This is a genomic window from Halomarina litorea (genome assembly GCF_024227715.1).
GTDB classification, from domain to species: domain Archaea; phylum Halobacteriota; class Halobacteria; order Halobacteriales; family Haloarculaceae; genus Halomarina; species Halomarina litorea.
This window is the reverse complement of record NZ_CP100448.1, coordinates 1,585,801-1,640,034: the sequence shown is the minus strand read 5'-3', so window position 1 is coordinate 1,640,034 and position 54,234 is coordinate 1,585,801. Positions and strand designations below refer to the sequence as shown.

Below are 54,234 nucleotides of genomic sequence, written 5' to 3'. Positions count from 1 at the left end.
CGCGAGGGCCGTCTGGCCCGTCCGGGCGAGTTCGCGGATGCCGAACTGGCGGAACGCGTCGATGGCGTCGTCGATCTTCTGTTCGTCGCCGGTTATCTCGACGGTGATGGTCCGAGGCCCGGCGTCGAGCGTCCGGCCGTCGTACATCTGCGTGATGGCGTTGACCTCGTCGGGTCGGTCCCCGTGGACCTTCAACACGACGAGTTCGCGCCGCACCGCGTCGGTCCCCAGTTCGCGCACCGAGATGACCGGCAGGAGCTTCTCCAACTGGCGTTCGACCTGCCGGACGCCAGGGTCGGGTTCCTCGATGACCAGCGTGATGCGCGACGTCTCGGGGTTGGTCGTCGGCCCGACGGTCAGCGACTCGATGTTGAACTGTCGCCGACTGACGAGGCCGGACACCTCCGCCAGCACGCCGGGTTCGTTCTTCACGAGCGCCGAGATGGCCGTCCGCCGGGGCTGGTGGGTCGCCTCTGCCTGCGGGTCGATGCGGATTCCCTGTCCGGACCGCCGCCCGTGCGGGCGGGTCCGTTCCCCGGGACGGGGACCCTGCAGTCCCTTGCGGGGGACCGAGTCGGGGTCCGTACTCCGCTCTCCGTCGCCCTCGGAGTCCGAACTCATAGCTGGTCCTCCGAGAGGGCGAACTGGCTGTTGTCGCCGCCGCTGGGCACCATCGGGTAGACGTTCTCGTCGGGGTCGATGTGGGCGTCGACCACGGAGGGACCGTCGTAGTCGATGGCCGCCTGCAGGGTGTCGGCCACGTCGTCGTACTCGCGCAGGGTGAACCCGCGCGCGCCGAACGCCTCGGCGAGTTGGGCGAAGTCAGGCATCCACCCGTACATCGACGCCATCCGTCGCTCGTCGAAGAAGGCGTCCTGCCACTGGCGGACCATCCCGATGGCCTCGTTGTTCAGGACGACGACGGTGACGTCGAGGTCCTCGCGGACCGCGACGGAGAGTTCCTGCAGCGTCATGAGGAAACTGCCGTCGCCGTCGAAGCAGACCACGTCCCTGTCGGGGGCGGCCATCTTCGCGCCGATTGCGGCGGGCAGGCCGTAGCCCATCGTCCCCAGCCCGTGGCTCGAAATCCACGTCCGCGGGTGGCGGAACGTCCAGTACTGGGAGGCCCACATCTGGTGCTGGCCGACGCCGGAGGTGACGATGGTGTCGTCGGGCGTCAGTTCGTCCAGCGCCTCCACGACGAACTGCGGTTTCACCGGCTGGTCGTCCGGCGTCGCGTAGTCCATCGGGTACTCTTCCTTCCAGGACGCGCACTGCTCGCGCCACTCCTCGTAGGAGTCGCTGCCGGTGCCGACGGCCTCGAAGGCGGCGGGCATCGTCTCCGCCAACTGGTCGAGGATCGTGCCCGCGTCCCCGATGAGGGGGTAGTCCGCGTGGACGTTCTTCGATATCTCCGCCGCGTCGATGTCCACGTGGATGACCGCCGCGTCGGGTGCGAACGTCTCGATGCCGCCGGTCAGTCGGTCGTCGAACCGCGTCCCGACCGCCAGCAGGCAGTCGGTGTGCGAGATGGCCATGTTGGCGTAGCCGGTGCCGTGCATCCCGGCCCACGACAGAGACAGGTCGTGGTCCTCGGGGAACGTCCCGATGCCGGGCATGGTCGTGACGACGGGGATGCCGTGGTCGATGGCGAACGCGCGCAGTTGCTCGCTCGCGTCGCCCTTCGTCACGCCGCCGCCCGATAGGATGAGGGGCTTCTCGGCGCGCGCGAGGGCGGTCGCGGCGGCCTCGACGGCCGACTCGTTCGCCCCCTCGGGAACCTCGTAGTACTCGGGGAGTGCCCCCTCCTCCGGGCCGCGGTCGGTCTCGGCGTTCGTCACGTCCTTCGGGAGGTCGACCAGCGTCGGTCCCGGCCGGCCCGCACCCGCCAGCGCGAACGCCTCGCCGACGGTGTCGCCGACGGTGGTGGACTCGCTGGCGAAGTAGTTGGCCTTCGTGATGGGTCGGGTGACGCCGATGGTGTCCGTCTCCTGGAAGGCGTCGTTGCCGACGAAGTCCGTGGGGACCTGCCCGGTCAGCGCGATGAGCGGGTCCGAGTCCATGTTGGCGTCGGCGATGCCGGTGACGAGGTTGGTCGCCCCCGGCCCCGACGTGGCCATGCAGACGCCCGGCTCGCCCGTGACCTGCCCGTAGGCGTCCGCGGCGTGTGACGCGCCCTGTTCGTGGGCCATCGTCACGTGGGTCAGGTCGGCGTCGTACAGGGCGTCGTAGACGGGCATGATGGCCCCGCCCTGCACGCCGAAGACGTGTCTCGCGCCCGCGGCTTCGAGGGCGGCCACGACGGCCTGCGCCCCGGTGGTGACGGGCCGGCCGCTCGCCGTCCGGGCCGTCTCCTCGGAATCGGTCGGGTGCTGTTCTCCTCGGTCGTCGCCCGACGTGGACGCGCCGTCTTCGGCGTCGGCGTCCGCGTCGGGGCGTGTCGCGCTCGCGCGCTCGCTCATGAGTTTCCTCGCATTGGTGGTGTCACTGGTCGGTCGAACCGCGATACAGAAGCCGTCGGCAGGAGAGGTGGTGTAGGGGCTAGGCGGCCCCTACAATAATCACGAGCGCGACGCTCGCGGCGGGCGTGCCGGGAGCGTCGGTGAGCGTCATCACTCGCCCGTTCGCCGCCGCGAGTATAAGAGTTACCCGCCGGGCAAGTTTCGCCCGCGCCGGTCCCCCCGGGTCGTCCGTCGCACAGCAGGGGCTGGTCGCGTGGAGAACGCGGGGGGACTGCCATCAGTGCCGTCCCTCCGTGACTCGCTCGCGTTCGGCCTCCAGGCCCACGCTCTCCGCGAACTCGTGCAGCACGTCGTCGGTGACCTGCTGTTTGTCCGCGCCGTGGTCCTTGACCTTGCGGGTGACCGCGCGTACGGCCTCCTCGCTCGGGTCGTAGCCCGCGTCGCGCAGGCGCTGGCGGACCGAGTGGGTGCCGGTGTGCTTGCCCAGCACCAGTTCGCGCGTGGCACCGACCATCTCCGGGGTCATGATGCCCGGTTCGAAGGTGGCGGCGTTCTCGATGACGCCCGCGGCGTGGATGCCGGACTCGTGGGAGAAGGCGTTCGCGCCCACGACCGGCTTGTTCGCCGGGATGGGCATGCCGCTCTTCTCCTCGACGAGTTTCGCCAGTTCGGTGATGCGGGTGGTGTCGATGCCGGTGTCGACGCCGTAGATGCTCTCGACGGCCATGACGACCTCCTCGAAGGCGGCGTTGCCGGCCCGTTCGCCGATGCCGTTGACGGAGACCTGCGCCTGCGAGGCACCGGCCTCGAAGCCGGCCAGCGCGTTCGCGCTCGCCAGCCCGAAGTCGTCGTGCGTGTGGACGTCCACCCGCCCGTCGGTGTGCGACGCGATGAGTTCGGTCAGCTTCATGTAGCGCGTCGGGGTGGCCACCCCGCAGGTGTCGGGGATGTTGATCCAGTCCACGCCCACCTCGTCGACGGCTTCGACGATTTCGACGAGGAAGTCCTCGTCCGTGCGCGTGGCGTCCATCGGCGAGAACATGACCTCCGCGCCGGCCTCGTTGACCCGGCGGACGCTCTCGACCGACCGCTCGACCACCTCCTCGCGGGTGGCGTGCATGGAGTCTTCGAGTTGGACGTCGCTCGTCGAGGCGAAGACGTGGACCATCTCCACACCCGAATCGAGCGCGGCCTCCACGTCCTCCTCGACGACGCGTGCCAGCCCGCAGACGGTCGTCTCGGTACTCTCAGCGATATCACGGACGGCGGCGAACTCGGCGTCCGAGTTCACGGGGAACCCGGCCTCGATGACGTGGACGTTCATCGCGTCCAGCAGCGCGGCTATCTCGCGCTTGTCGTCGTACGAGAACGAAGTCCGCGGTGACTGCTCGCCGTCCCGCAGGGTGGTGTCGAAGATCCGAGCTTTGTCAAACTCGGATTCAGTACGCAACGTGCCCTGCGAGAACTCGACCCGCCGACTCAGTCGACGTGCCCTCGATGTCTTGGGACATTGTACTCGGTCGCAACGAGGGGAGGATAATAAACCTACCTCTGGTGGCGAAACTAGCACAGTCATCGCCGCCGGTAGCTTCTCGAAAACCGCCCGACACCAACGCCTAATATCAGTTCGGGTGACCTCATACGCATCCCCAGACGCCGGGACGAAAGGGTGTGTGACTCGTCGTCTTTCACCGAGAGTTTTGCCTCGAAACCCCACGAACGCCCACCCCGATGCGCTGGCGCGCGCTCGATGTGACCGTTCGTCCGGCGTCCCCGCCGCAACGCTCTCCCCGGGCGGTAGCGGTAAGTCCCCGCGCCCGGAGGGAGAGGTATGAACCAACAGCACGCGGATCGCGACGCCGACGGGGACGTCGAGAAGCCGGAGAAGGCGGAGGGCCTCCGGAGCCGGGAGGTCACCGAGGGGCCCGAACGCGCCCCGCACCGGTCGATGTTCCGGGCGATGGGCTACGACGACGAGGACCTCGCCTCGCCGATGGTCGGCGTCGCCAACCCCGCCGCCGACATCACGCCCTGTAACGTCCACCTCGACGACGTGGCCGACGCGGCCATCGAGGGCGTCGACGACGCGGGCGGGATGCCCATCGAGTTCGGCACCATCACCATCTCGGACGCCATCTCGATGGGTACCGAGGGGATGAAGGCCTCGCTCGTCTCGCGGGAGGTCATCGCCGACTCCGTCGAACTCGTCGCCTTCGGCGAACGCATGGACGCCCTCGTCACCGTCGCCGGGTGCGACAAGAACCTCCCCGGCATGATGATGGCCGCCATCCGGACCGACCTCCCGACGGTGTTCCTCTACGGCGGGTCCATCCTCCCCGGCGAACACGGGGGTCGGGAGGTGACGGTCCAGAACGTCTTCGAGGGCGTCGGCACGTACGCGCAGGGCGAGATGAGCCGCGAGGAACTGGACGAACTCGAACGCCACGCGTGTCCCGGCGCCGGCTCCTGTGGCGGGATGTTCACCGCCAACACGATGGCGTCCATCAGCGAGGCACTCGGCCTCGCGCCCCTCGGCAGCGCCTCACCGCCCGCCGAGGACGAGGAGCGATACGAGGTGGCGCGCCGGGCGGGCGAACTCGTCCTCGACGCCGTCGAGGCCGACCGAAAGCCCTCCGACATCCTGACGCGGGAGTCCTTCGAGAACGCCATCGCCCTGCAGGTCGCGATGGGAGGGTCGACGAACGCCGTCCTCCACCTGCTGGCGCTCGCGGCGGAGGCCGATATCGACCTCTCCATCGACGACTTCGACGACATCTCGCGGCGCACGCCCAAGATAGCCAACCTCCAGCCCGGCGGCACGCGCGTCATGAAGGACCTCCACGACGTCGGCGGCGTCCCCGTCGTCGTCCGACGACTGGTCGAGGCGGGCCTCTACCACGGCGACGCGATGACCGTCACGGGCCGCACCGTCTCCGAAGAACTCGCCGAACTCGACCTGCCGGCCGACGAGTCCATCGACGTGGACTTCCTCCGGCCCGTCTCGGACCCGTTCCACGAGGAGGGAGCCATCAAGGTGCTGAAGGGCAACCTCGCGCCCGACGGTGCCATCCTGAAGGTGACGGGCGAGGACGCCTTCCACCACGAGGGACCGGCCCGCGTCTTCGAGAACGAGGAGGCGGCCATGAAGTACGTCCAGGAGGGGCGCATCGAGTCGGGCGACGTCATCGTCATCCGCAACGAGGGCCCGCGCGGCGGTCCCGGCATGCGTGAGATGCTCGGCGTCACCGCCGCCGTCGTCGGGCAGGGCCACGAGGACGACGTGGCGATGGTCACCGACGGACGCTTCTCGGGGGCCACCCGCGGGCCGATGATCGGTCACGCCGCCCCCGAGGCGTTCGTCGGCGGCCCCCTCGCCGCACTGGAGGACGGCGACCACGTCACCATCGACATCCCCGACCGGAGCCTCGACGTCGACCTCACCGACGAGGAACTCGAGGAGCGACTCGCCGACCGGGAACAGCCGGAACCGGCGTACTCGGGCGGCGTCCTCGCGAAGTACGGGCAGGCGTTCGACTCGGCGGCCAACGGCGCGGTGACGAACCCCGGCGTCCGCAGGCTAGACTGAGGCGTCTCGGGGGCCACCCGCGGGCCGACCTGCAATGTCTATTGCGCGTGTGTTTTTGTCCCCCTGCGAGAAGAGGGAGGTATGGCAGGGTTCGATCTCGACCTCCAGTCGGTCGAGCGAGAAATCGATGACCAGTCGGACGCGAACGGGCGGGTCGTCCTCGGCGTCCTCGACGGGGAGACCAGCCCCTCCGAGTGGGTCCGTCTCGTCACCGACGGGACGGTGCTGGTGCTGGCCGTCGAGGGGGACCTGAACGACCTCGCCTCGGGGTTCGCCCGCGAGGTGCGCGACCTCGGCGGCCAACTGGTCCACTTCCGGCAGTTCCTCGTCGTCTCGCCGCCCGGCGTCCACATCGACACCGACCGACTCGGGTAGTCTCCGGGGCTCCTTGGCGAGTCGACCGCCGGGTCAGGACCCGGACGGGCCCGCGGTCAGCAGGTCCAGTTCCGCGCCGCAGTCCGCACACGACAACTGGTAGGCGCGTTCGCCCTCGTGGTCGACCACCGCGAACTCCCGGCCGGTCACCGCTCCACAGACCGCACACTCCTCCTCGATGGCCGCGTCGTCGCTGGCCTTGGGCGCGCCCACCGCGACCACCCTCGCGGCCGCCTCGCCGACGGCGACGCCCCGGTTCGGGGCGTCCCGCGGGACAAAGAACGCCTCGCCGGCACCCACCTCGAAGGTCCCCTCCGAGGTCTCGAAGGCGACGGTCCCCGCGAGGACGTAGAACAGTTCCTCGTGGTCCGGGTGGCGGTGGTAGCCCCACGGGAGGCGCTCGCCGGGGGCGGCCGTGATAACGTTGAAGCCGAACTCGCTCGCGCCGACCGCCTCGTCCACCTCCTTCTTGTGACGGGTCGGGTTCGGGGCGTCGGGCAGGTCGTCGACGACGACGTGACGGTAGCCGGGTGCGTCGGTCATGGCGAGCGTAGGGAACCGGCCGCAAAGAGTCTACAGGACGCGGGGGGCAGGCTCACAGGAAGGTGAGGTAGTGCCCGTCGGGGTCGCGGACGCGCATCCCCTCCTCGACGGGCGTCGCGGCGAGCGCCTGCCCGCGAACCGCGTCGGCCGCTCCCGTCGGGTCCTCCGTCTCGATGCCGAGGTCGACGTGGACACCGCCGCGGGCGTCCGCGAGGCCGAGGTGTGGCTCCCACAGTTCGAAGTCGAAGGGACCGGCGGTCAGCCTGACGCGCTTCCGGCCCTCGCCGCGGTCCACGACGTCCATCCCGAGGGCGCTGTAGAACCGTTCGGCGCGCGCGAGATCCTCGACCTCGAGGACCACCTCGAAGACGCCGGTGATGTCGGCACCCCCGTCGTCTGACTGGCCGATTTCGACGCAGTTGCCCTCGCAGTCGTAGAAGTACAGCGAGCGCGCGCTCCCGAACGTGTGCTCGTCGAGGTCGAAGTCGCCCTCCAGTCGCTTCCACCAGTCGTCGTAGCGGTCCGCGGGCGTCGACATGGCGTAGTGGACGTGGAGGCCGCCCCGCGGGACGGGTCCCGGCGCGCGCAACACGAGGTCGGTGTCGCCCGCGGCGAACGCCACCTCGCCCTCGCGCTCCCGGGCGACGGGCAGATCGAGGTGGGTCTCGTAGAACTCGCGAGCGGGGTCGAGGTACTTGACTTCGAGGGCGAGCCACGCGAGCGACGTGAGCATGTCGCTATCTCGCACGGGCGGGGACATAACTGCCACCCCGGCCCGCGTCCCATCCCCGGGGTCCCGCTCGCTTGCCCCCTCGCGACGGTTTATCCGGCGCCCGCCCCTACCCACTGTTATGTCGCTGAAAGGGTCCGGTGCGACCTCGCTGCGTGAAATCGACCGCTGGGACGGCGGGTTCGGGTGGCTCGCGTACCCCGACGAGGGGATGGAACGAGCGAGCCACGCGTTCGTGAGCGACGGCGACGTCTGGCTGGTCGACCCGGTCGACGCCGAGGGTCTCGACGACCTGCTCGCCGAGGCGGGGGAGGTCGCGGGCATCGTCGTCCTCCTCGACCGGCACAACCGCGACGCGAACGATATCGCCGCCCGTCACGGCGTCTCCGTCCACCGCCCGGCGTGGATGGACAGCATCGACTCGAACTACGACGTGCCCGTGCGTGACCTCGGAGACGAGGTCGACGACACCGGCTACCGGGTCCGGAAGCTCAGGGACTCGCCGGTCTGGCGCGAGGCGTACCTCCACCACCCCGAGGACGGGACCCTCGTGGTCCCCGAGGCACTCGGCACCGCGTCGTACTTCCTGACGGCGGGCGAACGCGTGGGCGTCCACCCGATGCTCCGCCTCCTGCCGCCGCGGGAACTCGCCGGCTACGACGTCGAGCGGGTCGTGATGGGCCACGGCGAGGGCGTCATGACCGACGCGGCGGCCGCGATTCGGGACACGGTCCGCAACTCGCGGCGGCGCGCGCCGGGGCTGTACGTGGAGGCGATGCGCGAGTTCCTGCGCTGAGCCGACCCGTGAGAACGGACAGTGTCGAATGGCCGAAGCGTTTTTATCTAAAAAATCGGAATAGTACTCGTGACAATGTGTAGGCGCGACGGGTGGGAGGGTCGACGCACGTGACCTTCGTCGAAATCGACACCCTCCCCGGTGGTGGGGGACTCCGCGTCACCGACCGCATCGAGCGACGGCGCTGTGACCTCCACACCGAATCGGAAGTGACGGCGCGCGTCGTCGACGGCAGTCCGTTCGTCGTCCCCGTCGACACCGCCGTAGTCGTGGAGACCGACGGCCTCGTCTTCCCGCAACTCGTCGACACCTACGTCCGCGACGCCGACGGCACCCTCGTCAGGGAGATCGGCCACTTCGAGGAACAGCGCTTCCCGGAGGGCGTCTACACCGTCGAGTTCAGCGCGCCCATCAAGCTCTACCTCCGCGTCGAGGGACCACTCCGGGTGACCTCCGACGCGACTACGGTCTCCGTGGACCTCGAGGGCGACCCCACGGTGTTCGCGGGGGCGCGCTCGTACCACGACCGGCCCGCCGCGACCATCACGACGACCGAGGACCCCGAGGACCTGCTCCGGGCCGTCTCGTACCTCGGGTCGGCGCTGAAGACGGTCAGCCCGGAGCGCTCGTACCCCACCCTGCGCGGGCACCCGCCCGCCATCGAACTCGGCGAGGCGTTCCACGTCCCGGCGGGGCTCGAACGCCCCGAGAACGGCGTGACCATCGAGGTGCCGCCCTCGGTCGAGTCCGCGTTCGTCGTCGCCCCGCTCGCGTACTACCTCGGGGCGGACGTCGTCCCTGGCGACAGCCCCCGCGTGGTCACGGACCGGGGGTTCGTCCACCCGCTCGACGGCCCGGAGGGGTTCGAGACGGTGGTCGAACGGACGCTGAAACAGGTGTTCTTCCTCGACTGTCTGGTCCGCACGGAGGGGTACTACCCGGTCGACCTCTACGAGCGACGGGCCGTCGAGGACGCGGGGGTCCTCCCGTTCGACCTCGCGGAGACGTACGACCAGTCGCTGACCGAACAGCTCGCGACGTACCTCACGGCTCCGTTCGAGGCGCTCGAACCCCACATGCCGACGTGGAAGCTGACGGGACACGTCGAACCGACGCCGGATCGCGTCGAGACGCTCCCCTTCCTCGTCGACGACCTCGCGGTGATTCGCACGCCGCGTGGCGAGGAGCTGACGCCCGCGCAGGCGCAGTCGGCGGCCATCGAGACGTTCATGCGCGACACGCGCGGGTCGCACCCGGACCAGTCGTGCGGGACGGCGGGGTGTCCGCCGCGGCTGGTGCGACCCGAGCCGGTCGACTCGCTCGAACAGGCGTGGGCCGGGGCGGACGCCCCCGTCGGGGCGAGCAAGGTGACGGTGAAGGCCTACCGCAACCGGCTGGACCAGGAGCCGACGATGGCGGACTTCGGAATCGCCGTCGTCTGTAACGACCCCGAGATGCTGACCGAGCAGGAGACGGCACGCGACGTCTACGGGTCGCGCGACGAACTCCCGTTCGACGTGACGTTCTACCGGAACCTCTCGACGGACCGCCTCAGACTCGTCCTCGAGTCCGACGTCGACTTCCTGCACTACATCGGCCACATCGACGACGAGGGACTGCGCTGTCCCGACGGTCATCTCGACGCCCGGACGCTCGACCGGGTGGGGGTGGACGTGTTCTTCCTGAACGCCTGTCGCTCCTACGAGCAGGGGATGGCGCTCGTCGAGGGGGGCGCCATCGGCGGCGTCAGCACCTTCGACGAGGTCATCAACGCCGGGGCGACGACGGTGGGGATGACGATGGCCCGCCTGCTCAACGGCGGGTTCCCGGTGCAGGCGGCGCTCAACATCGCGAGCAAGGAGAGCGTCGTCGGCGGGCAGTACCTCGTGGTGGGCGACGGGAACGTGGAGGTGGCGCAGGCCGAGACCATCACCCCGTTCATCCTCTACGTCGAACCGGACGGCGAGCGCTACACCGTCCGCTTCAGAGCGTACCCGACGCGCCTCTGTGGGCTTGGCACCACCGCGACGCCAGCGCTCCGCGGGGTGGGCCGGAACTTCCTCGCGGGGAACGTCAGCCGGGAGTTCGCAGTCGAGAAGGAGGACCTCTCGGCGTTGTTACGCCTCGGGCCGACGCCGGTGTACGTCGACGGTGACCTCCACTGGAGTGAGGAACTGTCGCTGGACGACCTTTGAGGGGAGATTACGGGCCGGGGTTGGCCGTGCCGACGCCGGCGGCGACCGACCCCGCCTGCGAGAGGAGTAGCAGCATGGTGAACAGGACGCCGGTCATCTTGGGGTGCTCCGCGAGGTACTGTGTGAGTGGGCTGTCGGACATTACGTCATGTCAGTCAGAGCCGGCGATAATAAATATTTGCACATTAATGACGGCATAGTAAACTTTCCAGTGAGGATAGGCGGCGGCTTCTTGTCCGTTCCCGGCGACGGTACGACGTGGTGTACATCACTGCGGGACTGGCCGAGGCGCTTCTCGGATTCGCCAGCGACAGAGAGCCCCGGTCGGTCACCATCGGCCTCTCGGTCACTCCGGCGGGGACGCTAGTCGCGTCGGCGTCGGAGGACGGCCCACTCGACGGCGTGCCGTCCGACACGCCGGTGTTCACGCACTTCTACCTGCCGGACACGGGCGGGTCGGTACGGGCGGTGTTCGGCATGGACCTCGCCAGCCCCCGGACGCAGGGCCGGTTCGTCTCGCACCCGGACGGGGCGCGGACGCTGAAACAGACCGACGACTTCCACGAGGTGGTGTTCGTTGCCGTTCCGCCCTGGGAGGAAGTCGTCGCGTACGACCGGTACGGGACGCGCCTCGACCTGACCGTCCTCGACGCGGAACCGCCCGTCGAGTCGGTCACCTGAGCCTCACTCCAGATAGCCGAGGTCGCGGAGTTGCGTCGCTATCTCCTCGAACTCCGCCTCCGAGAGGCCCCCAGAGCGCTGGTGCTGGATGACGATGCTCCGGAGGAGGAACCGGACGAGGTCGCTGGTACTCGAGAAGCTCGTCCCCTCGATGGTGCCCTCGACGCGTTCGGCGAGGTCCTTCGGGATAGAGACGGTGGTGTACTCCGTCATCGGGTGAGTCGACGCCGCGCGACGGCATAGGGGTTGTGAAGCGTCACGAGACGGGGGTTTTACACCGGGACGGCCCTACTCACCGGATATGAGCGTCCGCCCACCGACAGACGACATGGACGACGGCCCGGACACCATCGCGTTCGGTATCGCCGCACTCGACGCCCGCCTCGACGAGAGCGACGTCGCGTTCCCGGCGGACGCGGCGACGGTCCGTTCAGCGATGGGTGACGAGGCGGTCCCCTACAACGCCTCCGGGGCGACCATCACGGTCGCCGAGGCGCTGGAGCGCACCGCCGTCGAGCACTTCGAGAACGAACAGGAGTTCCTCAACGCCCTCCACCCGGTGTTCGAGGAGGCGCGCGCGCAGGGCGGCGGCGGGTTCCTCGACCGCCTCCGCTCGCTGGTCGGGCTGTAGGCAGTCGAGAGGGGACCTCAGTCCTCGGCGTGGAGCGGTTCGGGGTCGGAGTGGGACGCGCGGGCCGTCCCGCGGCCGCCCTGTGTCCGCGCGAGTCGGTCGCTCATCTCCTCCAGTCTGCGGGTCTGTTCGCGGTTCACGGCGACGATCATGTCCGAGAGCACCGCGAACATCAGCAGTTGCGCGCCGAGGAGGATGCCCGCGGCGGCGACCACCGCGAACGCCTCGTGGGAGATACCACGGAAGAGGTACTCGTAGCCGACCCACGCGGCGACCAGTCCGCCGACGAGTGCGCTGGCGAGGCCGACGCTCCCGAAGTAGAACAGGGGGTTGTTCGTCTTCGCGAGGCTGTACAGCGAGACGATGATGCGTCCGCCGTCCTTGACGGGGTGGAGGTTCGTGTCGGACTCGTCGGGCCGCGGGTGGTAGCTCACGGGGACGACCGCGGTCGGGACCCGGTGTTTGACGCACTCGACGGCCATCTCCGTCTCGATGGTGAAGCCGTCCGATTCGAGTTCGAAGCGCTCGACGGACTCCCGGGTGAACGCGCGGTAGCCGCTGAGGATGTCCCCGAGGTCGCGCCCGTGGATGGTCGAGAACGCGCCGTTGATGAGGCGGTTTCCGAACATGTTGAGCCGCGGCATCGCGTCCTCGTGCATGTCGGCGAAGCGGTCGCCGATGACGTGTTCCGCCCGTCCCTCGTAGAGGGGTTCGAGCATCCGCTGGGCGTCCGCGGGGTCGTAGGTCGCGTCCCCGTCGAGCATCAGCACGTACGGGGCGTCGATGTAGGTGAGCGCCTCGCGGATGGCCTGTCCCTTCCCCCGGCCCGACTGGACGACGACCCGCGCGCCGTGGTCCTCGGCGACGTCGCGGGTGCCGTCGGTCGAACCGCCGTCGACGACGAGGAGGTCGTCGAACCCTCGCTCGCGAAAGCCGTCGAGCACCTCGCCGATGGTCTCGGCTTCGTCGAGCGTGGGGACGAGGACGCACACCTCGGAGTCGGTCATCGTGGGAAGTCCATGCTACGCGAGCAAAAGCTTGCTGGCCTCGCGCCAGGAACTCTGTGACAGGGACACAGGGGAGAGCCGACCGGGGACCGACCGCGCTCAGTCGTCGGCCTCGGCCGCGCGGCGTTCGCTGAGGTGCTCCCACACCTCCGCACAGCCACAGCCGTCTTCGAGGTCGTCGAGATGCGCGCGGTCGTCGTCCTTCGTCGAGGTTCGGCTCATAGTTACTCGCTGAGTGAGTAACTCTCATCGAATCCTATTAATCGTTCCGGCCCGCCGTCGCTTCGCGGGCAGTAGTGGTACGCATCACGCCGACGACACCGGCGGATTTACGGCCGGCGGCGGGGCAGAGGGGGTATGAGCGAGACGGACGTGTTCGAGCGACTCGGTCTCACCGAGTACGAGCGGACGGCCCTCACCGAACTGCTCTCGCTCGGTCGCACGACCGCACCCACCCTCGCCGAGGCGGCGGGCATCCCGAAGGCCCGCGTCTACGGCGTCCTCGACTCGCTGGCCGACGAGGGGTACGTGAAGGTCATCCCCGGCCGACCGAAGCACTACCAGCCACACCCTCCCGAGGAGATTCTCGACCGCGCGGAGGAGAACCGCCGGCAGGACTACGAGGCGTTCGTCGGCGACATCGAGGCCGAACGGGAGTCGTTCCTCGCGGAGTTCGGCCCTCGCTTCGAGCGCGCGGGCGAGGACATCACCGCCGCCGAGGAACTGTTCTACGTCGTCGACGTGGGCGAACCGAGCGAGCGCGAGACCCGGCGCATCTACCACGAGGCCGACGAGCGCGTGCGCGTGCTCACGAAGGCCTTCGAGTACTTCGAGACGGTCGAACCCGCCGTCGCGGACGCCGTCGACCGAGGCATCGACCTCCGGGCGCTCTTGCTCCACCCGGACACGCTGGACCCGGAGAACCGCGAACGCCAGCGGGACGTGGTCGACCACCTCCGGGCGGCGTACCCCGAGGTCGGTATCCGCTACTCCACGAACGCCCTGCCGTGGCGCGGGACGCTCGCCGACCCGAGCATGGCCTACGACACCGGCGAGGCCATCCTGCTGGTTCAGGAGGACGACGTGCCCAACTACATGCGACAGGCGGCAATCACCGAAAACGGGGCGTTCGTCGCGGGGCTCAACCGCTACTTCGATTTAGTCTGGGAGTACGAGAGCGACGCGCCCGCGGCCCTCGACTGACCCGACCCCTCAGCGCCACTTGACGATGCCGTAGAGGTAGCCCGCCCCCACCGCCCCCGTGAGGACGAACAGGAACACCAACTGGAGAAACGAGGCCAGTGAGGGACCGAGGAGGAGTCCACGCACGCGGTCCGGGACGAACCGCAACAGCAGGTCGCCGAGGAACTCCTCCTCCTCGCCGGTCGACTCGGGAACGAACTTCTCCATCCCGCGTTTCGAGTACCCCTGCCAGAACGCCCGTTCGACGAGCCAGCGGGGGTCCGTGCGGTAGTCGAATATCTTGTGGGCCACGCGGGCCGCGGGGTTGTACTGGACGCCGACGCCGAACTCCTCGCGCAGGCGGGCACAGAGTTCCGTCTCGCCGCCCTGCAGGTGGTTGTCGCCCTTCCGTCCGCCGACGTCGGTGTCGAACCCGCCCAGTTCCTCGAAGACGTCGGCGCGAAACGAGATGTTCGAGCCGTTCGTGTTCCGGACCTCGCCGGGGCCGTCGGCGAACCCCCGGTGGGTGACGCCGATAAGCCAGTGGAACTCCTCGGGGAGGAAGGCGGGTTCGCCGGCGACCCACGCGGGGACGACCCGGCCACCGGCCGCGAGCACCCGGCCGTCGTCGGCGCGAGCGTCGCCCTCGTCGTAGGCCGCGACGAGTTCGACCAGCCAGCGGTCCTCCGCGATGGCGTCGTCGTCGAGGAACGCGACCACGTCCCCCTCGGCGACGCGCGCACCGGTGTTTCGCACCGCGAGCAACCCCCGGTTCTCCGGCTGGAGGTGGACGCGGACATCCGGGTGGTCGCCGAAGTCCGCCACTGCCCGGTCGTACACCGCCTCGCTCCCGTCGCTGACGACGACCACCTCACGGTCCTCGTAGGTGTTCGCGAGGACGCTCTCGACGGCCTCGCGGAGGTCCGGGTAGCGGTCGGTGGTGTGAGTGCAGACGACGACCGAGACGCGCATACTCCGGCAGTTTACAGCCGAGGTTAAGCCGCTTTCTCTTCGCTCGTCGGTGCCCGGGGCGCTTTTTTCCGGTGACACGAGGTCAAAAGGCTTATGCGCGTTTTGCGGCTTCTCCCACCAATGAGTCAACCGACGGAGCGGGAGGACCGGTTGGCGTTCGACACGGACGCCCTCCTCGACCGGGCCCGCGAGTGGTATCACGTCCCGCTGCTCGCGCTCCTGTTCGTCTTCATGTTGTGGAACCGTGTGAGAACGTGGGAGAACTACACCAGAGGGGGCGACATCCTCTTCAGCGGGAACGACGCCTGGTACCACTTCCGCCAGACGAGTTTCACGGTGAGCAACTGGCCGTTCACGATGAACTTCGATCCGTGGACGTTCTTCCCGTACGGGACCGCCCCGGGGCAGTTCGGGACGCTGTTCGACCAGTTGATCGCCACGGTAGCCCTCGTCCTCGGTCTCGTCATGCCCCAGGAGCAGGCGACGGCGTTCGCGCTCCTGTTCGCCCCCGCCGTCTTCGGCACCCTCGTCGCCGTCCCCGCCTACTTCCTCGCCAAGCGCTTCGGGGGCCGCGCGGGCGGCGTCGTCGCCGTCACCGTCCTCGCGCTGACCCCCGGTGCGTTCCTCTTCCGGGGGCTGGTCGGCTGGTCGGACCACCACATTGCGGAGGTGTTCTTCCAGGTCCTCGCGATGCTCGGCGTGATGGTCGCGGTCACCGCCGCCGAGCGCGAGAAACCCGTCTTCGAACAGCTCTCGTCCCGCGAGTTCTCGACGCTCCGCCGGCCGCTCGGCTTCGCGGCCCTCGCGGGCGTCGCCATCGCGCTCTACATCTGGGTGTGGCCGCCCGGCATCTTCGTCGTCTCCGTCCTCGGACTGTTCTTCCTCGCCCACCTCATCGTCACGTTCCTCAAGGGCCACAGCCCGGAACACGTCGCCATCGTCGGCGTCGTCATGTTCCTCGTCGCGGGGGTGTTCTCTGCGGTCCGCATCACCAAGTTCGAGTTCACCGCGACCGACTTCTCGTTGCTCCAGCCGACGCTGTTCGTCCTGCTGGCCGGCGGACTGGCCGTCATGGCCGCACTCGCCCGGCGAGTCGAGGGGCGCGACGACGCGACCACCGTCTACGTCGGGGGCATCCTCGGGGCCATCGCCCTCGGGACGCTCCTGTTCGCCGTCGTCCTGCCCGACACGTTCTCGTTCTTCGTCGACCAGTCCCTCCGCATCTACGGGCTGGACGCCAACGCGAAGGTCCGGACGGTCAACGAGGCCCAGCCCATCCCGCTCGGACGGGCCAGTTCGTACTTCTTCGGCTCCTACGGGCTGGCGTTCTTCGCGGCCGTCGTCGGCGGCCTCGTCCTCCTCGGGCGCTACCTGCTCGACGACGACCCGCGCGGTGAGGCCCTCCTGCTCGTCCTCTGGGGGGCGATGATGGTGCTCGCGACGCTCACCCAGAACCGCTTTGGCTACTACCTCGCCGTCCCGGTGGGGGCGCTGACGGCGTACGTCGTCGCACAGGTCGTCGCCCTCGCGGACCTCGACACCGTCGGGAGCCTCTCGGACCTCGACGCCTCGCAGGTGATGACCATCGCAGTCATCGTCCTCATCGTCTTCGCCCCGTTCGTGGCCGTCACCGGCCCGCTGTTCCCGCAGTCCGGCGGCGTCGAACCCGGCGCGATATCCCTCCAGTCCGTCGAACGCGCGGAGAACAACGGTCCCGGCGAGGTCACCGCGTGGCAGGGCAGCCTGCAGTGGCTCTCGGAGAACACGCCGAAGGAAGGCCAGTACGCCAACCCCGACGGCGAGGCGATGCCGTACTACGAGAACTTCGGACAGACCGACGACTACGACTACCCCGAGGGAGCCTACGGGGTCATGGCGTGGTGGGACTACGGGCACTTCATCACCGTCGAGGGCCAGCGCATCCCCGACGCCAACCCGTTCCAGCAGGGGGCGACCCGTGCGGCGAACTTCCTGCTCGGCCAGAACGAGAGTCAGGCGAACGAGTACATGACCGTGGACAACGGGTCCAGCCGCTACGTGATGGTCGACTGGAAGCTCGCGGACCCGCGCTCGGGTAAGTACACCGCGCCGGCGAGTTTCGACACCATCGGCGTCAGCTCCGCCGACCTGCTCAGCGCCCGAATCTACACGCAGCGGTCCACGACCGAGGCCCCGCGGACTGCCCAACTCGTCCGCAGTCAGGATCACTACGAGAGCATGCGCGTCAGGCTCTACCGATTCCACGGGAGCGCTGCCGGCCCCACCCTCCCCAACGGGAAGGTGCTGGTCGTCGACTGGGAGACCCGACAGTTCACGGTCGGGAGCCAGACGACCCAACCGCTGGCCGCGGTCCCGTCCGACGGGCAGGTGTACAAGACCTTCGACAGTCTCGCCGCGGCCGAGGAGTACGTCCAGAACGACTCCACCTCGCAGATCGGCGGCCTCCCCGGCATCCCCGCCGAGCAGGTCGAGGCGCTCGAACACTACCGGCTGGTCCACGCGAGTGACGCCACCGCGGGCGGTGTCGGTCAGTGGGTCAAGACCTTCGAGCGCGTCGACGGAGCGACCGTCGAGGGGACCGGCCCCGCGAACACGACGGTCACGGCTCGCGTGCAGCTGCGGATTCCGGGGCCGGGGCAGAACTTCACCTACGTCCAGCAGGCCCAGACCGACGCACAGGGGCAGTTCACGATGACTCTGCCGTACTCGACGACCGGGTACGACGAGTGGGGGACCGAGGAGGGCTACACGAACGTGAGCGTCCGCGCGGCCGGCCCCTACGAGTTCCGCGCCGCCACGCAGAGCGAGAACCTCACCACGACGGTGTACAACGCGACGGCCGACGTGAACGAGGCGAACGTCGTCGGCGAGCGCGAGGGCCCCATCGAGGTGACCCTCGAACAGTCCGAGGTTATCGAACCGGACGGCGCGAACGCCAGCAACGGGACGAACGGCACCGACGCGCCCGCCGACCCCGGCAACACCACCGAGTCGCCGGACGCCGCGGAGAACGGCTCCGACGCGGGCGGGAACGCCTCGAACGGGTCGACCGGTGGGAACGGTTCGAACGAGTCCGGGAACGCGTCCGAGGCCAACGCGTCCGCGCTCGTCGGCCCGGTGACGCAGTCGACACTCCGCGCCGGGGCGGCCTGAGATGGCCGGACGTGAACTCGTCGGCGTCTACCTGAAGGGCATCGCCATGGGTGCGGCCGACGCCGTGCCCGGCGTCTCCGGGGGTACCATCGCCCTCATCACGGGCATCTACGAGCGACTCATCACGGCCATCACGGAACTCGACCCGACGGCCATCGCGCTCCTGCCCGGCGTCGCCAGCGCATCCGGGCGCGCCCGCCTCCGCGAGCGACTCGTGGCGATGGACGTGCCGTTCCTGATGGCGCTCGGGTTCGGCATCGTCACCGCCCTCATCACCGTCTCGCGGGCGGTCCACTACGCCGAGGAGACGGCCCCGGCGCTCCTGTTCGCGTTCTTCTTCGGCCTCATCGCGGCGAGCGCCGTCATCCTCCGCGACGAGGTGTCGGTCGACGGGCCGTCGCGCCTCGCCGCCGGTATCGCGGGGTTCGGCCTCGCGTTCGTACTCGCGGGGGAGGTGTCGGGGGCGCTCCCGCACACCCTCCCCGTCGTCGGCCTCGCCGGTGCCATCGCCATCTGCGCGATGATTCTGCCCGGCATCTCGGGGGCGCTCATCCTCCTGTTGCTCGGGCAGTACCTCTTCCTGACCGAGACGCTCTCGGGGTTCGTCGACACGCTCCTCGGCGTCGCCGGGGGGACCGACGTGGGCGCGCTGATCGAACCCGGCACCGTCGTCGTCGTGTTCGTTCTCGGGGCGATGGTCGGCCTGTTCTCTATCGCCCACGCCGTGAAGTACGCGCTCCGGCACTACCGGGAGGCGACGCTCACCTTCCTCGTCGCACTGATGGTCGGGGCGCTGCGCTACCCGGCGGAGCAGGTGCTCACGAACGTCGAGACGTGGTCGGCGGGAACCAGCGCCGCCATCCTCGGCGCCGCCGTCGTCGGTGCCGCTCTCGTCGTCGGCATCGACCACGTGACCGGCGACATCGACCTCGACGGCGAACCCGACGAGCGGCCTGCGCCGACCGTCAAGTAACCACGCGGACCCACCGACCCCCGCCCGAACCGGGAAGGGGGAACCGTTTTATCCCGCGACTTGCTTCGTTCGGACATGCTCAGCGCCGTGATGGAGGACTACCTCAAGACGATCTACATCCTCCAGCAGGAGACGGGCGAACGAGTCTCCACGTCGGCCATCGCGGAACGCCTCGGCGTCACCTCGCCGACGGTCACGAGCATGCTGGACAAACTCGGCGAACGCGGCTTGGTCGAACGCGAGAAGTACCGTGGCGTCGAGTTGACGCCCGAGGGCGAGACGGTCGCCATCGAGGTGCTCAGACACCACCGGCTCATCGAGGCGTACCTGGCCGAGGCGCTGGACTACGACTGGACGGACGTCCACGAGGAGGCCGACCGCCTCGAACACCACATCAGCGAGCGCTTCGAGGAGCGCATCGCCGAGGTGCTCGGCGACCCGACGGTGGACCCCCACGGCGACCCCATCCCCCGCGCGGACCTCTCCGCGCCGGAGGCGGTGCCGGGGCGACGGCTGGACGAGTGCGAGGAGGGCGACCGCGTCGTCGTCCAGCGCGTCCGCCACCGGACGGACGAGGAACTGCGCTACCTCGGGAAGTCGGGCATCGAACCCGGCGTGACCATCGAGATACTCGAAGTCGCGCCGTTCGGAATGGTCACCGTCGCCGGGCCGGCGGGCGAACAGAGCCTCCCGGCCGAGGTGGCCCGCCTCATCAGCGTCGGGGCAGAGGCCGAGGTTCCACAGGAGTAGCGTCGCTCTCCGGGGCGAACAGGCGACGCGCGCACCGCCCGCCGGACGGTGCGTCGCACACCCGCAGACGCCCGGCGGTCCCGGTCAGGACACGCCGGTGATGGCCCCTCTATCGTACTTGAACCTTCACTCGCACGGCGACAGCCACGCCCGCAGGCAGTCGTCACCACGGAAGTGGTAGGTCGCAGGGCGGGAGGCGACCCGCGAGTCGCGTGGTCGCCGCGACGTGCCAGTCGTCCTCGAACGGCGTCGGGGACGAACTCTTCGACCCCCGAAACCCCGTTCCATCGCAGGGTTTAGATACGGCGGTGCCCCAGACGGCTTGTGCGAATCGAGAACAGTTTCATCCCCGTCAGGGGCGTCGGGGAGGCGACCGAACGGAACCTCTGGGAGCGAGGCATCACCCACTGGGACGACTTCGACCCGAGCGCCGTGGGGGAGAAGACGGGCGAGCGCATCGAGTCGTTCATCAGCGAGGGGCGAGAGCGCCTCGCGGCGGGCGACGTACGCTACTTCGACGAGGCGTTCCCCTCCGGCCAGCAGTGGCGACTGTACGAGAACTTCCGCGAGGACGCCTGCTTCTTCGACATCGAGACGACCGGCCTCTCACACTACCGCGACGACGTGACGACGGTGAGCCTCCACCGCGACGGCGAGACGCGCACGTTCGTCAACGACCCCGACCCGGTCGTCGGCGAACCGCTCACCCGCGAGGCGGTCCTGTCGGCGCTGGGCGACGCCCCCCTGCTCGTGACGTTCAACGGCAAGCGCTTCGACGTCCCCTTCCTCGAAGCGACCTTCGAGTGCACGCTCGACGCCCCCCACATCGACCTCATGTACCCCTGCAAGCAACTGGGGTTGTCGGGCGGCCTGAAGCAGATCGAGAAGGACGTCGGCATCGAGCGCGACCGACCGGACATCTCCGGGCGCGACGCGGTGCGCCTCTGGCGGGAGTACGAGCGTGGTTCGACGGACTCGCTGGAGACGCTCGTCGATTACAACCGCGCGGACACCGTCAATCTCCGGACGCTCATGGACGACGTCGCCGGGTCGCTCCACGAGCAGACGTTCCTCTGATTCGACCCCCTACTCGTCCATCCAGTCCCACAGCGGCGAGCGAAGGCCCTCGTCGACGGCCGAGACGTCGACCACCTCGACCTCGCCGACGGTGAGCGCGTCGGGGTGGAACTCGTTCGTCCCCGGAAGGTACGCGCCCGTCGGTTCGAGGTACGTCGTCACGAGCGCCTGGGGCGTCCCGAAGACGGTGTGCGCCTCGGGGAAGGCGTCGACGGCGTGGTCGGCGCAGCGATGGAAGAGCGGCATCCACTCGCCGTCCATCAGTTCGACCTCCAGCTGGAGGACGTCGCCGGCCCGGAGGTCGCGCGAGCGGTCGTGAAAGCTGCAGGTGGCGCGCGTGGGAGCGGCGTCACAGCCCACGAAACTCCCGGTCAGGTCCCGACAGAGGGCGTTACGCATCCCCTCCCCCCGCACCGACACCGCCACCAGCGTCCATACCTGTGTGCGTCGATTCGTGCTATTAAACCCCGTGATTGGGTCGAACGCCGTGTCGAGTCACCCGTCGACCTCAGGCGACCGACTCCTCGCGCCACGCCGCGAAGTCGGCGGACAGGTCGGACTCCTCGAAGCGTTCGATGCAGGGCACATCGTAGGGGTGGAGTTCAGCGACCCGTGCGGCGAGGTCGGGGTACCGCTCGTCGGTCGTCTTCGCCAGCAGGAGCACCTCCTCCTCTTCGACCACCTCGCCCTCCCAGCGGTAGGTGGAGCGACAGTCGACGGCGTTGACGCAGGCGGCGAGTCGCTCCTCGACGAGCGTTCTGGCGAGGTCGGTGGCGGCCTCGGCCGGAGCCGTGACGTACGCGGTCGGCATGGACGCCCGATGGCGCGGACCGGAGAAAAGTCAGGGGGCTTCGCCGACCGGGTTGTACGTCCCGTTGATGTCCCACTCGTGGAGGCAGTAGGGGTCGCCCGCCTCGCCGTCGATGAGCCACGTCCCGGCGTCGTCGTCCCAGCGGTCGGACCGGCCACAGCGTTCGCAGGTGCGTTCGGTCGGGGGGGTGATAGTGACCATGTGGGTCCGATAGCGACGGGTCGGTATGAATCCGCCGGGACCTCGCCCGGGGAGCGGAGAGTTATCCCCGTGGGGCCACTGGGTCGGACGTGGGATTTCACACGTACGACCCATCCCGGGCCGACAACCTGGAGGACCCGACGCGCTACCAGTACCTCTCGGTGGACGAACTGCTCGCCCTGTTCGACCCGCAGGGTACCGTCGCCGACCTCGGGAGCGGAACGGGGTTCTACACCGACCACGTCGCCCCCTACGCCGAGACGGTCCACGCCGTGGACGTGCAAGACGAGATGCACGAGTACTACCGCGAGAAGGGCGCTCCCGACAACGTGGAGTTCGTCGTCGCGGAGATCGCGGACCTCCCGTTCGCCGACGACCAGTTGGACGGCGCGTTCTCGACGATGACCTATCACGAGTTCGCGAGCGACGAGGCACTGGGGGAACTCGCCCGCGTCCTGCGACCCGACGCACTCCTCGGCATCGCGGACTGGACCCGAAACGGCGAGGGCGGCGAGGGGCCGCCGACGGACGAACGCTACGCGCTACAGGACGCGATGGACGCCCTCACGGACGCGGGGTTCACCGTCGAACACGCCAGCGAGCGCCGCGAGACGTTCGTCCTCCGCGCGCGCCGATAATTCGATTATACACCCCATATCCGCCCATATGGTATCAGTGTGCTAGCTCGCAACACTCAAAGTCGTGCAGACGTACAGCTACGTATGCACAACGTTGACCCGTACCACGCGGAACAGTCCTACTACGAGTGCGTCACCTGTGGCGACCGGAAGTCGTCGGCCGAACACGTCGGCCGCTGTCCGGAGTGCGGCGGCGCGGTCCGGAACATCGCCATCGCGCGGGAGTGACGTGAACGACGCTGGAGCGAGCGCGTTTGCGGCTCGTAGCGACCAGTAGCCCTTTCTCGTGGTCCGATGACAGTATCGTCAGGCCAATGTCACACGGTAGCAATAGCGAACGGACCGACCGAACGGAAGTCGGCATCGTCGGCGTCGGACGCGTCGGTCAGTGGTTCGTCGCGAAACTGGTCGAGGCGGGGTACGACCCGGTCGTCTGCGACGTGGACGAAGACGCCGTCGAGGCGGCGGTCTCGAAGGGCGCGACGAAAGCGGGGAGTCCCGCGGTACTCACCGAGCAAGTCGAACTCGTCCTGCTCTCGCTCCCCGGCCGGGAAGTGGTCGAACGGGTGATGGAGGGCGCGGATGGGGTTCTCGAGACGCTCGACGCCGGACAGGTCGTCGTCGACACGGGGACGACACCGCCGGACGTGGACCTCCACTATCAGTCGGTGTGTCACGACCGGGAGGCGGGCTACGTCGACTGCGGCATCACACACGAGGGGCCGGGCGAGTTCGACGACGGCCTCGGCCCCTCGTACTCGATGTTCGTCGGCGGGACCCGCGAGGACTACGAGCGTGCGAGACCTGTCGTCGAAGCCCTCTCGCACGGCCACGAGTTCTACGAGGGAATCGGGAACGGTCACCTCGTGAAGGCGGCGAACCGCCTCCGGCAGACCTGCCGGGCCGCCGTCGCGAGCGAGGTCTGCGAATTCCTCACGAACAACGGGGTCGACCCCGAACGCGTCGTCGACCAGTTGGAGTGGGACATCCCTGCCCCGTACACCGACCCCGAGTACCTCACGACGAGGGGGTTCGACCGCGCCCTCCGAACCGACGACGGCGACACGGAAGAACGCGGGTTCCGCGTCGACCACCGGGGCGTGAGACCCCGCCTTCGGACCTCAGACTGGGCGAACGACCCCGCGTACGCACTCGATATCGCCCGGTCGTCGGACACACACGTCCCGATGCTGACCGCCGCCGACCAGTCCCTCAGGCTGGCGGAGAACTACGGCAGGGCGCTCGTGGACCGCGAGTTGTCCTTCGGCGACGAGGAGTGGCACCCGTTCCACGTGGCCGCCGTCTACCGGGCGGTGAACCGGCCGCAGGAGGAGTGGCGACGGCTGGCCGGGGGAAAGAACGACGGTGGGGTGGACGGCGACGGCGACGAACGGAACTGACGGACCCCCCGGACCCGTCGAAGCAGTCGCTGGCCGAGCGGTCGGCCGAAAGAAGTCGAGGTTCGAGGGGTGCGAACGCCGGCTCAGAACTGGCCGCCGTGGACCGTGATGTCGGCGTGGAGGTCCTCGCGGAGCGCCGCGTGGACGTGACAGATGTCCTCGGCGCGGTCGACGATGGCGTCGAACTCGTCGTCGCTCAGGTCGGCCCCGACGTGCATGACGAAGCGAATCGCGGAGAGGTCGTCGTCGTCGTTCAGGTCGGCCTCGACTTCGACCGAAATCTTGCCGAGGTCCTCGTGGCCCTCCTTGTTCCCGCCGACGCGGAACGCGGGGATGAAACAGGAGGCGTAGTCGGCGGCCAGTACCTCGTTCGGCGAGGGACCCTCCTCGCCGGTGGCGTCGACGGTCAGTTCGAAGTCGCCGACGCGGCTGACGCTCGTGTAGCCCTCCTCGGACGTGGTGGTGGTCTCGATGTCTGCCATTGCGTCCGTGGCGTCGGGGCGACACGGCAAAAAGGTAGGTCGTTCGTCGGCGCCCGATCGGGGACCGCCTATTCGAGCGTGAACGTCTCGTCGCCCTCCAGGGCGTGGACCTCGGCGCTGGAGCCTGCGGCCTCCACCTCGCGGGCGAAGTCCTCGGGGTCCTGTTCGATGGGCGGGAACGTGTCGTAGTGCATCGGGAAGGCGTGGTCGACGTTCAGCCAGTCGACCGCGATGGCGGCCTGCCACGGCCCCATCGTGAAGTGGTCGCCGATGGGGACGGCCGCGGCGTCGGGTTCGAGGTACGGGCCGATGACCTCGCGCATCTCGGTCATCAGGCCGGTGTCGCCCGCGTGGTAGAACGTCGTCGAGTCCTCGTCGGCCATCTGCGTCGGCTTCGTGTCGCTGATGACGAAGCCGGCGGGCATCCCCACGTCGTACTCGTAGCCCGTGTTCGCGCCGTTCGTGTGGTCGGCGCGGTGCATCGTCACGTAGGCGTCGCCGCACTCGACGGTCCCGCCGAGGTTCATCCCCATCCCGCCGACGTGGTCGTCGAGGCCCATCTCGTCGGCGACGAAGCCACAGAGCTCGGGCGTCGCGGCCACGGTGGCGTCCGTGAACTCGCCCGCGTGGGCGATGTGGTCCTGGTGGGCGTGCGTGAGCAGGAGGAAGTCGGGGTCCTCCACGTCGCTCGGGTCGAGCGAGGTCTTCGGGTTGTCGAAGAACGGGTCGATGAGCATCGTCGTGTCGCCGACTTCGACGTACCACGTCGAGTGGCCGTGCCAGGTGAGTTCCATGACGGTCGTCACATCGGACGTTCGCCACTTAATCGTACGCGTGGGGGCCATCTCGCGGGGGACCGTAAACGCCACCGGACCTCAGGCGACGACGGGTCGCGAGATGATCCACAGCGAGAGCACCGTGTACCCGACCATCGCGGCCGTCAGCGGCACTTCCGCCCGCGCGGGACGCCCCCGCAGGGCGAGGTGGGCCGCGACGACGGCGACGAGGTGGCCGGCGACGACGAGTGCGACCTGCGATGCCCAGAACGCGGGGACCGAGAGCCACGCCAGTGGGTCCGCGCCGACTCCGACGAGCACCTCGACCAGCCGTCCGGCCCGCGAGAGGACGTACGGGTAGTTGTGCGCCACCTCGTAGGCGACGGCGATGGGGAGGACGGTCGGCGCGAGGGCGACCAGCGCCCCCCGGGTCGGCCCGGACCGCGTGAGGCGCGCGACCAGCGCGAACGTCCCGACGAAGGCGAGGAGGCCCGCGAGGTACAGCGGCAGGTCCACGAGCGGTCCGAGACCCGTCGCCCGGCCCAGCGACTCCGCCAGCGTGCGGTACTCGGGCGTCCCGTCGAACCCGTCGAAACTGACGGTGTAGACGGCGGCGACGACGAACGCCGCGACGGCGGCGTCGGCGACGGCCCCGCCCGACCCCCACGGCACCCGGAGGTGGACGGTGTAGCCCCCCTTACCGGTCCGTCGGAACCTGAGAGGAGCGACCCGCCCGAACAGGCGGTAGAGCACGTCCAGCGGGTCGGCGCGCTCGAACCAGACCGGGCCGAACAGCAGGGCCCCCGCGAGCATGACCAGCGCGTACGCGACGACGACGAGGACCGTCAGCGACACCGTCCGGGGGGCGACGGTGAGGTTCTCGCCGACGCCGAGGAGGAGCAGGAACCCCACGAGCGCGGGCCAGTGGCCCAGTCGCTCCGGGTAGTCGAACGGGCCGACCGTCCGCCCCTCCAGCGCGACGAACCCCCGATAGATGATCCGCCACGGGGCGAGGACGCGCCACGGACTGCCCGCGAGGGCGCTCACGAGGCCCAGCCCGCGGAACCAGACCGCCCAGACGAACAGCGTCGCGGGGTTGTCCAGTGCGTTCCGCGACCCGAACAGGCCCGCCAGCAGGACGCCGACGAACACCGCGAGGAAGCCGACGCTCACCACGGTCCGGAGGGTGCGGCCTATCGTCGGTGAGACCGTCCCCAGTCGGCGGGAGCGCTCCCACTCGCCACCGTCCGTCGGGTCCTCGCTTGCGGGGGGTCGGTCCCCCCGGTCCGCGCGTGCGAGGACGGCCGCGGTGACCCCCACCGTCAGCCCCGCTCCGACGAGCAGGAGGGGCAAGGGGATGGGGGCCTCGAACCGGGTCCCTCCGAGTTCGTGGGCGCGGGCCACGCCCGTCGCGCCCGCGAGGGATACGAGGGCGAGGAGTCCCGCGAGCGTCGCGCTGGACCGGCGCATACCGTCCCGTCGGCGGTGGGGGCGAAAGAGGCTGCTGGTTCGCGGGGACCCCGGAAATGGAAACCGGTATCCGCGTCGGCGGCCCACCTCGCGTAATGCGGATTCGGACCGTCGTGGCCGTCCTGTGCGTCGTCCTCGCCCTCTCGGGCGCCGCGCTGGTCGCCGTCCTCGGCGGCGGCGGGAGCCTCGAGGAACGCTGGGTGAGCGACACCGCCCGCGACAACCGGGTGAACCACCACGCCGTCGGCGCCGACGGCGGACTCGTCGTCGCCCCCGTAGGAGAACCGGGCGGCACCGAGGGAATCGGCGAGTTCTCCTGTGTGCTGGTGCGCCTCGACCCGGCGAGCGGGGGCACGCTGTGGCGCTACGGCGTCCCGCCGGCGAACTGCACGCTCCACTCGCTGACGGAACCGGCCATCGCGGACGTCGACGGCGACGGCGTCCGCGAGGTGCTGGCCGCGAGCACCGAAGGGGTGCTGTTCTCGCTCGACGCCGACTCGGGCGAGGAGGAGTTCCGCGTGAACCTCTCGTCGTTCGGCTACGCCCGGCCCACGGTGGCCGACGTGACCGACGACTCGACGCCAGAGGTGGTCGTCAGCGACATCGACGGACAGGTCTCGGTCGTTCGGGGGGACGGCAGCGTGGTCTGGCGGCGCGCCCTCGGGGCGGGCGTCTACCACGCGCCGACCGTCGCCGACGTGGACGCCGACGGCGTCCGGGAGGTGGTCGTCGGCGCGGCCAACCGGACCGTCGCTCTCGACGCCGGGACCGGGGACCTTCGCTGGTCGGTCCCCCTCGGGTCCGAACACTACGAGGCGGCGCAGGCCGACGACGACCCGGCCCTCGAACTCGTGACGACGCGTCTCGGGACCGTCCGCGCGCTGGACGGGGCCGACGGGCGCGTCGAGTGGACGACGAACCTCTCGGGGACGCCGGTCGTCCGGACGGTTGCGGACGGCGATGGAGACGGGCGCGCGGAGGCGTACGTCAGCTACAGCGAGAACCGCGTCGCGGCTCTCGACGCCCGGACAGGAGAGGTGGAGTGGACGACACAGTTGTCGGCGGACTCGCGGCTGAACGCCCCCGGGCCGGTGCTGGGGGACGTAGACGGGGACCGGGACCGGGAACTCGCCGTCGCCGCCCACGATGGCGCCGTGAGCGTCCTCGACCCGGCGACGGGCGAGCAACTGGCGACCTACGACCGCGACGTGCCCATCTGGACGCACGTCACGCTCACGGACCTCGACGGGGACGGTGACAGCGAGGTGCTCGTCCGGTACGGTGACGGGCGCGTGGTGGCCCTCGACTACCGGACGGGGACGCTGTAATCGTCTCCGCCACCATCTCACGGCCGCCGGAGGTGTGTAGACTTATTTCGGATGAGACTGATTGGTGGGCCATGCGACTGGTACGCTTTCGGGACCCCGCGGGCAACGTCCGCCGAGGCGAGTGGAGCGACACCCCGGGCGAGGAGATAACGGCCCGCGAGACGTACGGCGGCCGCCTGACGATGGACGGCGAGACGTTCTCGCAGGACGAGGTCGACGTCCTCCCGCCGTGTGACCCCTCGAAGATCGTCTGCGTGGGGCTGAACTACGCCGACCACGCCGCCGAGCGGAACAAGGAGGTGCCCGACCGACCCCTGTTGTTCCTCAAGACGCCCAACACCGTCGCCGCCCACAACGAGGAGATTACCCTCCCCGCGGGGAAGGAGCGCATCGACCACGAGGCGGAACTCGCGGTGGTCATCTCCGACCGCGCGCGCAACGTCAAGGCCGAGAACGCGATGGACGTGGTCCGCGGGTTCACCTGCCTCAACGACGTCTCGAACCGCGACGATCAGGACCGCGAGCAGAACTGGGTGCGCGGCAAGGCCTTCGACAAGGCCGCCCCGTTCGGTCCCGTCGTCGCCCGACCCGAGGTCGTCCCCGAGGACGCGCACGTCCGCCTGCGGGTCAACGGCGAACTCAGGCAGGACTCCTCGCGCGACCAGTTCATCTTCTCCGTCCCGGAACTCATCGAGGAGATAACGCGGTACATGACGCTCGAACCCGGCGACCTCGTCTCGACGGGCACCCCCTCCGGCGTCGGTCCCATCAGGGACGGCGACACCGTCGAGGTGGACGTCGAGGGCGTCGGCGTCCTGCGGAACACCTTCCGCGTCCCGGAGTAGCCCACCCCGACGGACCCTCACTCCTCGCCCGCGAGGAACCCCTCCACCTCGGCGAGGACGGCGTCGAGGTCGTCCACGAACGGGGAGTGGCCCGCATCGGTCAGTTCCACGAACTCCGCGTTCGGCAGGTCCGCCATCACCTCCTCGGTCATCCCGGCGCCGATGACGAGGTCGCGCTCCCCGCGGAGAACGAGCGTCGGAACGGTGACGTCGTTCGCCCGGCCGTCACCCGACCCGTAGGCGTTCTCCTCGTCGCTGACGTTGAAGTACGCCAGCGCGTAGTCCACGTCCACGAGGTTCCGCTGGGTCAGCATGTCGTCGAGGTACTTCTCGTAGCGTTCCTCGTCGGGTTGGGTGTCCGTGTAGATGAGGCCGTCCCAGACGGTCCTGAGCATCTCGCGGTCCTCGTTCTCGTAGGCGGCGAGGATGGGCGCGACCTGCACCGGGTCGGCGGCGATGTCCTCCTTCGTGGTCAGCACCTCGTCGGTCGGTTGGCCCTCCTCGTCCTTCCGGTAGATGGGGTAGCCGCGCGTACTGACGGGGGCGACGAGGACGAGTCGCTCGACGCGGTCGGTGTGCTCTGCGGTGTAGGCCATCGCGACCCCGCCGCCCGTCGACCAGCCCATCAGATGGAACCGGTCGAGGCCGAGGGCGTCGACGACGCCCGCCACGTCGTCGGCGAAGTCGTCCAGCGAGTCCACCGGCGTCTCGTAGGTCGACTCGCCGAACCCGCGCATGTCGACGGCGTACAGCGTGTAGCGGGGGTCCATCTCCTCGAAGACGAGGTCCCAGTGGACCGAGGAGGTCATGTTACCGTGGAGGAGCACTATCGGGGTCGCGTCCCCGTCGTCGCCCTCTCGCACGCGGTAGGCGATGGTCTCCCCGGTCGGCACGTCGACGAACTGCGCTTCGGCGTCCATGCCCGCCGGACGTGACGACTCGGCTTAACGTTGTGTCCCGCCGGCGTCCCGAACCCGATGACAACCCCTAAGTTTAGGTCGGCCAAATCCGCGCGACATGGAACTGACCCGTCGGGACGCACTCGCCGTGCTCGCCGGGGCGGGAATCGTCGGCGGGGGCGGCGCGGCGGTCACCGCCCGCCGTGAGACGAGAGAGACCGAGAGCGACGGTGAGACGGCCGGGTCGGCGGACGTGACGGCTGCGCTCTCCACCCTCGTCGCCGCCGCCGAGGTGCTGTATCCGAGCGAGACGACGGGCGTCCGCGAGTTCGTGGAGACGTACGTCGAGGGGAGACGCGACCGGGACGAGTACGCGGCGGGGGTGACCGAAGCCGCCGCCGCCATCGACGAGGCCGCCCGCGGGTGGTACGACGCCCCCTACGCCGAGTTGGACCGCGAGACGCGCGACGCGGTGCTCCGCGAACTCGGGGCCGAGGAGGCCCACCCGGACCCCGAGGGGTCGCGGGCCGAGCGCGTCCGGTACTTCGTCGTGAACGACCTGCTGTACGCCCTCTACACGTCGCCGACGGGCGCGGAACTGGTCGGCGCGAGCAACCCCGTGGGCTACCCCGGCGGCACCGAGGCCTACCAGCGCAAGCCATGACCGGGCGGACGGACGTCTGCGTCGTCGGTGCGGGACCGGCGGGCGCACTCGTCGCGCACCGCCTCGCGAGTGCGGGGTACGACGTGACCGTCCTCGACGCGGGCCCCCGATTCGACGGGGAGGACGAGGACCGGACCGAGCGCATGGAACGCGCGCTCCGCCCCGCACACCACCCGCTGTCGGTGTGGGGGATGGGCGGCGAGCGCGACGCCTACTCGACCACCGGCGAGCGCCACTATCCACTGAACCACGCCCGCGTGAAGGGGGTGGGGGGGTCCACGCTCCACTGGCAGGGGATGGTGATGCGCCTCCACGAGGCGGACTTCGAACGTCGCACCCGCGACGGCGTGGGGGCCGACTGGCCCCTCTCCTACGAGGACCTGCAGTCGTACTACGCCGCCGCCGAACGCGAGATGGGCGTGGCGGGCGCGTCGGACAACCCCTTCGCCCCGCCGCGCGAGGAACCCCACCCCCTGCCCGCGTTCCCGCCGTCGTACAGCGACTCGCTGTTCGCGGCGGCCTGCGAGCGCCTCGAGATCGCCACCCACTCCGTGGCGAACGCCCGCAACTCCGAACCGTTCGACGGTCGGTCGCCCTGTGTCGGATACGGTACCTGCCGGCCCGTCTGTCCTTCGGGCGCGAAGTACACCGCGGAGGTCCACGTCCGGAAGGCCGAGGCCGCAGGCGCGCGGGTGGTGCCGGAAGCGCCGGTCCATCGACTGGAGACGGACGCGAGCAGCGAACGGGTGGTCCGGGCCGTGTACGCCTCGGGGAACGGCGAGGAGACGGTCGAAGCCCGACAGTTCGTCCTCGCGGCGGGGGGCGTCGAGATCCCCCGACTGCTCTTGCTCTCGGCGTCGGACCGGCACCCCGACGGCCTCGCCAACTCATCGGGCCTCGTCGGGCGGTACTTCATGGACCACCTGTTCGCCGGGATGGGCGGCACGTTCGACGGCGAGGTGGGGAGCAACCGCATCGGCTTTCTCACCAGCGAGTCCCACCAGTTCTACGACGACCCCGGGCAGGCGAGCGGGTCGATTCCGGCTAGCGACGCCGACCTCGGCCCCGTCAAACTGGAGTTCCTCAACTACGACGGCACGGGCACCGTGCGCGCCCCCTCGCCGGTCAGAATCGCCCTCGACGACGGCGGGTGGGGCGACGCCCTCGCGGAGCGAATCCGCGAGCGATACGGCAACGGCATCGCCATCGGCGCACTCGTCGGCCAACTCCCCCGCGAGGAGAACCGCGTCACCCTCGACCCCGATACCACGGACGACTACGGGAACCCCGTACCGGACGTACAGTGGCACCTCGACGGCCGGACCCGGCGGACCATCGAACGGGCCAACGAGATTCAGCGCGCCGTGATGGACGAACTCGCGGTCGATATCGACTGGGTCGTCGGTCCCGAGAACACCGGCCCGGCGTTCCACCACATGGGGACCACCCGGATGGGCGCGGACCCGGAGACGAGCGTCGTCGATGCCCGCCTGCGGACCCACGACGTGGCGAACCTCACGGTGGCCTCCTCGTCGGTGTTCCCCACCAGCGGCGCGATGAACCCCACGCTGACCATCGCGGCGCTGGCGCTGAAGGCCGCGGACCACGTCGCGGCGGACCTCTCTGGGAACCCACCGGAGTAGCGCTTTTGTCGCCCCGCCGGAACGTTCCGGTAGGTCGAAGCATGACCCGCACCCTCACCTTCTGACTGGCCGCCCTCGCCGCACGCGCGCCGAAAGCCCGCCAGTCACCTGTCCGTCGATCCGTCCACGAACACAGCCATGAGCATCAAGTACACCACATGTCAGCACACCATCGAACCGTCGTCGCGAAGCGAACGGACACGCACCCCGCCGAGACGGGCGAGATAGCCGCCCTCGCCGAATCCGTGGGTCACGAGGTAGTCGACCACCTCACCTAGACCCGCCCGGAGGACACGGCCTACGACCTCGGGCCGGGACTGGTCGACCGACTCGCCGCCCGCGTCGCGGAGACAGGTGCCGACTGCGTCGTCGTCGACGCCTCGCTCACCCCGAAACAGGCACAGAACCTCGTCACGGAACTGCCCGACGGAGTTCGACTGAAGGACCGTCACCGTCTCGTCCTCGACGTCTTCCACGAGGGGGCGGGGGCGGAACGTGCCCGGCTAGAAGTGAGGCGGGCGGAACTGCGATACCAGTTGCCCCACCTCCGCGCCGAGATTCGCACCGACGAGGCCACCGAGATAACACGCCACGACGAGGAGGGAAAACCCATCGAGGACCTGAAGCGGCGCATCGACGTCCTCACGCGGAAACTGAACCGACTGGGGGACGACTCGGGGGCGCGCCACGACGCCCGTCGAGAGGCGGGGTTCGACCTCGTCGCCCTCGCCGGTTACACCAACGCCGGGAAGTCCACGCTCATGCAGCGGCTGGCCGACGACCTCTCGGTCGAGTCGGGCACCCACGGGGACCTCGCCGAGGCCGCCGGGAGCGCGGACCGCCTGTTCGAGACGCTCGGGACGACCACCCGGCGGGCCACCGTCGGCGGTCGTCGTCTGCTCGTCACCGATACGGTCGGGTTCATCTCCGACCTCCCGGGATGGCTCGTCGCCTCCTTCGAGTCCACGATGGGGGCCGTCGAGCACGCCGACGTGGTCTGTCTGGTCGTGGACGCGAGTGACCCGGTCGACCGCGTCGAGGAGAAGGTCGCTACCGCCGTCGACCACCTCGGCGAGGCGGCACGGATGCTCCCGGTCCTGAACAAGGTCGACCGCGTCGGGGAGGACCACCTCGACGCTGTCCACGAAACCGTCGGCGAAGCCGGACTGGACCGCGACCCCGTCGCCTGTAGCGCAACAGAAGGAACCGGCGTCGGTACGCTCAGCGCCCGCGTCCGGGAGTGTCTCCCCGAACGGACCACGACACTCGACGTGCCGAACTGCGGCGAAGCGATGTCGTTCGTCTCGTGGGCCTACGACCACGCGGACGTGCGCGACGTGACCTACCGCGACGGGACGGTGACCGTCGCGCTCGCGGGCCGTCCCGCCGTGGTCGAACGCGCGGAGCGACGGGCCGCGGATGTAGAACGGCCCCGTCAGTCGCCGCGCAGTCGGCGGTAGAGGCGCGCCCACGTCGGCTGGCGACGGTACCCGAGTTCCCGGCGCAGGCGGTGGTTCTGTCGGCGTAGTCGGTCGCGCTCGCTCCGCAGGTCGGCGTTCTCGCGGGCGAGTTCGCGCCGCTCGCGCCGCGAGACGGACTCCTCGATGCGCGCGGCGGTTCGGTCGGCGGCGAGCGCGGGCGACTCGCCCTCCTCCAGGTCGGGGAGGGTGTCGGTCGACTCCGCGTCCTCGTCTTCCTCGACGGACTGTCCCGTCCGGCCCGCGAGGACGGAGTTGAGCGTCGCGCCGACGAGCAGGACCAGTCCCGAGAAGTAGAGCCACGTCACGAGCAACAGGACCGCGCCGAGGACGCCGTAGGCGTCGGCCTTCCCCGAGACGGCGACGTACACGGAGAAGAGCGCCTGCAAGGCGGTCCAGCCCACGGCGGCGAACGCCGCGCCGGGCAGGACGTGGCGCATCGGGAGGTCGAGGTCCGGGAAGAGGTAGTACATCGGGACGAACGCGCCCGTCAGGACCACCAGCAGAAGGAGCGTGCTGACGACGCCGAGGAACGGGACGTTCAGCGCGGCGACGGCCGTCCCCGCGACGACGGCCGCGATGACGGCCACGATGAGGACGACGAGGACGACGAGGCCGTCCTTGATCTGGTCGGGCAGGGAGTTCTGCTCGTCGGTGTCGAATATCTCGGAGAAGGCGGTGTCGAGGCCGCGGAAAATCTTCAGCGCCCCCCACGTCAGCGTCACGACGCCGATGACGGAGACGCCCGCCGCGCTCTCTGAACCCACGATGATGTCCGAGAGGAGCGTCTGTGCGCTGTCGGGGAGCGACCCCTCGGTGGCCGCGACCACACGCTGGGCCAGTTGCTGGTCGCCCACGACGGTCACCACCACGAACGCGAGGATGAGGAGCGGAATCAGCGAGACGAACGCCTGGTAGGCGATGCTGCCCGCCATGAACGGGACGTTCTCCTCCCGTATCTCGTTGACGACGGCGCGCGGGACCGACCGCAGACTCACCCGGTCGTTGCTCATGTGGATCAGACGACGCCCCCCGGGTGGTTAGCCGTTCGCCCCGCCGACGCAACCAGCAGGGGTCGACCACGACCGCCCCTCGCCCGTGACACCGCACCACGGAACCGCATCACTCGGAACGCCTATACGTACTGACTGACTATTCAGTCCAATGAGTGCGGATTCGGATACGGGCGACCGTGGCGATACGCGGACGGCCATCATGGAGGCCACCTACCGCGCGCTGTGTACCCACGGCTACGCCGACCTGACGATACAGGCCATCGCGGACGAGTTCGAGAAGTCGAAGTCCCTCCTCTACTACCACTACGAGACGAAAGACGACCTCCTGCTGGACTTCCTCGACTGGCTCCTGGAGCGCTGGAAGGACGAACTGCGCGAGGACGAGGCCGACGACGTGGAGTCGTTCGTCGACGGCATCCTCCCGCGCGAACTCGGCGAGGAACGCGAGGAGTTCCGCGCCGCCATCGTCGAGATTCGAGCGCAGGCGGCCTCGAAGCCCGCCTACCGCGAGCGATTCACCCGGTCGGACGACCTGTTTCGGGGCGTCCTCGTCGAGCGAATCGAGGCCGGCGTCGACCGCGGCGCGTACCGCGACGTGGCCCCCGAGGCGACCGCCGACCTCCTCATGTCGGTCATCGACGGCGCGATGCTCCGCCGGGCGACGACTGACGCCGACGTGATGGGGAACACGCGCGACGGCGTCGACGTGTACGTCGCCCGCGTCCTGCGGGGCGAGCAGTGAGCGCCGACCGCTCCGTCGACGTCACCGACGGGGCACTCGTCAAGCCGCTTCTGGTGCTCTCGCTCCCCGTCGTCCTCTCGATGCTCCTGCAGGTGGGCTACAACCTCGCGGACACCTTCTGGGTGGGGCGACTGGGACAGGACGCCGTGAGCGCCCTGTCGTTCTCGTGGCCGCTGGTCTTCCTCATGATATCCATCGCGGGCGGGTTCACCGTCGCGGGGACGGTACTGGTGGCACAGCACAAGGGCGCGGGCAACGACGACCGGGTGGACCACGTCGCCGGCCAGACCATCGCGTTCGTCTCCGTCCTCGCGGTGTTCTTCTCGGCGGTGGGCTACCTGCTGGTCCCGTGGTTGCTCGCCCTCGTCGGCGCGGCACCCGGTACCCGCGTCCACACGCTCTCCGTCGAGTACACGCGCACCATCTTCCTCGGCGTCGTGTTCATGTTCGGCTTCTTCATCTTCCAGGCGCTCCTGCGCGGGTGGGGCGACACGAAGACCCCCCTCGCGCTGATGGCGTTCGGCGTCGCCGTCAACGTCGTCCTCGACCCGATTCTCATCCTCGGCTTCCGCGAAAACGTCCTGTTCGACGCGCTCGGCCTCGGCGGTCTGGAGGCCACGCTCCTCTCGGCGACCGGGTTCACCGGCATGGGCGTGCAGGGCGCGGCGGTGGCGACGGTCATCTCCCGGGCACTCGGCGCAACGCTCGGCATGGCGTGGCTGTTCTCGGGGGCGGTGGGCATCCACCTCTCGCTCGACGACCTCGTCCTCAAGCGCGAGACGGTGCGCCGAATCGTCGAGATCGGGGCACCGGCGAGCATCGAGCAGTCCACGCGGGCGCTCGGTATCACGGTCCTCACCGCACTGGTGGCCCTCGCGGGCGCGGACGCCGTCGCCGCGTTCGGCATCGGCAACCGCATCACCTCGCTCGTCTTCCTCCCGGCGCTCGGGTTCGCCCGCGGGATGGAGACGGTGGTCGGGCAGAACCTCGGCAACGCGAGCCCCGACCGCGCGAAGCGGGCGGTTGGGGCGGGCGTCGGCATCGTCGTCGCCGTCCTCCTCGCGGTGAGCGTCCTCGCGTACGTCTTCGCCGCCGACATCGTCTCGGTGTTCATCAGCGGCGAGGGGTCGGCGGAGGTGGTCGCCATCGGCACCGAGTACCTCAGAGTCATCGGCCCGACGTTCGCCTTCGTCGGCGTCTTCCAGCTCCTGCAGGGCGGCTTCCGGGGCGCGGGGAGCACCCGCGTGGCGATGGTGTTCGGCATCCTCTCGCTGTGGGCGTTCCGCATCCCGCCCGCCTACGCCCTCGTGGACTCGATGGGCGCGACGGGCATCTGGTACGGCATCGCGCTCTCGAACGTGGCGATGGCCGTCGTCGCCGGTCTCTGGTTCCTCCGGGGAACGTGGACGGACAGCGTCGTCGACGAGGCCGAGCGGGTCACCCCCGCGGACTGACCCGCATCCGTCGGGTCAGCACGACCCGCGGGCGATGCCGAACAGGAACCCCGCGAGGAACAGCAGTTCGTTGTCCGCGTACACCGAGAGGACGGGCCGGGTGACGCCGACCACGAACTCGGGCGCTGCGAGTCCGAACACGGCGAGCACGAGCGCGACGACGGCGGCCAGCCCCGCCACCCATCGGGTGACGACGCCCGCGAGGTACCCGACGACGAGGATGACGACGGCTTCGGCCAGTCCCATGCCGGTACTGGCACACCCGCGAGTATCAACCCCGCGGCGATACGGGTCCCCGAATCAGAACGGGATGCCGCCCGCGAGCAGGCCCGCGTCGAGCAACAGGAGGAGGGCGACGACGGACGCGGCCCGGAAGAACGGGCGGGCGTCGTGGGCCGGCGTCCTCACCTTCCGGTCGTCCAGTCCGCGGCGCATCTTCCCCGCGCCCACCTCCACGAGCGCGGCGAGGACGAACCACAGCACGACCATCGTCAGCACGAGGTGACCCCGCGGGGACCCGAAGAGGCTCTCGACGGTGTAGCCCGTCCCGGCCATGTGTCCGCCCGAGAGGAAGAGGAGGGCGGCGCTCGCCCGCGAAATCGTGGTCAGCCGCGAGACGGCGAACCCGAGCGGGTCCGGGTCGGCGTTCCCCCGGAGGGCGGGCGGGAGGACGCCCACGGTGACGAACAGGACGGTTCCAGTCCACAGCCCCGCGAACAGCAGGTGGACGCTGTAGGCGATGGAGTCGACGAGTGCCATGGCGGAGAGCGGGACCGGACGGCACAAGGGCGGTTCGGTCCGTTTGCGGGGTCGTCCCTACTCCGCGGCGAGCGAGTCCATCCGCTCCGCGTTCCAGTCGGCCGCGAACGAGACGAAGTCGTCGAGCAACTGGAGGCCCGTCTCGCCGGACTTCTCCGGGTGGAACTGCGTACCGACGACGTTACCCGCCTCGTTGGTCGCGATGGCGGCGAACTCGCCCCCATAGGTACAGGACGCCAGCGTGTGGTCGTCGCTCGCGGTGCAGTACGAGTGGACGAAGTAGGCGTAGTCGCCCGTCTCGATGCCCGCGACGACGGGGTGGTCGCGTTCGACCGTCAGCGTGTTCCAGCCCATGTGGGGCACCTTCACGTCACCCGAGAGGCGGACGACGCTCCCCGGGACGAGGTCCAGCCCCTCGATTACCTCACCCTCCGGTGCGCCCTCCGTGGAGTCGGTCATGAGCAACTGGTGGCCCACGCAGATGCCCAGGATGGGCGTGTCCTCGGCCGCCTCGCGGAGGACGTCGTGGAACGGTTCCGAGTTGCGCATGCACTCCTCGAAGGCCCCCACGCCGGGCAGGACGAGCGCGTCCGCCTCCCGAATCCCGTCGGGGTCGCTGGACTCGGAGACGGACGCCCCGGCGCGTTCCAGTCCCCGGCGGAGGCTCCGGAGGTTCCCCACACCGTAGTCGATGACGGTGACGTCGACGTTCACGCCGTGACTACCCGACGGACGGGCAAGTCGGTTCGGGTTCGGACAGTGCTGGTCCTCCCCGGACCGGTGGGTTCTTCCCCGACCTGACAGTAATCGAGAACATGGACGGCAGACGGGCGCGCGTGCTGGTTGGTGGGTGGGGTGCGGTGCTCGTGGGCGGCAGCGGGGCCGCCTACACCACTATCCAGTTCGGGCCTTCGCTGGTGTCCACCCTCCTCGTCGGGATGGCCATCGCGGGCGCTCTGCTCCTCGCCGGACGGGGATGGGCGCTCTACCGGTACCTCCTCCCGCTCCTGACCGCTCTCGCCGCCCTCCTCGCGGGTGTCTCGTTCCTCGGCGACGGGGACGACGACCTACACCCTCCTGTTCGCGGTGCTGGCGGCGGTGTTGCTGTTCCGGAGCGTACAGGCGTATCGCGTGCTGGGGAGAGGGCACGTCGGAGGCTCCGGTGGCGACTGCGCCGACGGCAGCACCCAGTGAGGACGTGAAACCAGTGGGTGGAGTAGGTCGGCCACTGGCGGCGTGTGAGCACGCTTAAGCCGCCCGCACCGCACGATTCGACTATGCGACCACGGGACCTCTCCGACTACGCCGTCTATCAGGCGGGACGCGGCATCGAGGAGGTGGCCCGCGAACTCGGTATGGACCCCGAGGAGTTCGTGGTGCTCTCCTCGAACGAGAACCCCCTCGGGCCGAGTCCGAAGGCCATCACGGCCGTCCGCGAACACGCCGCGGGCGTCCACCGCTACCCCAAGTCCTCGCACGTCGACCTCGTCGAGGCCATCGCCGAGAAGTGGGACCTCGCGCCCGAACAGGTGTGGCTGGCCCCCGGCGGCGACGGCGCACTGGACTACCTCCACCGGGCGCTGCTGGACCCCGAGGACGACGTCCTCGTCCCGGACCCCGGCTTCGCCTACTACGCGATGAGCGCGCGCTACCACCACGGCGACGTCGCCACCTACCCCCTCTCGAAGGCCGACGACTTCGCACAGACCGCAGAGAACGTCCTCGACCACTACGACGGCGAGCGGGTCGTCTACTGCATCAGCCCGCACAGCCCCGTCGGGAGCGAGATGCCCACCGACGAGGTCCGGAAACTCGCCGAGGGCACCGACGACGACACCCTCGTCGTCGTCGACGAGGCCTACGGCGAGTTCTCGCGCTCGCCGAGCAAGGTGGAACTCCTCCGCGAACGCGACGACGTGGCCGTCCTCCGCACGTTCTCGAAGGCCTACGGCCTCGCCGGTCTCCGACTCGGCTACGTCCTCGCCCCCGAGTCGTGGGCCGACGCCTACGCGCGGGTGAACACCCCCTTCGCGGTCAACGAACTCGCCTGCCGGGGCGGCCTCGCGGCGCTGAACGACGACGAACACGTCGAGCGGAGCGTCGAGGCGGCCCGCACCTCCCGGCAGTACATCTACGACTACCTCGACGCACCGACGTGGGAGAGCGCCGGCAACTTCGTCCTCGCTGAGGTAGGCGACGCGGCGGCAGTGACCGACGCCGCCCAGCGAGAGGGCGTCATCGTCCGCGACTGCACGAGTTTCGGCCTCCCTGAGTGTATCCGCATCACGACGGGCACCGAGGAGCAGACCGAACGCGCCGTCGAGGTCGTCAACGAGGTCGTGGCCGACCGATGAGGGTGGCGGTCACCGGCACCCCCGGAACGGGCAAGACGACCGTGTCGGACCTAGTGGAGACCGACCTCGACGTGGTCCACCTCAACGACGTCGTCCGCGAGGAGGGCTTCCACGAGGGCGAGGACCCCGACCGGGGGAGCCTCTACGCCGACCTCGACCGGGTCGCCGAGTGGCTCGGCGACCGGGCGTGCCTCGTCGAGTCCCACCTCGCCCACCACCTCGACGCGGACCGGGTAGTGGTGCTGCGCTGTCATCCCGACGAGGTGGAGGCACGCCTGCGAGAGCGCGGCGAGTCCGAGGAGAAAGCCCGCGAGAACGAAGCGTCGACGAAGTCGCCGCAAGCTCTCGCTCGCTACGCTCGCGAGAACGCCGAGGCGGAGGCGCTGGACGTGATCCTCTCCGAGGCCGTCGCGCGCCACGGACTGGACCACGTCTACGAGATCGACACGACCGACCGCACGCCGGACGCCGTCGCCCGCGACGTCGAGGCCGTCCTCCGGGGCGACCGCGACCCGAGCGCGGGCACCGTCGACTTCACCGACTACCTATGACACTCGACCAGTTCCGCCCCGCGGTCGACCGCGTTCTCGACCCGTTCGTCGACCTCTCGGAACGACTGGGCCTGACGCCCGACGCGGTGAGCGTCGTCGCCATGGCCCTCGCCGTCGGTGCAGGTGCCGCCTTCGCCTTCGGGAGGACGGACCCGATTCTCTACCTCGTCGGGGCACTGCTGGTCTTCCTCAACGGCTGGCTGGACATCCTCGACGGGGCGCTGGCCCGCCGCCTCGGGACCGCCTCGCGGGCGGGCGACCTGCTGGACCACGTGCTCGACCGCTACGCCGACATCGTGATGCTCGTCGGCCTCGCGGCAGGCGTCGAACGCTACGCCATCGGCCTCGCGGCCGTCACGGGCGTGCTGATGACCTCCTACCTCGGAACGCAGGCGCAGGCCGTCGGCCTCGACCGGGTGTACGGCGGCCTCGTGGGCCGGGCCGACCGCCTCGTCCTCATCGGGTTCGCCGGCGTCGCCGCGAGCGTCGTCACCGGGTCGTACTACGGCCTGACGGTCGTCGGGTGGCTGCTCGTGTTCTTCGCCGTCGTCGGGCACGTCACCGCACTCCAGCGCTTCTACTACTCCATGCGGGCGCTCAGGTCCGGCGAGTAGCTCACTCCCGGCCCATCACGTCCTCGAACGACCGCCCCGCGTCGACCGGTTCCGCAAAGACGAGGACGTAGCCGTCAGGCGACTCGACGACCACCTCGCGGGGGTTCCAGCCCGTTCCGCTGGGCCGTCCGTGGGGACGCCGTGCTTCCGCGCCCTCGCAGCCACGTCGTCCACCGACTCGTCGGCGACGAGCATCACGTCGGCGTACCGCCGGTAGCGGAGGTGTGCCATCGCGGGCGTCTCGAACACCGTCTCGAACACGAGCGCCGAGAGTCACGCGACGGACGCGCCGAGGTCGCTGACGGTCAGCCGAGAGAACAGTGGCATCGGGTAGATGTCCGGGGCGGAGTCGGGAATCAAAGTGTCGGACGTCATGAGTGGGAGTCGGCCCGTCAGGTTGGCAGGCCCCGAGGAGATAACCCCCACGTTGGACCGACTCCGACGCACAGAGCTATGTCGCGCCGCCTGCAGCCTCGGCCATGAGCGAGTGGGACGCTGACCTGTACGAGTCGAGCCACGGGTTCGTCCACGAGGCCAGCGCGGACCTCGTGGACCACCTCGACCCGCGGGAGGACGAACGGGTCCTCGACGTGGGCTGTGGGACGGGCCACCTCACCCGGCGCATCGCCGACCGCTGTTCGCTCGCCGTCGGGGTGGACCGCGACCCGGCGATGCTCGCGCGGGCGCGGGCCGAGTACCCGAGTCTTTCGCTCCTCCGGGGTGACGCCCGCGCGCTTCCCGTCTCCGGGTTCGACGCCGTCTTCTCGAACGCGGCGCTCCACTGGGTTCCGGAGGCGGACGCCGGGCGGGTGGCGCAGTCGGTCGCACGGGCGCTCGCACCCGGCGGTCGGTTCGTCGCCGAACTCGGCGGGACGGGCAACGTCGCCGCACTCGTCTCGGCCATCGAGGGGAACGTCGAGGCGGCGGGCCACGACCCCGGCCCGAACCCGTGGTACTTCCCGAGCGTCGGCGAGTACGCGGGCGTCCTCGAAGGGGCGGGGTTCGAGGTCCGTCTGGCCCGCCTGTTCGACCGACCGACGCCCCTCTCGGGCGAAGCGGGCCTGCGCGAGTGGGTCGAGATGTTCGGCGGATCGCTCCTCGCGCCGGTCCCCGAGTCGGACCGCGAGTCGGTCCTCGACGGCGTGGAGGACCGCCTCCGCGACGACCACTACCGGGACGGCGAGTGGGTCGCGGACTACCGGCGACTCCGGGTCGTCGCGGTCCGACCGTCGTGAACCGGCAGGACGGCGGCCCGTCGCACCATTTATTGCGCGCCGTGGCAAAGTCCCCCTATGCCGCAATGTGAGATGTGCGGAGCCGAGACTGCGTCGCCCACGACGGTCAAAGTCGAGGGAGCGGAGATCGAGGTCTGCTCCGACTGCGCCCAGTTCGGGACCGAGGTCCGGACGCAGTCTTCGAGCACCACGTCTACGAAGTACTCCACCGGGTCGTCCGGGTCCTCTTCGTCTTCGTCCTCCTCTTCGTCGTCCTCGTCGAGTTCTTCCGGCGGCGGTCGCCGCCGCGACATGTTCGACCAGATGGACGAGATCGCCCAGGACTACGACCAGCGCATCCGAAGCGCGCGCGAGTCGACCGGCCTCACGCAGGAGGAACTCGCCAAGGAACTCAACGAGAAGGTGAGCCTCATCCGAAAGCTCGAACGCGGGGACGTCCTCCCGAGCGACGGCGTCCAGAAGAAACTCGAGCGGAAACTCTCCATCTCGCTCACCGAAGGCGGGAGCACGGACGACGACACCGAGTGGGAGGGCGGCAAGTCCTCCGGGGCCTACACCCTCGGCGACGTCGTCAAGCGCAAGGACTGAACCGGCCCCTCAGAGCAGTCCGTCCGCGATAATGTTCTTCTGAATCTCGCTGGTCCCGTCGTAGATCTTCGTGATGCGCGCGTCGCGGTAGAAGCGCTCGACGGGGTGGTCCGAGACGTAGCCCGCGCCGCCATGGACCTGAATCGCCTCGTCGGTCACGTCCACGGCGTGCTCCGAGCAGAACAGTTTCGCCATGCTCGCCAGCCGGGTCGCCTCCCGGTCGTCGCCGGACTCGATTGCGCTCCCCGCGCGGTAGGCCAGTGACCGGGCGGCCTCGACGCTCGTCGCCATCTCCGCGAGTTTGTGCCGGATGGCCTGGAACTCGGCGATTGGCCGGTCGAACTGCTCGCGTTCGTTCGCGTACTCGACGGAGGCGTCGAGGGCGGCCTGCGCGACGCCCACGGATTGGGCGGCGACGGCGGCCCGCGCGGGCGCGAAGAACTCCATCAACTGGTAGAACCCCTCCCCGACCTCGCCAACGACGTTCTCCTCTGGCACTCGGAGGCCGTCGAAGACGAGTTCGGCGGTGTCCATCGCTCGTATCCCGAGTTTGTTCGTGATGCGCTCGGCCCGGATGCCCTCGACGTCGGTGGGGGTGAGGAAGGCGGTGATGCCCCGGTGACCGACGTCGGGGTCCGTCTTCGCCATGATGACCATCACGTCGGCGACGGTGCCGTTGGTGATCCACATCTTGTTCCCGTGAATCACGTACTCGTCGCCTGCGGGCCCGCTGGCCCGTTCGGCGCGCGTCTCCATCCCGACGACGTTCGACCCGTGGGCGGGTTCGGAGATGGCCGTCGCGATGGGCGTCTCGCCGGCCGTGACGCGGGGGAGCCATTTCTCTCTCATCCACTCCTCGCCGTACTTCAGGAGCATCTCGCTGCCGAAGGCGGCGGCCGCGATGGACCCGCCGACGCCGGGGTCGGCGTACCACAGTTCCTCGTCGACGACGAGTGACCCGAGCGTGTCCATCCCCGCGCCGCCGTACTCCTCGGGGACGTGGGGGGCGACGAGGTCGTACCGCGCTGCCTCCCGGAGGAGGTCGTGGGGGTAGCGGTGCTCGGCCTCGTGTTCGTCCGCCACGGGTCGAATCTCCTGCTCGCCGAACTCGCGAACCGCAGACCTGATGGCCTCGTGTTCAGCGGACAACTGGAACTGCGACATGGGCGTCCTCCGGTGGGGGCCCTCAAGAAGGTTCGTTGCACGCTTGCCGTGGCAGGCCGAGCGTCCATACTCCGCGCGGAAGTGACGCCGATTCGAGGACACATGGTACGAAACATCGGTGGACTCGGTCTGGTGGGACTGCTTCTGGTCATCGGGATCGTGCTGTTCCTCTTCCCCGAACCGGTCACGTCGGGACTGGGCATCTCGCTCATCGTCGCCGCCGTGGTCCTGTGGGCGATTCAGGAACTCCTGTAATCGCCGCCCCGGGCCGACGGCGACCCGGCCCGCGAGCGCCCGACTCTCCCGCTATTTCGCGCCGCCGTCGACCGTAAGGAGTAGCTATTTGGCCCGCCGGCCAGCGTCTCCGGTATGTTCGTCCTCGTCAACCTGAAGGCGTACCCCTGTGACTCCGTCGCCGTCGCGCGGGCCGCAGCGGACGTGGCAGACGACACCGGCGCGCGCGTCGCAGTCGCGCCACAGGCCGCCCACCTCTCCGCGGTGGCCGACACCGGCGTCGAGACGTGGGCACAGCACGTCAGCCCGAACGACCACGGCAGCCACACCGGGAGCACCCTCGCCGAGGCCGTCAGTGAGGCGGGCGCGACCGGGACCATGCTCAACCACTCCGAGCGCCGCCTGAAACTCGCCGACGTCGACGCGGGAATCCGGGCGGCCGAACGCACCGGCCTCGACACCGTCGTCTGCGCGAACAACCCCCGGCAGGTGGGGGCGGTCACCGCCCTCGGCCCGGACATGGTCGCCGTCGAACCCCCCGAACTCATCGGGACGGGCACGCCCGTGAGTCAGGCCGACCCGGACGTCGTGGAGGGGGCCGTCGAGGCGGCCCGCGACGTCGACGAGTCGGTCCCCGTCCTCTGCGGCGCGGGCATCTCCACGGGCGAGGACCTCGCCGCGGCCCGCGACCTGGGAAGCGAGGGCGTCCTCCTCGCCTCGGGCGTGGCGAAGGCCGACGACCCCGAGGCGGCGCTGCGCGACCTCGTCTCCGGCATCTGATTCGTTCTCGAACTCGGAGGGGTCGGCACAGGCTTATCGACTCCCGCGCCGTTGTCACGTCCACTCATGGCACAGCGAGCGGTCCAACAGGAACTCGAGGTAGACCAGTACACCCTCGGCCTCGTCGGTCCCGACCAGGAGTGGGCGGGCACCGTCGCCGACGGCGGCACCGTCCGAACGCACACCCCGCCCGCCTGCTGGGGTCCGATGATTACCCCGTCGTTCCGCGGCGGTCACGAGGTGACCCGCCCTATCGCCGTCGAGGGCGCGTCGGTGGGTGACGCCATCGCGATTCACATCGAGGACGTGGAGGTCACGAGCGTCGCCACCTCGACGGGGAGCATGGCCGAACGCGAGGGCGCGTTCGGCGACGACCCGTTCGTCGACCACCGCTGTCCCGAGTGTGGCGCGTCGTGGCCCGAGAGCGTCGTCGAGGGGACGGGCGAGGACGCAATCCGGTGTGCGGAGTGCGGCGCGAACGCCTCGTCGTTCGGCTTCGAGTACGGCTACTCCGTGGTGTTCGACGAGGACCGCACCGTCGGTCTCACGCTGGACGACGCCGCGGCCGACGAGTTGGCACAGGACGCCCGCCAGAACATGGCCATCCCCGAGAACTCCCGGCAGCACCCCATCCTGCTCTACAAGCCCAGCGAGATGCCTGGCACCCTCGGCCACCTCCGGCCGTTCGTCGGGAACATTGGCACCACCCCACCCATCGAACTCCCGGACTCGCACAACGCGGGCGACTTCGGGCAGTTCCTCGTCGGCGCGGAGCACGACTGGGGCGTCGAGAGCGAGGACGAACTCGCCGAACGCACGGACGGCCACATGGACTCGAACGACGTGCGCGCCGGGGCGGTCCTGATCTGTCCTGTGAAGGTGGACGGCGGCGGCCTCTACGTCGGTGACCTCCACGCCAATCAGGGCGACGGCGAACTCTCCCTGCACACGACGGACGTGAGCGGGAAGACCACTCTGACGGTGGAAGTCATCGAGGGGCTGGACATCGACGGGCCCCTCCTCCTCCCGAACGAGGAGGACCTGCCGCACATCGCGAAGCCCTACTCGACCGAGGAACTGGAGACGGGCCGCGAACTCGCCGAGCGACACGGCGTCGAACTCGAAGACGAGATGGGGCCCATCCAGGTCGTCGGGAGCGGTGCGACCGTCAACGACGCGACGGAGAACGCCTTCGACCGCGCCGGGAAACTGCTGGACATGACCGAGGGCGAGGTTCGCGGGCGCTGTACGTTCACGGGCGGCGTCGAGATAGCACGCCTGCCGGGCGTCGTCCAGTTGACGCTCCTCGCGCCGATGGCCCTGCTCGAAGAGCGGGGGCTGGCGGACCTCGTGCGGTCGCAGTACGGTCTCTGAGCCGGCTCAGTCCAGCAGGTCCCGCTCGATAGCGGCGACGACCTCACGCTCCTCGTCCTCGGAGAGGCGGCCGTCGTGGGCCGCGCTCACGAGGTCCGGGAGCGCGTAGGCGTACTGGCCGCGCCCGGCGTGGCGAATGAGGCCCGCCTCGCGCAGGGCGCTGTTGTGGCTGTAGGCGGTCGTCCGGTCGCCCTCGCCGCCCGCCGCGACGTGGGCGTCGACGGGCGAGGACGGCCCGTCCGCGCGGTACTCCGCGAGGAGCCGTCGTGCCCCCGGGTCGAGATCCGACAGCAGGGTCCGGACCCGTTCGACGAGCGGACGGTCGCCGGTCTCCGACCCATCACTCCCGAGGATTCGACCGCCGCTGGATTGGCCCTCCGGTCGCGCCCCGGTCCCGTTCGTCCCGCTCGCGGCGCCCGACCCGTCGGTCTCCGCGACGGCGGGGCCGGGAGCGGTGGTCGCGGGGGCCGCCCGGTCGCGCTCCTCGGTCGGCGGGTCCGGCCACGGAACGTCCGACTCGACGGCCGGGGTGCCGCCCGCCGGCTCGCCCTCTGCCTCGCCGGTCGCGTCGACGAGGCCGGGGTTCTCCTCCAGCGTGGCCTGTTCCGAGTCCACTCGCTCGGCCTCGCGGTCCCTCCGGAGTTGCATCCGGGAACGCCCGGGGTGGTCGAACAGCGCCTCCGCGAACTGGTCGGCCATCCGCGAGAGGTCGCGGGCGTCCTCCAGGTCGCGTTCCAGAATCTCGATTCTGCGCTCCTTGCGCTGGAGTTCGCGTTCGAGTTCCTCGATGCGGTCCTCGCGTTCGCGTTCGTCCTCCGTGATGGACTGGAGTTCGCCGACGAGGTCCTCGCTGACCGACTTCAGGTCCGGGCGCTCGAAGTCCTCCAGCCCGGGCGTCGCACCCGCGTCGAACGTCGTCTTGCGCTGGAACTGGACTCGTTGCGTCCGCTCGGCCCAGTCGGTGACGAGGAAGGCCTCGCCGTCCGCGAGTCCCTCGACGGCGTCGGCGTACTCGCTCCCGAGGACGCGCTTGACGACTTTCGTGTCGTTGCGCCACGTCAGGCGGTGCCAGCAGAGCCAGTCGCACTGCGTGATGAAGTCCTTCTTCACGTCGGCGGGTCGCTGGCTGATGCCCATGATGCCGAGGCCGTGTTTTCGCCCGCGCTTGCCCACCTTGATGAGCATCCGCCCGCACTCCCCGAGGCCGCCGCCCTCGGGGATCCACTCGTGGACCTCCTCGACGACCAGCAGGAAGGGCTTCTTCAACTTCTTCTCCTTCGCGAAGAGGTGTTTCGCCACCTCGGTCAGCAACTCCGCGGCCTCCGACTCGTCGAGGAACGAGGAGACGTCGAGGATGATGGGGACGTTGTTGCGAAGCGCCATGTCCGCGATCTTCTCGGCGTGTTCGGCGTTCACCTGGATGTCGCACTCCTCGTCGTCGCCGACGTGGAGGATCTCGTACTTCTCCTTCAGGCCGTAGTACTCCCCGTCGATGTCGACGATGAGCACCGGGAATCCCCGGTCGAGCAGTTTCTCGATGACGACGCTCGCGGTGTTGGACTTCCCCGACCCGGACTTGCCGGTGACGAACCCGCGCCCGGTGAGGAGTTCGACCGCGGGCAGGGACACGTCGGTGCCCGCCGTGCCGACGCTCCCGGTGCCGTCGCTCACCTCCGCGACCGTGATGGTCTCGGTCTCTCCCATTGTTCGACAGTTCACCCGGGGCGATATAACGGTCCGTCAGACGCGCGGCGGACGCGGTGTCGAACCGCCCGTCGCGTCCGGTAGCCGGTGACTACGGCGACACGATGCCCCCCGGACGTGTCGACGCGACCCCCGCCGTACCCGGGGCGACCCGCATCGTCGTCGGAACCTCGCTCCGGGTCGGTAGCCCCCACCTACGGTCTCCTCTGGGAGGATTCGTAACATTCCGTTGGACTGTCCCAGTGTGGTAAATCACCGATTAGAACCCGAATTCGAGACAGTATGATGTTCGATACTTTATACCCTGTCGACAACAGATGGACCATGGCCAGTGACCGACCCCGAACGACTCGACGCGCGTTCCTCGCGACCGGCGCCCTCGTCCTCGGTGCCGGGTGCTCCTCCACGTCGAACGTCAGCGACGACCCCGCTACGACCACGGCTCCGACGACGACCGAAGCGCCGACCGAGACGAGCACGCCCGAACCGACCGAGGAACCAGAAACCGAAGAGACGGAGACCGACTCCGGCCCCACCCCGCGGACCGAAGAACAGCCCGCGAACGTCAACCCCGCCTACCAGGGGACGTTCACCCGCCACGGGCGCATGGTCGACAACGTCGAGGACCTCTCCCGGTGGGGCACCGCTAACGGCGGGACGCTCGTCGCCGACATCGTCACCAAGTTCTCGGGCACGCAGTCGATGCACTTCGAGGGCACGGGCCGCTCCGTCATCTACGGCGACTTCGAGGATGACCCCATCGACCTGAGCGACTCGGACGTCTCGCTCGCGATGAACTTCCACGAGCCCTCGAATGCGACGGCGGTTTACCTCATCGCACAGGCCCCCGATCCCGACAACCTCGTGATGTACAAGCGGTTCCTGAACGGGAAGCGGGACATCGGGTGGGAGCGCCAGGACCTCGCCCCGACGAGCGTCGTCGGCGACCCCGACCTCTCGGAGGTCACGAGGCTCCTGGTCTCGGTCGTCGCAGACGACGGCCAGCCGGTCTCCTTCCACCTCGACGACATCCGGGCACACCCCAAGCCCGAGAAGGCGAAGGTCATCTTCCGGTTCGACGACACGCAGGCCAGCCACTACGACGACTACTACCCGGTCCTGAACGAGTACGGCTACCCCGGCATCGAGGCGGTCGTCCAGACGAACGTCGCCCCCAGCAGGCTCTCGCACGAGAAGCTTCAGGAACTCCAGTCCTCGGGGTGGGACCTCTGTAACCACACCACCAAGCACCAGAACATCACCGAACTGTCCGAGGCCGAACTCCGGGCGGACATCGAGGAGATGGACGAGTGGTTCGCGGACCACGACATGGCCGCGGGCGACGACATGCACATCCTCACGTACGGCGCCTACGACGGCGCGAGCATCGACGTTCTCTCCGAGCACTTCGACCTCGTGTTCGGCGGCGGGTCGCCGACGAACTACAACCTGACCAACCCGATGAGCGTCGGGAGCTTCGACGCCGAACACGGCATCGAGGCGACGAAAGACATGATCGACGACGTGGTGGAACACCAGTCCCTGCTCGTGCTCATGTTCCACAACAAGTACTCGCGCGAGGAGTTCGCGGAGATCGTCGACTACGTCGCCGCGAACGACGACAAACTCGACGTCATCTCCGGGAGCGACCTCCGCGACCACCTCGCCTCGCTCGAGTAGCCGGCCGTCGCGGTCTACGTTTCTCGTCTCTCGTCCCCGCGTTCCGGGTCGGAGGTCGAACGCGTATGCGGTTTTCCCGTCGCCGCCTCGTCCGCCCGAACAGGTCTTCGTCCCGACGGGTTGGACATGATTGATACTCCGGTGGGTGTCACCGTCACACGGTATGGCCGAACACAACCTGCCGGACTACGAGTCGACCTACGAGTCCTTCGAGTGGGACGACATCTACACCGACGCCGACTGGGACGCCCCCCGCTCGTTGAACATCGCCCACGAGGTGTGTGACCGCCACGCCGAGGCGGACCCGGACCGGACGGCGCTGGAGTGGGTCGGCAGCGACGCCCTCGACGGCCCGGACGACGGGAGTCAGCGCGAGACGGTCACGTTCGGCGACCTGCGGGCGGAGTCCAACCGCTTCGCGAACGTCCTCGACGGGCGCGTCGAGCGCGGCGACCGGGTGTTCTCCTACATGCCACGGGTTCCCGAGCACTACGCGGCCATGATTGGAACCCTCAAGACGGGCGCGGTGTGGGGGAGCGTCAACGAGCGCTTCGGCCCGGACGGCATCGCGATGCGCCTCGCGGACTGCGACGCGAAGGTGGTCGTCACGACGGGTGAGAACCGCGAGACGATCGGCGAGGCACTCGAATCCATCCCGAGCGTCGAACACGTCGTCGTGGTCGGCGAGGGCGAAGACGGCGACGTGGACTACGAGGACGCCACCCGGTCGGCGAGCGACGAGTACGACGTCGTCGAGACGAGCGGCGAGGACGACGCCCTCCTTTACTACACCTCCGGGACGACGGGGCAGGCGAAGGGCGTCCTCCACAAACACCGGTGGGTCGCGGGCGTCGCCGCCACCCAGAAGTTCGCCGTCGACCTGCGCGAGGACGACCTGTACTGGTCGACGGGTGACCTCGGGTGGCTGGTCGGCCCCATCAACACGCTGGGCGCGTGGTACTGGGGCACCTCGCTGTTCACCTACCAGAACGAGTTCGACCCCGAGGAGTGGGCGACCCTGCTGGACGAGTACCCCATCACGGTACTGTTCTCCGTCCCCACCGCGTTCCGGATGCTCCGCGAGAAGGCGGGGGTCTTGGAGGGTGTCGACCTCGACGTGCGCCACGCGCTGTCCATCGGTGAACCCCTCTCGGCGGGCGTCGTCGAGTGGGCCGAGGACGCCCTCGGCGTGACCGTCCTCGACACCTACGGCCAGACTGAGACGGGCAACATGATCATCAACAACTACCCGACGATGGAGGTGCGCCCGGGGAGCATGGGCAAGCCCCTGCCCGGCGTCACCGCGAGCGTCGTCGACCCCGACACGGGCGAGGTGCTCGACTCCGGCGAGACGGGCGTCATCGCCGAACGCGGCGACTTCCCGTGTTTCTTCGCGGGCTACTGGGAGCAACCCGAGAAGACCGCCGACTGCTTCGTCGACGGCCCCGACGGCGAGTGGTATCTCTCGGGCGACCTCGGACACTTAGACGAGGACGGCTACTTCTGGTTCGAGGGGCGGGCGGACGACGTCATCATCTCGGCGGGCTACCGCATCGGCCCCTTCGAGGTGGAGTCCTCGCTCGGCGAACACCCCGCCGTCGCGGAGGCGGCCGTCGTCCCCGCGCCCGACGAGGCCCGCGGGCACGTCGTCAAGGCGTTCGTCGTCCTCAGTGAGGGCTACGAGGCGAGCGACGAGTTGACCGAGGACATCCAGAACCACGTCCGGGAGGAACTCGCGGCCCACGAGTACCCGCGACTCGTCGAGTACGTCGACGAACTGCCGAAGACGGTGACGGGAAAGATTCGGCGGACGGAACTGCGCGACAGGGTCGGCGAGTAATCGCGGTCAGACCGGGCGGATAACCCACTCGCCGTCGCCCTGTTCGACGAGGCGGCCGCCCTCCCGCAGGCGGACGACGTAGCCCGTCGGCGTCTGTTCGGTCCGGGCGGGTGCCTCGACGTGGACGAGGTGGCCGATGAACTGCGCGCTCGGCGGTTTCTGTGCCGCGCCGCAGTCGTAGATGGTGAGGAGGTCACCGTCCTCGCGGGCGTCGTAGACGACGATGTGGGCGTGTCGCGGGAGGCGATAGCCCGTCCCGGCACGGGAGAGGTGGTTCATACCGGAGAGTCGCCGCCGCGCGACCTTAGTTGAGACGGTGGCTCGTCGCCTTGAAGTGGGTGTCCCGGCGCGCCATCGCGACGACAACGGCGAGGCCGCCGAGCGACAGAAGTGCGGGACCGAACGTCAGCGGGTTCAGCCAGTCGAAGTTCGACTGGAGGGTGAACACGTAGAACTCCCCGTCCTTCTTGATGACCTCGCGTTTGGGGGAGTCGGCACGGCTCTCGTAGCGAATCACCTCGCCGTCGAGCGCGCGCTGGAAGTCCTCCTTGTGCGCTTCCGGGAGACTGTCGTAGAACCCCATCTCGCCCGCGTGCTGGGGGAACTCGCTTTCGACGCGTTCGTACTCCCACGTGTAGTCCTTGTCCGCCGTCGCGAACCACGCACCCGCGCCGAGGAGCATCACCGTGATGCCGACGACGAAGAGGGCGAAGTAGAGGGCTCGTTTCAGGGCCATACACCCACTTTCCGACTATCCCACAAAGACCTTGGTGGCGGTGTGTGACGCGTTCACTCACCGCTGTCCGGCGGTTCGAAGTCGAGGATGCTGGTCTGCCCCCGGCGTGTCCGTCCCCGGTTCCCGCCGCAGGTCGGTTCGTTCCCACGGAACTCGTCGGGGGCGTCCGAGTCCGGGTCCGACCCCGCGTCCGTCCCGTCGTCGGCCCAGTCGTCGAGTCCGGCCTGCGTCGCCGCGTCGAACGACAGGTTCGACACGCGGACGCCGAGTTTCCGCACGCGCTGGCCCTCGAACTCCTCGACGAGGTCCGCGACGACTCGCTGGACGAGGTCGGGGTCGGCCACCGGCCCGGAGAGCGACCGGGCGCGCGTGTTCACGTCGAACGGCGGGCGGACCACCTTGATGCCGATGGTCTTGTAGAGGACGTCCCGGGCCGCACACCGGTCGGTCACCTCCGTCGCCAGCGTCCGCAGGCGCTCGCGGACCCGGTCGGGGTCGTCGGTCGCCTCCGTGAACGCCGACTCGCTAGAGAGGCTCTTGGGCCGCCCGCGCGGTTCGACGACCCGGTCGTCACGCCCCCGTGCGTGGGCGTGAATCTCGCGACCCCGCTCCCCGAACCGGTCGACGAGGGCGTCCCGGTCGGCGGCCGCGAGGTCGCCCGCCGTCTCGATGCCCATCCCGTGCAACTCGCCCGCGGTCACCGGGCCGACGCCGTGGAGGGCCGCCACGTCCAGCGGTGCGAGGAACGCGCGTTCCTCGCCGGGGCGGACGACGACGAGGCCGTCGGGCTTGTCGTGGTCGCTCGCGATCTTCGCCGTCGCCATGTTGGTCGCACACCCGATACTCGCGGGGACGCCGGCCGCCTCCTCGATGGCCCCCTGCAGGCTCCGGGCGAATATCTCGACGCTGTGCCAGCCCACCCGGTCGGAGACGTCCAGGTACGCCTCGTCGATGCTCACCTCCCGGACCACGTCCGCCACGTCGTGCAGGACGGCTTTGACCTCCTCGCTGACCGACGAGTAGTACTTCAGGTCGACGGGGCGGTAGTAGCCCACCGGTCCGTCGTAGTCGTCGGGTGCGGTCTCGACCCGTGGGAGGACGTCCAGCGCCTGTGAGATGGGCTGAGCGCTCTCGACGCCGTGTTCCCGGGCCTCGTAACTCGCCGTCGCCACCGCGCCGTGCGTCTCGCCGTCCTCGTACCCCATCCCGACGACGACGGGTTCGCCCATCAGGTCGGGGGCGCGGCGACGCTCGCAGGCGGCGTAGAAACAGTCCATGTCGACGTGGAGGACCACCCGCTGGTCGTCGTCCCGTCGACCGGGTTCGGGAAACCCCCTGCCCATACCTCCCGTTCCGGCCCTGCGGGTATGTAGCTGTGCAGTTCGGAGTGAAAGTGGTTGGTCGGTCAGACGGTCTCGCGACCCGTCAGGGGGTCGCTCGCGTCCTCGGCGTCACTCGCCGTGGTGGTGTCGAACCCGGCGGTCGTTCGAATCTCGCGTTCGATCTCCTCGCGTCCCTTCCTGAACTCGCCCGTGGAGCGACCCGCCGCGTGCGCGAGCGAGGTCAGCTTGCTCGGGCCGAACAGCAGGGCCAGGACGAGGAGGATGACCAGCAGTTCGAGGCCGCCCGGGGGCGCAACGAACAGCGGGATGGTGGACATA

At 69.4% G+C, this 54,234-nt stretch carries 59 protein-coding genes and 1 pseudogene (1 of these 60 only partly in view); 33 read left to right on the top strand and 27 right to left on the bottom strand.

All coding sequences use genetic code 11. The annotated features are described in order from the left end of the window. From ilvN to NKG96_RS08885, 3 genes are all read right to left on the bottom strand, one after another. Positions 1 to 621: the 5' portion of an acetolactate synthase small subunit gene (gene ilvN / locus NKG96_RS08895; protein ID WP_254534574.1), read on the bottom strand. 93 nt of this gene lie to the left of the window's left edge; only the first 621 of its 714 coding nucleotides appear in the window; the start codon lies at positions 619 to 621; its stop codon lies beyond the left edge, outside the window. Continuing rightward, complete coding sequence (gene ilvB, locus NKG96_RS08890; RefSeq protein WP_254534573.1) at positions 618 to 2,462, bottom strand: biosynthetic-type acetolactate synthase large subunit; 1,845 nt, start codon at positions 2,460 to 2,462, stop codon at positions 618 to 620. The genes ilvN and ilvB overlap by 4 nt, the downstream gene beginning before the upstream one ends. 277 nt (positions 2,463 to 2,739) lie before the next feature. Beyond that, positions 2,740 to 4,038, bottom strand: coding sequence for a LeuA family protein (locus tag NKG96_RS08885; RefSeq protein WP_368409243.1), 1,299 nt, complete (start codon positions 4,036 to 4,038; stop codon positions 2,740 to 2,742). A 255-nt stretch (positions 4,039 to 4,293) separates the two neighbouring features. Here NKG96_RS08885 and ilvD point away from each other — a divergent pair, with 255 nt between their 5' ends. Both ilvD and NKG96_RS08875 read left to right on the top strand, forming a co-directional pair. Then, positions 4,294 to 6,048 carry a dihydroxy-acid dehydratase gene (ilvD, locus tag NKG96_RS08880; protein ID WP_254534571.1) on the top strand — a complete coding sequence of 585 codons (1,755 nt, stop codon included), beginning with the start codon at positions 4,294 to 4,296 and terminating at the stop codon, positions 6,046 to 6,048. Between the two features lie 81 nt (positions 6,049 to 6,129). Further along, positions 6,130 to 6,423: a DUF5779 family protein gene (locus NKG96_RS08875; RefSeq protein WP_254534570.1), complete on the top strand. Its 294-nt coding sequence runs from the start codon at positions 6,130 to 6,132 to the stop codon at positions 6,421 to 6,423. Between the two features lie 33 nt (positions 6,424 to 6,456). Here the strand turns inward: NKG96_RS08875 and NKG96_RS08870 are convergent, their stop codons facing one another. Next, positions 6,457 to 6,966, bottom strand: coding sequence for a cupin domain-containing protein (locus NKG96_RS08870; protein ID WP_254534569.1), 510 nt, complete (start codon positions 6,964 to 6,966; stop codon positions 6,457 to 6,459). Positions 6,967 to 7,018: 52 nt separating this feature from the next. Next, positions 7,019 to 7,699 carry a VOC family protein gene (locus tag NKG96_RS08865; protein WP_254534568.1) on the bottom strand — a complete coding sequence of 227 codons (681 nt, stop codon included), beginning with the start codon at positions 7,697 to 7,699 and terminating at the stop codon, positions 7,019 to 7,021. Positions 7,700 to 7,817: 118 nt separating this feature from the next. On the opposite strand from NKG96_RS08865, the gene NKG96_RS08860 reads away from it, so the two are divergent. Together NKG96_RS08860 and NKG96_RS08855 are read left to right on the top strand one after the other, a co-directional pair. Next, entirely contained in the window at positions 7,818 to 8,492 is a 675-nt protein-coding gene (locus NKG96_RS08860) for a hypothetical protein (protein ID WP_254534567.1), read from the top strand. A 110-nt stretch (positions 8,493 to 8,602) separates the two neighbouring features. Beyond that, positions 8,603 to 10,687, top strand: coding sequence for a hypothetical protein (locus tag NKG96_RS08855; protein WP_254534566.1), 2,085 nt, complete (start codon positions 8,603 to 8,605; stop codon positions 10,685 to 10,687). 7 nt (positions 10,688 to 10,694) lie between these two features. On the opposite strand, the gene NKG96_RS20890 is transcribed toward NKG96_RS08855, so the two are convergent. Then, entirely contained in the window at positions 10,695 to 10,829 is a 135-nt protein-coding gene (locus NKG96_RS20890; protein ID WP_256558078.1) for a DUF7503 family protein, read from the bottom strand. Between the two features lie 116 nt (positions 10,830 to 10,945). On the opposite strand from NKG96_RS20890, the gene NKG96_RS08850 reads away from it, so the two are divergent. Beyond that, on the top strand, positions 10,946 to 11,368 hold the full coding sequence (locus NKG96_RS08850; protein WP_254534565.1) for a JAB/MPN domain protein-containing protein: 423 nt from the start codon (positions 10,946 to 10,948) through the stop codon (positions 11,366 to 11,368). A 3-nt stretch (positions 11,369 to 11,371) separates the two neighbouring features. Here the strand turns inward: NKG96_RS08850 and NKG96_RS08845 are convergent, their stop codons facing one another. Next, positions 11,372 to 11,581 carry a ribbon-helix-helix domain-containing protein gene (locus tag NKG96_RS08845; RefSeq protein WP_254534564.1) on the bottom strand — a complete coding sequence of 70 codons (210 nt, stop codon included), beginning with the start codon at positions 11,579 to 11,581 and terminating at the stop codon, positions 11,372 to 11,374. A gap of 88 nt (positions 11,582 to 11,669) precedes the next feature. Here NKG96_RS08845 and NKG96_RS08840 point away from each other — a divergent pair, with 88 nt between their 5' ends. Next, complete coding sequence (locus NKG96_RS08840) at positions 11,670 to 11,999, top strand: DUF5789 family protein (RefSeq protein WP_254534563.1); 330 nt, start codon at positions 11,670 to 11,672, stop codon at positions 11,997 to 11,999. Positions 12,000 to 12,016: 17 nt separating this feature from the next. Here NKG96_RS08840 and aglJ read toward each other — a convergent pair whose 3' ends face one another. Both aglJ and NKG96_RS20885 read right to left on the bottom strand, forming a co-directional pair. Next, entirely contained in the window at positions 12,017 to 13,006 is a 990-nt protein-coding gene (gene aglJ, locus NKG96_RS08835) for an S-layer glycoprotein N-glycosyltransferase AglJ (protein ID WP_254534562.1), read from the bottom strand. 99 nt (positions 13,007 to 13,105) lie between these two features. Then, a complete protein-coding gene (locus NKG96_RS20885) occupies positions 13,106 to 13,228 on the bottom strand; it encodes a DUF8595 family protein (protein ID WP_256558077.1) in 123 nt (40 codons plus the stop codon). Positions 13,229 to 13,363: 135 nt separating this feature from the next. Here NKG96_RS20885 and NKG96_RS08830 point away from each other — a divergent pair, with 135 nt between their 5' ends. Continuing rightward, complete coding sequence (locus NKG96_RS08830; RefSeq protein ID WP_254534561.1) at positions 13,364 to 14,209, top strand: TrmB family transcriptional regulator; 846 nt, start codon at positions 13,364 to 13,366, stop codon at positions 14,207 to 14,209. A gap of 9 nt (positions 14,210 to 14,218) precedes the next feature. Here the strand turns inward: NKG96_RS08830 and aglG are convergent, their stop codons facing one another. Continuing rightward, entirely contained in the window at positions 14,219 to 15,160 is a 942-nt protein-coding gene (gene aglG, locus NKG96_RS08825; RefSeq protein ID WP_254534560.1) for a glucosyl-dolichyl phosphate glucuronosyltransferase, read from the bottom strand. Positions 15,161 to 15,280: 120 nt separating this feature from the next. On the opposite strand from aglG, the gene NKG96_RS08820 reads away from it, so the two are divergent. The 4 genes from NKG96_RS08820 (at position 15,281) to NKG96_RS08805 (ending at position 21,113) form a co-directional block, all read left to right on the top strand. Beyond that, positions 15,281 to 18,313, top strand: coding sequence for an oligosaccharyl transferase, archaeosortase A system-associated (locus NKG96_RS08820; RefSeq protein WP_254534559.1), 3,033 nt, complete (start codon positions 15,281 to 15,283; stop codon positions 18,311 to 18,313). A gap of 1 nt (position 18,314) precedes the next feature. After that, on the top strand, positions 18,315 to 19,286 hold the full coding sequence (locus NKG96_RS08815) for a DUF368 domain-containing protein (protein ID WP_254534558.1): 972 nt from the start codon (positions 18,315 to 18,317) through the stop codon (positions 19,284 to 19,286). A 75-nt stretch (positions 19,287 to 19,361) separates the two neighbouring features. After that, entirely contained in the window at positions 19,362 to 20,036 is a 675-nt protein-coding gene (locus NKG96_RS08810; RefSeq protein ID WP_254534557.1) for a metal-dependent transcriptional regulator, read from the top strand. 324 nt (positions 20,037 to 20,360) lie between these two features. Further along, positions 20,361 to 21,113, top strand: coding sequence for a ribonuclease H-like domain-containing protein (locus NKG96_RS08805; RefSeq protein WP_254534556.1), 753 nt, complete (start codon positions 20,361 to 20,363; stop codon positions 21,111 to 21,113). Between the two features lie 9 nt (positions 21,114 to 21,122). On the opposite strand, the gene NKG96_RS08800 is transcribed toward NKG96_RS08805, so the two are convergent. The 3 genes from NKG96_RS08800 to NKG96_RS08790 form a co-directional block, all read right to left on the bottom strand. Then, positions 21,123 to 21,512 carry a hypothetical protein gene (locus NKG96_RS08800; RefSeq protein ID WP_254534555.1) on the bottom strand — a complete coding sequence of 130 codons (390 nt, stop codon included), beginning with the start codon at positions 21,510 to 21,512 and terminating at the stop codon, positions 21,123 to 21,125. Positions 21,513 to 21,621: 109 nt separating this feature from the next. Further along, complete coding sequence (gene cutA / locus NKG96_RS08795; RefSeq protein WP_254534554.1) at positions 21,622 to 21,924, bottom strand: divalent-cation tolerance protein CutA; 303 nt, start codon at positions 21,922 to 21,924, stop codon at positions 21,622 to 21,624. 30 nt (positions 21,925 to 21,954) lie between these two features. After that, positions 21,955 to 22,125 carry an HEWD family protein gene (locus tag NKG96_RS08790; protein WP_254534553.1) on the bottom strand — a complete coding sequence of 57 codons (171 nt, stop codon included), beginning with the start codon at positions 22,123 to 22,125 and terminating at the stop codon, positions 21,955 to 21,957. Positions 22,126 to 22,214: 89 nt separating this feature from the next. On the opposite strand from NKG96_RS08790, the gene NKG96_RS08785 reads away from it, so the two are divergent. The 3 genes from NKG96_RS08785 (at position 22,215) to NKG96_RS08775 (ending at position 24,163) form a co-directional block, all read left to right on the top strand. Next, complete coding sequence (locus NKG96_RS08785; RefSeq protein ID WP_254534552.1) at positions 22,215 to 22,763, top strand: class I SAM-dependent methyltransferase; 549 nt, start codon at positions 22,215 to 22,217, stop codon at positions 22,761 to 22,763. Between the two features lie 84 nt (positions 22,764 to 22,847). After that, positions 22,848 to 22,991: a rubrerythrin-like domain-containing protein gene (locus NKG96_RS08780; RefSeq protein WP_254534551.1), complete on the top strand. Its 144-nt coding sequence runs from the start codon at positions 22,848 to 22,850 to the stop codon at positions 22,989 to 22,991. A gap of 86 nt (positions 22,992 to 23,077) precedes the next feature. After that, positions 23,078 to 24,163 carry an NAD(P)-dependent oxidoreductase gene (locus tag NKG96_RS08775; RefSeq protein ID WP_254534550.1) on the top strand — a complete coding sequence of 362 codons (1,086 nt, stop codon included), beginning with the start codon at positions 23,078 to 23,080 and terminating at the stop codon, positions 24,161 to 24,163. 83 nt (positions 24,164 to 24,246) lie between these two features. Here the strand turns inward: NKG96_RS08775 and NKG96_RS08770 are convergent, their stop codons facing one another. From NKG96_RS08770 to NKG96_RS08760, 3 genes are all read right to left on the bottom strand, one after another. Further along, positions 24,247 to 24,645, bottom strand: a complete 399-nt coding sequence (locus NKG96_RS08770) for an OsmC family protein (RefSeq protein WP_254534549.1) — start codon at positions 24,643 to 24,645, stop codon at positions 24,247 to 24,249. 68 nt (positions 24,646 to 24,713) lie between these two features. Next, positions 24,714 to 25,439: a metal-dependent hydrolase gene (locus tag NKG96_RS08765; RefSeq protein WP_254534548.1), complete on the bottom strand. Its 726-nt coding sequence runs from the start codon at positions 25,437 to 25,439 to the stop codon at positions 24,714 to 24,716. 81 nt (positions 25,440 to 25,520) lie between these two features. Further along, the gene (locus NKG96_RS08760; protein ID WP_254534547.1) at positions 25,521 to 26,891 is read right to left on the bottom strand and encodes a hypothetical protein; all 1,371 of its coding nucleotides are present in this window, start codon (positions 26,889 to 26,891) and stop codon (positions 25,521 to 25,523) included. Between the two features lie 95 nt (positions 26,892 to 26,986). On the opposite strand from NKG96_RS08760, the gene NKG96_RS08755 reads away from it, so the two are divergent. Continuing rightward, entirely contained in the window at positions 26,987 to 28,219 is a 1,233-nt protein-coding gene (locus NKG96_RS08755) for an outer membrane protein assembly factor BamB family protein (protein WP_254534546.1), read from the top strand. A 71-nt stretch (positions 28,220 to 28,290) separates the two neighbouring features. Then, entirely contained in the window at positions 28,291 to 29,064 is a 774-nt protein-coding gene (locus NKG96_RS08750) for a fumarylacetoacetate hydrolase family protein (RefSeq protein ID WP_254534545.1), read from the top strand. Between the two features lie 17 nt (positions 29,065 to 29,081). On the opposite strand, the gene phaZ is transcribed toward NKG96_RS08750, so the two are convergent. After that, a complete protein-coding gene (gene phaZ / locus NKG96_RS08745) occupies positions 29,082 to 29,984 on the bottom strand; it encodes an intracellular short-chain-length polyhydroxyalkanoate depolymerase (protein ID WP_254534544.1) in 903 nt (300 codons plus the stop codon). A gap of 97 nt (positions 29,985 to 30,081) precedes the next feature. Here phaZ and NKG96_RS08740 point away from each other — a divergent pair, with 97 nt between their 5' ends. The 4 genes and pseudogenes from NKG96_RS08740 (at position 30,082) to NKG96_RS08725 (ending at position 33,730) form a co-directional block, all read left to right on the top strand. Further along, positions 30,082 to 30,627, top strand: coding sequence for a gluconate 2-dehydrogenase subunit 3 family protein (locus tag NKG96_RS08740; RefSeq protein ID WP_254534543.1), 546 nt, complete (start codon positions 30,082 to 30,084; stop codon positions 30,625 to 30,627). Then, on the top strand, positions 30,624 to 32,270 hold the full coding sequence (locus NKG96_RS08735) for a GMC family oxidoreductase (RefSeq protein ID WP_254534542.1): 1,647 nt from the start codon (positions 30,624 to 30,626) through the stop codon (positions 32,268 to 32,270). The genes NKG96_RS08740 and NKG96_RS08735 overlap by 4 nt, the downstream gene beginning before the upstream one ends. Positions 32,271 to 32,587: 317 nt before the next feature. After that, positions 32,588 to 32,683: pseudogene (locus NKG96_RS21010) on the top strand (hypothetical protein); the annotation flags it as partial. Between the two features lie 96 nt (positions 32,684 to 32,779). Continuing rightward, entirely contained in the window at positions 32,780 to 33,730 is a 951-nt protein-coding gene (locus NKG96_RS08725) for a GTPase (RefSeq protein WP_254534540.1), read from the top strand. Here the strand turns inward: NKG96_RS08725 and NKG96_RS08720 are convergent. Further along, the gene (locus NKG96_RS08720; RefSeq protein ID WP_254534539.1) at positions 33,706 to 34,761 is read right to left on the bottom strand and encodes a YihY/virulence factor BrkB family protein; all 1,056 of its coding nucleotides are present in this window, start codon (positions 34,759 to 34,761) and stop codon (positions 33,706 to 33,708) included. The two genes, NKG96_RS08725 and NKG96_RS08720, sit on opposite strands and share 25 nt — an antisense overlap. 151 nt (positions 34,762 to 34,912) lie before the next feature. Here NKG96_RS08720 and NKG96_RS08715 point away from each other — a divergent pair, with 151 nt between their 5' ends. Further along, positions 34,913 to 35,506 carry a TetR/AcrR family transcriptional regulator gene (locus tag NKG96_RS08715; protein WP_254534538.1) on the top strand — a complete coding sequence of 198 codons (594 nt, stop codon included), beginning with the start codon at positions 34,913 to 34,915 and terminating at the stop codon, positions 35,504 to 35,506. Beyond that, entirely contained in the window at positions 35,503 to 36,960 is a 1,458-nt protein-coding gene (locus NKG96_RS08710; RefSeq protein WP_254534537.1) for an MATE family efflux transporter, read from the top strand. Before NKG96_RS08715 ends, NKG96_RS08710 begins: the two co-directional genes overlap by 4 nt. A gap of 15 nt (positions 36,961 to 36,975) precedes the next feature. On the opposite strand, the gene NKG96_RS08705 is transcribed toward NKG96_RS08710, so the two are convergent. Genes NKG96_RS08705 through hisH form a run of 3 tightly spaced genes read right to left on the bottom strand, consistent with a single transcriptional unit; the run spans position 36,976 to position 38,433 of the window. Further along, a complete protein-coding gene (locus tag NKG96_RS08705) occupies positions 36,976 to 37,206 on the bottom strand; it encodes a hypothetical protein (protein ID WP_254534536.1) in 231 nt (76 codons plus the stop codon). Between the two features lie 54 nt (positions 37,207 to 37,260). Continuing rightward, entirely contained in the window at positions 37,261 to 37,719 is a 459-nt protein-coding gene (locus NKG96_RS08700; protein ID WP_254534535.1) for a CopD family protein, read from the bottom strand. Between the two features lie 57 nt (positions 37,720 to 37,776). Then, complete coding sequence (gene hisH / locus NKG96_RS08695; protein WP_254534534.1) at positions 37,777 to 38,433, bottom strand: imidazole glycerol phosphate synthase subunit HisH; 657 nt, start codon at positions 38,431 to 38,433, stop codon at positions 37,777 to 37,779. Positions 38,434 to 38,534: 101 nt separating this feature from the next. On the opposite strand from hisH, the gene NKG96_RS08690 reads away from it, so the two are divergent. The 6 genes from NKG96_RS08690 (at position 38,535) to NKG96_RS08665 (ending at position 43,061) form a co-directional block, all read left to right on the top strand. Then, on the top strand, positions 38,535 to 38,921 hold the full coding sequence (locus tag NKG96_RS08690) for a hypothetical protein (RefSeq protein ID WP_254534533.1): 387 nt from the start codon (positions 38,535 to 38,537) through the stop codon (positions 38,919 to 38,921). 75 nt (positions 38,922 to 38,996) lie between these two features. Then, positions 38,997 to 40,073 (top strand): histidinol-phosphate transaminase, encoded by a 1,077-nt coding sequence (gene hisC, locus NKG96_RS08685; protein ID WP_254534532.1) that lies wholly within the window; start codon positions 38,997 to 38,999, stop codon positions 40,071 to 40,073. Beyond that, the gene (locus NKG96_RS08680) at positions 40,070 to 40,624 is read left to right on the top strand and encodes an adenylate kinase family protein (RefSeq protein WP_254534531.1); all 555 of its coding nucleotides are present in this window, start codon (positions 40,070 to 40,072) and stop codon (positions 40,622 to 40,624) included. The genes hisC and NKG96_RS08680 overlap by 4 nt, the downstream gene beginning before the upstream one ends. Next, positions 40,621 to 41,238 carry a CDP-alcohol phosphatidyltransferase family protein gene (locus NKG96_RS08675; RefSeq protein ID WP_254534530.1) on the top strand — a complete coding sequence of 206 codons (618 nt, stop codon included), beginning with the start codon at positions 40,621 to 40,623 and terminating at the stop codon, positions 41,236 to 41,238. Before NKG96_RS08680 ends, NKG96_RS08675 begins: the two co-directional genes overlap by 4 nt. Positions 41,239 to 41,717: 479 nt before the next feature. Beyond that, positions 41,718 to 42,473 (top strand): class I SAM-dependent methyltransferase, encoded by a 756-nt coding sequence (locus tag NKG96_RS08670; RefSeq protein ID WP_254534529.1) that lies wholly within the window; start codon positions 41,718 to 41,720, stop codon positions 42,471 to 42,473. 57 nt (positions 42,474 to 42,530) lie between these two features. Continuing rightward, positions 42,531 to 43,061, top strand: a complete 531-nt coding sequence (locus NKG96_RS08665; protein WP_254534528.1) for a multiprotein bridging factor aMBF1 — start codon at positions 42,531 to 42,533, stop codon at positions 43,059 to 43,061. Positions 43,062 to 43,070: 9 nt separating this feature from the next. On the opposite strand, the gene NKG96_RS08660 is transcribed toward NKG96_RS08665, so the two are convergent. Further along, complete coding sequence (locus NKG96_RS08660; RefSeq protein ID WP_254534527.1) at positions 43,071 to 44,225, bottom strand: acyl-CoA dehydrogenase family protein; 1,155 nt, start codon at positions 44,223 to 44,225, stop codon at positions 43,071 to 43,073. A gap of 102 nt (positions 44,226 to 44,327) precedes the next feature. Here NKG96_RS08660 and NKG96_RS08655 point away from each other — a divergent pair, with 102 nt between their 5' ends. The 3 genes from NKG96_RS08655 (at position 44,328) to NKG96_RS08645 (ending at position 46,613) form a co-directional block, all read left to right on the top strand. After that, on the top strand, positions 44,328 to 44,480 hold the full coding sequence (locus NKG96_RS08655) for a hypothetical protein (RefSeq protein WP_254534526.1): 153 nt from the start codon (positions 44,328 to 44,330) through the stop codon (positions 44,478 to 44,480). A gap of 114 nt (positions 44,481 to 44,594) precedes the next feature. Next, positions 44,595 to 45,239 (top strand): triose-phosphate isomerase, encoded by a 645-nt coding sequence (gene tpiA, locus NKG96_RS08650; protein ID WP_254534525.1) that lies wholly within the window; start codon positions 44,595 to 44,597, stop codon positions 45,237 to 45,239. A gap of 66 nt (positions 45,240 to 45,305) precedes the next feature. Next, positions 45,306 to 46,613: an acetamidase/formamidase family protein gene (locus NKG96_RS08645; protein WP_254534524.1), complete on the top strand. Its 1,308-nt coding sequence runs from the start codon at positions 45,306 to 45,308 to the stop codon at positions 46,611 to 46,613. Between the two features lie 6 nt (positions 46,614 to 46,619). Here NKG96_RS08645 and NKG96_RS08640 read toward each other — a convergent pair whose 3' ends face one another. Then, positions 46,620 to 48,317 carry a helicase HerA domain-containing protein gene (locus tag NKG96_RS08640; RefSeq protein ID WP_254534523.1) on the bottom strand — a complete coding sequence of 566 codons (1,698 nt, stop codon included), beginning with the start codon at positions 48,315 to 48,317 and terminating at the stop codon, positions 46,620 to 46,622. Positions 48,318 to 48,641: 324 nt separating this feature from the next. Between NKG96_RS08640 and NKG96_RS08635 the strand changes: the two genes are divergently transcribed. Continuing rightward, complete coding sequence (locus NKG96_RS08635; protein WP_254534522.1) at positions 48,642 to 49,997, top strand: polysaccharide deacetylase family protein; 1,356 nt, start codon at positions 48,642 to 48,644, stop codon at positions 49,995 to 49,997. Between the two features lie 163 nt (positions 49,998 to 50,160). Further along, positions 50,161 to 51,837 (top strand): acetate--CoA ligase, encoded by a 1,677-nt coding sequence (locus tag NKG96_RS08630; RefSeq protein ID WP_254534521.1) that lies wholly within the window; start codon positions 50,161 to 50,163, stop codon positions 51,835 to 51,837. A gap of 6 nt (positions 51,838 to 51,843) precedes the next feature. Here the strand turns inward: NKG96_RS08630 and NKG96_RS08625 are convergent, their stop codons facing one another. The 4 genes from NKG96_RS08625 to tatA all read right to left on the bottom strand — a co-directional run bounded on the left by NKG96_RS08625 (position 51,844) and on the right by tatA (position 54,233). Next, entirely contained in the window at positions 51,844 to 52,116 is a 273-nt protein-coding gene (locus tag NKG96_RS08625; protein WP_254534520.1) for a hypothetical protein, read from the bottom strand. A 25-nt stretch (positions 52,117 to 52,141) separates the two neighbouring features. After that, a complete protein-coding gene (locus tag NKG96_RS08620; RefSeq protein ID WP_254534519.1) occupies positions 52,142 to 52,573 on the bottom strand; it encodes a hypothetical protein in 432 nt (143 codons plus the stop codon). A 53-nt stretch (positions 52,574 to 52,626) separates the two neighbouring features. After that, positions 52,627 to 53,916: a DNA polymerase IV gene (gene dinB / locus NKG96_RS08615; RefSeq protein WP_254534518.1), complete on the bottom strand. Its 1,290-nt coding sequence runs from the start codon at positions 53,914 to 53,916 to the stop codon at positions 52,627 to 52,629. Positions 53,917 to 53,978: 62 nt separating this feature from the next. Continuing rightward, a complete protein-coding gene (gene tatA, locus NKG96_RS08610) occupies positions 53,979 to 54,233 on the bottom strand; it encodes a twin-arginine translocase TatA/TatE family subunit (protein WP_254534517.1) in 255 nt (84 codons plus the stop codon). Between the last annotated feature and the right edge of the window lies 1 nt (position 54,234).

Coding starts and splice junctions, on each gene's coding strand:
- ilvB (WP_254534573.1), bottom strand. CDS start 2,462: ATGAGCGAGCGCGCGAGCGCGACACGCCCCGACGCGGACGCCGACGCC.
- NKG96_RS08885 (WP_368409243.1), bottom strand. CDS start 4,038: ATGACTGTGCTAGTTTCGCCACCAGAGGTAGGTTTATTATCCTCCCCT.
- ilvD (WP_254534571.1), top strand. CDS start 4,294: ATGAACCAACAGCACGCGGATCGCGACGCCGACGGGGACGTCGAGAAG.
- NKG96_RS08875 (WP_254534570.1), top strand. CDS start 6,130: ATGGCAGGGTTCGATCTCGACCTCCAGTCGGTCGAGCGAGAAATCGAT.
- NKG96_RS08870 (WP_254534569.1), bottom strand. CDS start 6,966: ATGACCGACGCACCCGGCTACCGTCACGTCGTCGTCGACGACCTGCCC.
- NKG96_RS08865 (WP_254534568.1), bottom strand. CDS start 7,699: ATGCTCACGTCGCTCGCGTGGCTCGCCCTCGAAGTCAAGTACCTCGAC.
- NKG96_RS08860 (WP_254534567.1), top strand. CDS start 7,818: ATGTCGCTGAAAGGGTCCGGTGCGACCTCGCTGCGTGAAATCGACCGC.
- NKG96_RS20890 (WP_256558078.1), bottom strand. CDS start 10,829: ATGTCCGACAGCCCACTCACACAGTACCTCGCGGAGCACCCCAAGATG.
- NKG96_RS08845 (WP_254534564.1), bottom strand. CDS start 11,581: ATGACGGAGTACACCACCGTCTCTATCCCGAAGGACCTCGCCGAACGC.
- NKG96_RS08840 (WP_254534563.1), top strand. CDS start 11,670: ATGAGCGTCCGCCCACCGACAGACGACATGGACGACGGCCCGGACACC.
- aglJ (WP_254534562.1), bottom strand. CDS start 13,006: ATGACCGACTCCGAGGTGTGCGTCCTCGTCCCCACGCTCGACGAAGCC.
- NKG96_RS20885 (WP_256558077.1), bottom strand. CDS start 13,228: ATGAGCCGAACCTCGACGAAGGACGACGACCGCGCGCATCTCGACGAC.
- NKG96_RS08830 (WP_254534561.1), top strand. CDS start 13,364: ATGAGCGAGACGGACGTGTTCGAGCGACTCGGTCTCACCGAGTACGAG.
- aglG (WP_254534560.1), bottom strand. CDS start 15,160: ATGCGCGTCTCGGTCGTCGTCTGCACTCACACCACCGACCGCTACCCG.
- NKG96_RS08820 (WP_254534559.1), top strand. CDS start 15,281: ATGAGTCAACCGACGGAGCGGGAGGACCGGTTGGCGTTCGACACGGAC.
- NKG96_RS08815 (WP_254534558.1), top strand. CDS start 18,315: ATGGCCGGACGTGAACTCGTCGGCGTCTACCTGAAGGGCATCGCCATG.
- NKG96_RS08810 (WP_254534557.1), top strand. CDS start 19,362: ATGCTCAGCGCCGTGATGGAGGACTACCTCAAGACGATCTACATCCTC.
- NKG96_RS08800 (WP_254534555.1), bottom strand. CDS start 21,512: ATGCGTAACGCCCTCTGTCGGGACCTGACCGGGAGTTTCGTGGGCTGT.
- cutA (WP_254534554.1), bottom strand. CDS start 21,924: ATGCCGACCGCGTACGTCACGGCTCCGGCCGAGGCCGCCACCGACCTC.
- NKG96_RS08790 (WP_254534553.1), bottom strand. CDS start 22,125: ATGGTCACTATCACCCCCCCGACCGAACGCACCTGCGAACGCTGTGGC.
- NKG96_RS08780 (WP_254534551.1), top strand. CDS start 22,848: ATGCACAACGTTGACCCGTACCACGCGGAACAGTCCTACTACGAGTGC.
- NKG96_RS08775 (WP_254534550.1), top strand. CDS start 23,078: ATGTCACACGGTAGCAATAGCGAACGGACCGACCGAACGGAAGTCGGC.
- NKG96_RS08770 (WP_254534549.1), bottom strand. CDS start 24,645: ATGGCAGACATCGAGACCACCACCACGTCCGAGGAGGGCTACACGAGC.
- NKG96_RS08765 (WP_254534548.1), bottom strand. CDS start 25,439: ATGGAACTCACCTGGCACGGCCACTCGACGTGGTACGTCGAAGTCGGC.
- NKG96_RS08760 (WP_254534547.1), bottom strand. CDS start 26,891: ATGCGCCGGTCCAGCGCGACGCTCGCGGGACTCCTCGCCCTCGTATCC.
- NKG96_RS08755 (WP_254534546.1), top strand. CDS start 26,987: ATGCGGATTCGGACCGTCGTGGCCGTCCTGTGCGTCGTCCTCGCCCTC.
- NKG96_RS08750 (WP_254534545.1), top strand. CDS start 28,291: ATGCGACTGGTACGCTTTCGGGACCCCGCGGGCAACGTCCGCCGAGGC.
- phaZ (WP_254534544.1), bottom strand. CDS start 29,984: ATGGACGCCGAAGCGCAGTTCGTCGACGTGCCGACCGGGGAGACCATC.
- NKG96_RS08740 (WP_254534543.1), top strand. CDS start 30,082: ATGGAACTGACCCGTCGGGACGCACTCGCCGTGCTCGCCGGGGCGGGA.
- NKG96_RS08735 (WP_254534542.1), top strand. CDS start 30,624: ATGACCGGGCGGACGGACGTCTGCGTCGTCGGTGCGGGACCGGCGGGC.
- NKG96_RS08720 (WP_254534539.1), bottom strand. CDS start 34,761: ATGAGCAACGACCGGGTGAGTCTGCGGTCGGTCCCGCGCGCCGTCGTC.
- NKG96_RS08715 (WP_254534538.1), top strand. CDS start 34,913: ATGAGTGCGGATTCGGATACGGGCGACCGTGGCGATACGCGGACGGCC.
- NKG96_RS08705 (WP_254534536.1), bottom strand. CDS start 37,206: ATGGGACTGGCCGAAGCCGTCGTCATCCTCGTCGTCGGGTACCTCGCG.
- NKG96_RS08700 (WP_254534535.1), bottom strand. CDS start 37,719: ATGGCACTCGTCGACTCCATCGCCTACAGCGTCCACCTGCTGTTCGCG.
- NKG96_RS08690 (WP_254534533.1), top strand. CDS start 38,535: ATGGACGGCAGACGGGCGCGCGTGCTGGTTGGTGGGTGGGGTGCGGTG.
- hisC (WP_254534532.1), top strand. CDS start 38,997: ATGCGACCACGGGACCTCTCCGACTACGCCGTCTATCAGGCGGGACGC.
- NKG96_RS08680 (WP_254534531.1), top strand. CDS start 40,070: ATGAGGGTGGCGGTCACCGGCACCCCCGGAACGGGCAAGACGACCGTG.
- NKG96_RS08675 (WP_254534530.1), top strand. CDS start 40,621: ATGACACTCGACCAGTTCCGCCCCGCGGTCGACCGCGTTCTCGACCCG.
- NKG96_RS08670 (WP_254534529.1), top strand. CDS start 41,718: ATGAGCGAGTGGGACGCTGACCTGTACGAGTCGAGCCACGGGTTCGTC.
- NKG96_RS08665 (WP_254534528.1), top strand. CDS start 42,531: ATGCCGCAATGTGAGATGTGCGGAGCCGAGACTGCGTCGCCCACGACG.
- NKG96_RS08660 (WP_254534527.1), bottom strand. CDS start 44,225: ATGTCGCAGTTCCAGTTGTCCGCTGAACACGAGGCCATCAGGTCTGCG.
- NKG96_RS08655 (WP_254534526.1), top strand. CDS start 44,328: ATGGTACGAAACATCGGTGGACTCGGTCTGGTGGGACTGCTTCTGGTC.
- tpiA (WP_254534525.1), top strand. CDS start 44,595: ATGTTCGTCCTCGTCAACCTGAAGGCGTACCCCTGTGACTCCGTCGCC.
- NKG96_RS08645 (WP_254534524.1), top strand. CDS start 45,306: ATGGCACAGCGAGCGGTCCAACAGGAACTCGAGGTAGACCAGTACACC.
- NKG96_RS08640 (WP_254534523.1), bottom strand. CDS start 48,317: ATGGGAGAGACCGAGACCATCACGGTCGCGGAGGTGAGCGACGGCACC.
- NKG96_RS08635 (WP_254534522.1), top strand. CDS start 48,642: ATGGCCAGTGACCGACCCCGAACGACTCGACGCGCGTTCCTCGCGACC.
- NKG96_RS08630 (WP_254534521.1), top strand. CDS start 50,161: ATGGCCGAACACAACCTGCCGGACTACGAGTCGACCTACGAGTCCTTC.
- NKG96_RS08625 (WP_254534520.1), bottom strand. CDS start 52,116: ATGAACCACCTCTCCCGTGCCGGGACGGGCTATCGCCTCCCGCGACAC.
- NKG96_RS08620 (WP_254534519.1), bottom strand. CDS start 52,573: ATGGCCCTGAAACGAGCCCTCTACTTCGCCCTCTTCGTCGTCGGCATC.
- dinB (WP_254534518.1), bottom strand. CDS start 53,916: ATGGGCAGGGGGTTTCCCGAACCCGGTCGACGGGACGACGACCAGCGG.
- tatA (WP_254534517.1), bottom strand. CDS start 54,233: ATGTCCACCATCCCGCTGTTCGTTGCGCCCCCGGGCGGCCTCGAACTG.